We start from the raw sequence: 53,991 nt of genomic DNA, 5'->3' as shown, positions 1-53,991 counted from the left end.
AAGTACAGTCGGATCGGCGCGTGCCGCTGGCATATGCCAGCGGGATCAGTCGATGAGGTTGTCGAAGTCCCCGTCCTTGGCGCCCAGGATGAAGGCGACCATCTCGGCTCGGGTGTAGACCAGCGCCGGCCCTGACGGGTGGCGGGAATTGCGCACCGCGAACGCGCCGTCGGGGAGCGCGGCCATCTCGACGCAGTTCCCACTCGGATTGCTCCGACGGCTCTTCTGCCAGCTGACTCCTTCGAGGCGAGTGGCCGGCACACCGTTTTCGAACTGCTCCATGCCCATTTCTCCATCACTGACGTACTGACGTACTGGCGCGCGTCACGGACCGCCGCCCGCATCCTGCCCCAGAGCTGATGTTCTTGCACCTGTAATTGCAGATGTCCTTGCAGCGGTAAGTGCACTGGGCGACGATGGCAGAGCCGAACGTTCCGGGCAACCGCACGACACGCGCTGGGGAGTGGTGGATGACGGAGGAGCGCCAGAACCGGGCCGGGGAGCCGCCCGAGCCAGGTCCGTCCATCGCGTCCGCCGGCACCGGACCGCCGGGAGAGCCCTCCGCCGCGGTGCAGGGCGAGTGTGAGGAGTGGGACGCCCTGGACCGGCTCCTTCTCCTGCTCGAGATCATCGAGCCGCCGGAGTGGCTCCGAGCCGCGGCCGGAGCTCTGGAGCCGGGCTCCGGGGCCCGCGGCTGAGCCGCGGGGGGAGTACGCGGGGCCGAGAGGGTTACCTGAAGTGGAGGAAGCCGGCAGTTCACCGTGTGCGCGAGGAGGAACCCATGGCGATCGCCACCGTCAACCCGGCCACCGGGGAGACGCTCAAGACCTTCGATCCCATCGGTGCCGAGGAGATCGGCAACCGGCTGGACCGGGCCGTGACAGCCTTCCGCCGGCACCGCCTCACCGGCTTCGCGGAGCGGGCCGACCTGCTGCGCCGCGCTGCCGACCTGCTGGAGCAGGACCAGGAGTCGATCGCCCGCACGGTGACCACCGAGATGGGCAAGACCCTGGCGGCGGCACGGGCGGAGGCCGCCAAGTGCGTCAAGGCGATGCGCTGGTACGCCGAACACGCCGAAGAACTCCTGGCGGACGAGCACCCGGCCCCCGCCGACGTCCGGGACTCCGGAGCCTCCGAAGCCGTGGTCCGCTACCGGCCGCTGGGCGCCGTGCTGGCCGTCATGCCGTGGAACTTCCCGCTCTGGCAGGTCGTGCGCTTCGCCGCCCCGGCCCTGATGGCGGGCAACGTGGGGTTGCTCAAGCACGCCTCGAACGTGCCGCAGACGGCGCTCTACCTGGAAGAACTCTTCCTGCGGGCCGGCTACCCCGAGGGCTGCTTCCAGACCCTGCTGATCGGCAGCAGCGCCGTCGAGGGCATCCTGCGGGACCCCAGGGTCGCCGCGGCCACGCTGACCGGCAGCGAGCCCGCCGGCCGCTCGGTGGCCTCGACCGCCGGCGACTGCGTGAAGAAGACCGTCCTCGAGTTGGGCGGCAGCGATCCCTACGTGGTGATGCCCTCCGCCGACCTTGAGGCGGCGGTGCGGACCGCGGTGACCGCCCGGGTGCAGAACAACGGTCAGTCCTGCATCGCGGCCAAGCGCTTCATCGTGCACACGGACGTCTACGACGACTTCGCCGCCCGCTTCGTGGAGAGTATGGCGGCGTTGCGGGTGGGCGACCCGATGCTCGACTCCACCGATGTCGGTCCCCTCTCCAGCGAGCAGGCCCGCACCAGCCTGGAAGAGCTGGTCGACGACGCCCGTGAGCGCGGCGCCTCCGTCCTCTGCGGCGGGGAGCGCCCCGACGCGCCCTGGCAGGGATGGTTCTACGAGCCGACGGTGCTTGCGGAGGTGACCGAGTCCATGCGCATCCACCGCGAGGAGGCCTTCGGGCCGGTGGCCGCGCTCTACCGGGTGACCGATCTGGAACACGCCCTGGAGGTCGCCAACGACAGCCGCTTCGGACTCAGCTCCAATGTGTGGACGAGCGACGAGGGCGAGCAGCGGCACTTCGCCCGGGACCTGGAGGCCGGCGGCGTCTACTTCAACGGCATGACAGCCTCGCACCCCGCCATGCCCTTCGGCGGCACCAAGTGCTCCGGTTACGGCAGGGAACTGTCCGGCCACGGCATCCGGGAGTTCTGCAACACGACGACGATCTGGTACGGCGCCTGAGCCCGGCCGTTCCCGCCGGGCCGGCGGCCGCTGGGACGGCTGAACGCCGAGCGACGGGGTACCCGTGACCCACCGGCGAACCCGCTCGCCGAGAAGGACGAGAAAGTGAGCCACCCCAGGGGAGGCATCCGATGACGACTCCGCGTCCCGAACCCGTGCCCCCGACACCGGGCCCCAAGCCCGGGCCGGACGGGCCGCAGCCGGGCCCCGGCCCCGGACCCAAGCCGGTACCAGAACCGGACCCGATCCCTCCGGTGCCGCCCGGCCCGACCCAGCCGGATCCGTCACCGGAGCCGACCCCGAGCCCCAGCCCGGTGGGTGGGGCAGAGAGGGGCTGAGTGTGGTGGACCTGTTGGACGCCTTTGACGCCTCGTGGGCGGAGTTCGACCACCGTGTGCATCGGGTCGGTCAGGACCAGTGGCAGGACGCCACCCCCTGCGAGGCATGGACGGTACGGGACCTGGTCGGTCACCTCGTCAGAGAACACCTCTGGGCGCCGTGGCTCCTGAGGGGTGCGACGCTGGAGGAGGTCGGCGGCCGCTTCGACGGCGATCTGCTCGACGACGACCCGGTCGTGGCCTGGGAACGGGCCGCCGCCCGCTCGCAGGCCGCTTTCCACCGGCCGGAGGCCCTGGACGGGGTGGTGCACACCTCGGCCGGTCCCTCGCCCACCACGGAGTACGGCTGGCAGATGACCACCGACCTGACCGTGCACGCCTGGGACCTCGACCGCGGTATCGAGGGCGGAGAGCCGCTCGATGACGAACTCACCGCGACCGTCTACGAACAGGTGGCGCCCCAGGCGGCGGAATGGCGGGCCTCCGGACTGTTCGACGAGCCGGTACCCGTGCCGGAGTCGGCGAGCGCCGAGGACCGGCTGGTGGCCCTGCTGGGCCGTCAACCCTGAGAAGCCAGGACGGCGATGAGAGCACCCGGTACGGGCGTCGACCGGGTGCTCGTCCCTTGGGGTACCGCCGCGCGATGCCCTCCGGGCTCGGAAAGAGCCGGTTCCGCTGGCTTTGCGACCTCGTTTTGAGCCCTGGAGGTGATGATCCATAAGATCTGCCGATGATCAGGAAAAGATGGTTGGCGGCGGCGCTGTGCAGCGTGTTCGCCCTACTGCCGGCAGGTACCCTTCCCGCAGCCGCGGCCGACGGCCAGGCGGAGCCCCCGCCCCCCAGGGTCGAGCTGGTGCTCGACGTCAGCGGCTCCATGAACGCCCGCGACCTGGACGGCCAGTCCAGGATGTCGGCGGCCCAACGGGCGTTCAACGAGGTGATCGACGCCGTACCCGACGAAGTGCAGTTGGGCATACGCACGCTGGGTGCCAACTACCCGGGCGAGGACAAGAAGATCGGCTGCCAGGACAGCGAGCAGCTCTACCCGGTCGGTCCGGTGAACCGGACCGAGGCCAAGACGGCCGTGGCCACCCTGCGGCCCACCGGCTGGACCCCCATCGGCTACGCCCTGCGCCGGGCCGACGAGGACCTCGGGAAGGGCGACGGCACCCGCCGGATCGTGCTCATCACCGACGGTGAGGACTCCTGCGGCCAGCCCGACCCCTGCGACGTGGCCAGGGAACTCGCGGCCAAGGGCACCCACCTGGTCGTCGACACCCTCGGCCTCACCCTCGACGAGAAGGTCCGGGAGCAACTGAGCTGCATCGCCGAGGCGACCGGCGGCACCTACACGGCGGTACAGCACACCGACCAGCTCTCCGACCGGCTCCAGCAGCTGGTCCGGCGGTCCGCGGACACTCCCGTGGAGAAGCCCACCGCGGTCATCGGCGCCGGGAGCTGCGAGGACGCTCCGGTCCTCGGGACCGGTGTCTACACCGACCGCCAGAAGTTCGAGGAGCACCGCTGGTACCGGGTTCCGGTCGAGCAGGGGCAGGAACTGCGCGCCTCGGTGAGCGTGGCGGCCGACCGGGAGGTCGGCAACGACTACGGGGTGCTGCTGCGGACCTTGGACGAGAACGGGCGGGAGCTGGTGCGCGGCACGGACGCCGACAGCGGCCGCACCGACGTGGTCTCCGCCGGACTGCGCTACCCGTTCACCGATGACGCGGCGGACGCCGACGAGGCCGAGAGCTCCACCTCGGACGGTTCGGACAGCGGCGACGCCACCGAGGAGGACGGTGCCCGGGTGGCGTGCCTCGAGGTCGCCAACTCCTTCTCGGCGCCGCCCGGCGTCAAGCGGGAGCCCGGGCTCCCGGTCGAGTTGAGCATCGACATCGTGGACGCCCCCAGTGAGCCGGCCGACCTCGCCGCTTTCGGCCTGGGCAGCGGCTGGATCCTGCTCGTCGTCCTCACCGGCACCGGGCTGGTGGTGGGCGCCGTATGGGGCCTGGTCACGCGTCTCACCGCTGGGAGGACCCACTGATGCGCATCCGTTCCCTGGGCGTCGCGGCGCTGGCCGTCACGAGCCTCTTCACCCTGGCCGGAGCCGCCGCAGCCGACAGCCCCGAGCCGAGCGCCAGCGCTGAGGGCGAGGCCGGGCCTACCGAGGCCGGTACCACGTTCCGTACCGCCACGGCGATAGAGGAGGGTAGGAAGGCCACCGCGGTGGCGTCCACCGGTGACTACCTCTACTGGGTGTTCCCGGTCGGCGCGGGCCGGACGGCGACGGCGGAGGCGACCGTGACGCTCCCGGACTCGGCGAGCCGCCATGGCGAGGCCCGCTGGCGGTTGGACGTCTTCGACGGGCTGCGCAGGCGGCAGGCGTGCGTCTCCGGCGACCAAGCGGTGGCCGCGGCCAAGGAGACCGAGTCGGTCTCCTTGAGCTGCACCCTCCGCACGGTCCGGGCCTGGGCCGAGCCCTGGTCCTCCGACCCGCTGCCGGGCGCCTACTACCTGCGGCTCACCGTCGTCGACGGGCCGGACGAGGACCTGGGCCTCCCGGTGCGGGCCGAGATCGAGGCCCGGACGGAGGACGCCGGAGGCTCCTCCGCGGTCGGCGGGGATCTGGCCGCACCGCTCACCCCGGTCGTGCAGAGCGGAGCCGAGCCGGGGAACGAGGTGCCGGACGGCTCCGGCGGAGAGGAACCGGAGCCGTCGCCGTCCGCGGCGCGGAGTGGGGAGCGCGACCAGGTGCTGCTCGCCGAGCCGGAGGGCGGCTGGAGCGGCTGGTGGTCCAGCCGCTGGCTGTGGACCGGGGGAGGCGGTGTCCTCGCCGCCCTGGCGGGGGTGGCCGGCTACAGCCTGACCCGGCGGCCCCGGGGCGTCTGACGGCGGAACCGTGACGCCCCGTCCGAACACGTTTCGGGCGGGGCGTCACCGCCGTATGCGTACCAGTGCCGAGGTTCCGCCGCGGAGCCGCCCGCCGGCCGGCTGTCAGCGGGAGTCTGAGTCTCCGTCGGGGGCCAGGAACACCACGCTCCGACGCGGCTCGGTCCGCTGCTGTTCGCCACCGGGGGACAGCAGTGGATCGGGAGTGCCGCCGCAGTCGGCGGCCGGGAACAACTGGGCCGGCAGTTCGCTGCCGTTGCGGAAGGTGTCCGGAGCCGCCTCCCCGTCGAGCGGATAGCAGATGCCCACCCGCGGGCTGTCGATGGAATCCAGCAACCCGCCCTGGCCGTAGGCGAAGAGCGGCGCGTCGGGTGCCGGCTTCGGGGACTGCCCGGGTGCGTTCGGTCCGAAGGCGGGGAGCGGGTTCTGGTCTCCGCTCTGGGCCTTGGCCGGCTCCCCGGGTCCTGAGGAGGACCACTTGGCGCCGCCGAGTACGATCCCGAGCACTGCGGCGGCCACCACGAGGGACATTTTTCGACTCAGCATTGTGACCCCCATCGGAGGGTGGAGAAGGACCTGCCCCCGTCCTGTCCCGTAGTCTGCCGCCCGTTCCGGGCGCGTTGCGGAGGCACCCCGGCAGGTCACCCGAAAAGCCGATGAGGTGATGGGGTTCGGCGCGGCCGGCCGTCCTTCCCCGGGTTCGACGCCACGGCCGCCGGGAAGGCGAGCCGACCCGGACCGGGACGTCCCCGCGGTCGGCCAACGCGGTGAGCCGTGCCCTCGGCCGCCGCGAGCCGAACGGGGTTCCGCGGCGAGACGCGAGCACAGTGGTCGCATGGAGAAGATCTCGCTCAGAACCGTGGCCGGTGAGCAGTTGGCGGCGGCCCGCACGGCGTCCAACGGCCGGTCGGCCGTGCCGGTGGCCACCAGTGGGGAGCGGCTGCTGCAGACGGTGATCGCCCTGCGGGCGGGGGAGGAGATGACCGAGTACGGAAGTCCCGGGGACGCCACGGTACTGGTGCTCACCGGCCGGGTCCGCACGGGCAGCGGCAAGTCCGCGGTCGAGGCGAGCAACGGGGATCTGCTCCCCGTGCCCGAGGCCAGCCGCGACCTGGAGATCGTCGAGGACTCGGTGCTGCTGCTCAGCGCCGTACGCCGTTGAGGCGACAGTCCCGGTGAAGAGGGGACGCTCCGCGCCGCCGACCGGACACGGCCCACGCGGCCATGGGTCCCCCGCCCCCACCCGGCAGGTGACGACCGGAGGCTCAGACCTTCCGGTAACTCCGGGCGTCGTCGGTGGCGCTGAGCACCATGTCGAGATCCGCCCCCGTGGAGGCGGTGACCAGTGCCGCCACCGCCCCCTCGACGAAGGGCGCGTCTGCGATCCGGACGTTCTCCGGGAGCGCGCTCTCACCGGTCTCGCCGAGCAGCGCCTTGACCGTGAGCACCGCGCTCCCCATATCGCACAGCACGACCGCGCCCCTGCCCTCGTCCACCCGCCGCACCGCTTCCCTGACCAGCTCCGAGCTGGTGCCGATGGAGCCGTCCACCGCGCCCCCGGCCGCGGCCACCGGGGCGGGGGTGCCCGAGCCCGTCAGCGCTTCGGCCAACTCCGCGGTGGCGACCGCCACCTCCCGGCTGTGTGAGACCAGCACCACCCCGACCCGTCCCGGCGCCGCCGGTTCGCCGGTCGCGGGAGCGGAGGAGGCCGGGGCCTCCTCCGCGACCGCCCCCTCGGTGTCCCCGGCGGCGGCCGACGCCTCGGGGGCGCCCGCCTCCGCGCCCTCGGCTGCCGTCCCCGACCGCCCTGCCGCTCCGCCAGTGCCGCTCGGCTCCTCCACCGCCGTCTCGTACAGCGCTCCGATCAGCAGCGCCGAGGAGGCCGCGCCGGGGTCCTCGTGGCCGACGCTCCGAGCGCCGAGGTAACTCGCACGGCCGCGGCGGGCTTGCAGCGGGATGGTCGCCTCGGCACCCTCCCGTGCGGCGCGCGCCGCGGCCTGGAGGGCGTCGGCGGTGCTGGAGCCGTTCTCCAGCGCGCCACGGTAGGCCTCGGCGGCCGGTGTGAGCGCGTCGAGCATGGTCTTGTCCCCCGGACCGGAGTCGCCGAGCCTGCCGACGCCGGCGACCGCCGCGCTCAGCGCCTCGCCCAGTGCCTCGGGCGGCACCGTCTCCGCCCCGCCCAGTACCCGCGCGGCGCGCCGCAGCACCGTGCCGTACAAGGGACCGGAGGCACCCCCGACGGTGTTGGTGAGGTGTGTGCCGAAGGACTTCAGCAGGGCCGCCGGCGTCTCCGGTGGATTTTCGCTCACCGCCGCCAGGGCCGAGGTGAAGCCCCGTTTGAGGTTCGTCCCGTGGTCGGCGTCCCCGATGGGGGAGTCCAACTCCGTCAGGTGACGGGCCTGCTCCTCGATCACCTGGGTGGCGCGTTCGAGCCATCGGAGGAAGAAACCGGTGTCGAGGGTGGTGGAGTCGGGGGGCACAGTCATGGCGGGATCTCCTCGGGTCGAGGGAGAGCGGGAGCGTACGGTCCGAGGACGGGCCTCGGACCGTACGCTCCCAGTCTGCTCCTAAGGCGGAAAATCCGACTGTCAGCTGATCGACTTGATGAGTTCTCCGTCGACGGTATCGCCGCTGAGCTCCCAGAAGAAGACGCCGCCGAGCCCCTGTTCCCGGGCGTAGTCCGACTTACCCGCGATGGTGGACGGGGTGTCGTAGCTCCACCACTCGTCTCCGCAGTAGGCGTAGGCCGTGCCGCCGACGGTTCCGGTGGCCGGGCAGCGGTCCTTGAGCACCTTGTAGTCCTCGATCCCCGCTTCGTAGGTGCCCGGTGCGGCGCCGGTCGCACTGCCGCCCGGCTCCTGCTGGCTGACGCCCGACCAGCCGCGGCCGTAGAAGCCCAGGCCGAGGAGGAGCTTCTCGGACGGGACACCCATCCCCTTGAGCTTGCGGATGGCGGAGTCCGAGTCGAAGCCCTGCTGCGGAATGCCCTCGTAGGCGGTGAGCGGGGAGTGGGGCGCCGTCGGCCCCTGGGCGTCGAACGCTCCGAAGAAGTCGTAGGTCATCGGGTTGTACCAGTCGACGTACTGGGCGGCCCCCGCGTAGTCGGCGGCGTCGAGCTTGCCGCCGTCCGAGGCGTCGGCGGTGATCGCCGCGGTCACCAGCTTCCCGTCACCGAACTTCGCCCGCAGCGCCGACATCACCTCGGTGAAGCTCTCCCTGCCGCTGGTGTCGCAGGACAGCCCACAGGCGTTCGGGTACTCCCAGTCGATGTCGATGCCGTCGAAGACACCGGCCCACCGCGGGTCCTCGAGGAGGTCGTAGCAGGACTGGGCGAAGCCCGCCGGATCCTGGGCGGCCTGCCCGAACCCTCCGGACCAGCTCCATCCGCCGAACGACCAGAGCACCTTCAGGTCCGGGTGGCGCTCCTTCAGCTTCCGCAACTGGTTGAAGTTCCCGCGCAGCGGCTGGTCCCAGGTGTCAGCCTCGCCGTCGACGCTCTCCTGCTCGGTGTACGCCTTCTCGTAGTCGGCGTAGGAGTCGCCGATCACGCACTTGCCGCCGGTGACGTTGCCGAAGGCGTAGTTGATGTGGGTGAGTTTCTCCGCCGAACCCGAGGTCTCGATGTTCTTGACGTGGTAGTCGCGGTCGTAGACGCCCCAGTTGGTGAAGTATCCGATCACCTTGTCGGGCGCCGCCACGGCCACTTCGGCGGACTCGGACTGCTCGGCGGTGGCGGTTCCCGCGAGCAGCGCCGCGGTGAGTGCTCCGGTGACGGACGCGGCGAGCACCGTGAACAGTTTCCTGCTGCGGGACGGACGGACTGGTCGTCCGGTCATGGGATCTCCTCTGGAGTGGGGGGGAGAGCGAGAGCCTCGCCCGCACCGGGGGTGCGGAGCGTCGTGTCCGCACCGTAGGAGGACTAGACCATTAGGGTCAATGGTTCGGACCAATTCTCGTGGTGGCTGGAGGCACCAAGGTCGCCCGTGACGGAGCGCCAATGATCGGGCATACTCAACTGGCCGCAGCCGCTGGTCAGCCTGTGCCGAGATCCGGGACGGGTTAGACCGCCCGGCGGCGCAGCACCTCGAACGGCGTTCACCGCGACACCCCGAGCGGAACGACGCCGCAGCGCCCGACAAGGAGGAGAGCGCCGCCATGCCCGACCGCGTCCCACAGCCGGTGCAGCGCAGGCTGCCCACCCAAGAGGCCCGGGACCTCCTCGACCTCGTCCGTGAACTGGCCCGGCAGGAGATCGCCCCGCAGACGGCCGAGCAAGAGGCCGAAGGGCGTTTTCCGCGCGAGATCTTCACCCTGCTGTCGGAGTCGGGCCTGCTGGGCCTCCCCTACGACGAGGAGCACGGGGGCGGGGGCCAGCCCTACGAGGTCTACCTCCAGGTGCTCGAGGAGCTCGCCGCGGCCCGGCTCACCGTCGGGCTGGGGGTCAGCGTCCACAGTCTCGCCTGCCACGGCACCGCAGTCTTCGGCAGCGAGAAGCAGCGCGCCGAGCATCTGCCCGCCATGCTCGGCGGCGGTCTGCTGGGCGCCTACTGCCTCTCCGAGCCGTCCTCCGGTTCGGACGCGGCGAGCCTGCGCACCCGGGCGGTGCGGTCCGGGGACGACTGGATACTCGAGGGAACCAAGGCGTGGATCACCCACGGCGGGATCGCGGACTTCTACACCGTGCTCGCCCGCACCGGGGGACCGGGCGCCCGGGGCATCACCGCCTTCCTGGTGCCCGGCGACGCGGAGGGCCTCTCGGCCGCGGCGCCGGAGCGCAAGATGGGGATGAACGGTTCCGTCACCGCCCAGGTGCACTTCGACGGTGTGCGGGTGGCCGACTCCCGGCGGCTGGGCGAGGAGGGCCAGGGGTTCGCGGTCGCGCTCTCCGCGCTGGACTCCGGCCGGCTGGGTATCGCCGCCTGCGCGATCGGTGTGGCGCAGGCCGCACTGGACGAGGCGCTCGCTTTCACCGCCGGCCGCCGGCAGTTCGGCCGACCCGTCGTCGACTTCCAGGGACTGCGCTTCATGCTGGCCGACATGGCCACCCAGCTGGAGGCCGGACGCGCCCTCTACCTGTCGGCCGCGCGGCTGCGGGACGAGGGTCTGCCGTTCTCCAAGGAGGCGGCGATGGCGAAACTGTTCTGCACCGACACCGCGATGCGGGTCACCACGGACGCGGTCCAACTGCTCGGCGGCTACGGTTACACGGCCGACTTCCCAGCGGAGCGGTACCTGCGGGAGGCGAAGGTGCTCCAGATAGTGGAGGGCACCAACCAGATCCAGCGTATGGTCGTCGCCCGGCACCTGGCCGGTCCGGAGAGCCGCTGAGCCGAGCCCGGCTCAGGTCCCACCGGGCGTCCTACGGGACCGCCCGGTGGGACCTGGGCGTTCGCGCCCGTCGGGGGCTGATCTCGGACAGGGCCCGGCCCCGTGCGGGCATGCCGGCGAAGCTCGAGCGGAAGTGGGGTCCCGGCTGTCGTTCGGGAAGGTGTGGCGCCACCCCGTAAGCCTTTCGGGGAGCCGGGGGATGACATTCGTCCGGGTGGCGTGGGCCGGCAGCGCCGTTCACCCCTCCGGCGGTCTGGTGCGTCGCCGGTGTCCGTGGCCCAGGCGCCGCGAGCTGGCGGCCGGATGTGAGGGGGCGCCCGGTGGGGGGCGGGGAACCCGTGATCCACCGGAGCGGAGACGACTTCTAGTGGTGTTGGAGTACCGCTACCCGGACCGGCCGGGAGCCCGGTCCGCCGGCGTGTGAGAACGGCTGGGTCCGCCAGTCCAGACCCTCGGGCAGCGTCAGCAGGAGCGCGGCGTCCTGCTCGTGGGCGTGGAGCGTGTCGTCCGCCGGGCTGGCGTCGGTGACGGCGCGCCCGGTGCCCGGGCAGACCCGCAGCCCGAAGGGGTTCCAGGGGGTGGGGCAGAGCGCGTGCTCCGGAAGCGCCTGCTCGTCGGCGAGCAGGGCGATCGGTCGCGCGCAGTCCGGGCAGATCACCCGGAAGATCTCGTACGTGTCGTCACAGCTGTCCGGCTCGGCGGTGTCCGGGGCGTCGACCGCCTCGAAGGCGCACTGTTCGGGAATCGCCGCGGCGGAGGCCGGTCGGCTGCGGTCACTGCGGTTGGGGCGCCTACTGCGCATATGCATCTTCCCCCTCGAATGGGCTGATCGGGGCGGCATCGGCCTCGACCACAGCAAGGATTTCCCTGCTCGCGGGCCCGGTAATCGCTGCACACGTGCGGACACGATCCGTAGGGAGTGACGTTGGTCACAGGGGCTTCGGGGGGGCCGGCTCCCGCCCGGTTTCCTTCCGCCGGCGTCCAGCCGGGTGGAAGGCGGTCGGAGGACGTGCCATCCATCCCCCGCGGGACCCTCCGGCCGCCCTGACGAGTTGCCGTCCCCCCGAGGTCGCCGCACGATGGGCAGAACGAGAGGTTCGGTCACAGCGAGTGCCCCATTGGCCATGATCACCTCAGGGAGCCGCCATGGCCTCGTACTTCGCGAGAGAGTCAGAGTCGCTGGTGTCCGATGCCCTGGACGGATTCGCCCTGGCGCACCGGGGACTGGTGGAACACAACGTCGAGCACGGACACGTCCGTGCATTGCGCGGCTCCCCGGAGCGACGGGTGGCCCTGCTGTCCGGAGGTGGTTCCGGTCACGAACCCCTGCACATCGGATTCGTCGGAGCCGGAATGCTGGACGCCGCCTGCCCCGGACGGGTCTTCGCCTCACCCCACAACCGGCAGATCTTCGAAGCCTCCCGGGCGGTGGCCCGAGCCGACGGGGTGCTGCACATCGTCAAGAACTACACCGGAGACCGGATCAACTTCGCGATCGCCGCCGAACGCCTGGCGCACCAGGGCATCCCCTGTGCCAGAGTGCTGATCGACGACGACCTCGCCTCCGACTCAGAGGACATCGCCGTGGGGAGGCGGGGCACCGGAGCCACCGTGCTCGTCGAGAAGATCCTCGGCGCCGCCGCGGACACCGGTCTGGGGCTGGCGGAGCTCGCCGATCTCGGTGCCTCGCTGACCAGCCGCTGCCGCAGCATCGCCGCGGCCTCGGCCGCTCACACGGCCCCGGGGAACGGTCTGCCGGCCTTCGAGATCCCGGCGAACTACCTGGAGTTCGGGGTCGGGATCCACGGGGAACGGGCGGACCGCTCGATCGTCCACGAACCGCTGGACGCCCTGGTGGAACGGATGACCGACACGCTGCTGAACGCTCTGGAGCCCCCCGCGGGCGCCAGCGTGATCGCGCTCGTCAACGGGCTGGGATCGATCACCCGCCTGGAGATGTACGCGATCACCAGGGAGTTGGGCCAGCTTCTGGACGCCCGGGGTGTACACCTGGCGCGCAGCCTGGTCGGTGACTACGTGACCGCTCTCGACATGAGGGGCTTCTCCCTCACCCTGCTCCTCGTGGTGGAGGAGGAGATCGCTCTGTTCGACGCGCCGGTCCATACCGCGGCGTGGCGGTGGTAAGCACTAGTCCAGGGGCTGATGCCATGATCTTCGACAGAACGTTCACCGAGGGCTGGATCCGCCGGTTCGGTGACTCGGTGCTGGCCACCGAACCGGAGTTGACGGAGTTGGACCAGCAGGCCGGGGACGGCGACTTCGGCGCCAACCTCGGCGCCGGACTGACCCTGGCGGTGCGCGCCCTGGACCGTGACCGGTCCGCCGGGGAGGGGGCCGGGGCGGCGCGGGTCCCACTCGACATCACGGCCACCGTCTTCCTGGACGAAGTGGGCGGCACCAGCGGACCACTGTTCGGGCTCCTCTTCCAGGAGCTGGCCGTCTCGGCGGAGGACACCGCGCCGGTGCTCACCACGCCGGGCCTCGCGGCCGGCACCGAGGCCGGGCTGGCGGCCGTCAGACGAGTGGGCGAGGCCGCCCCCGGGGACAAGACGCTCATCGACGCGCTGGCTCCGGCGGCCGAGGCGCTGCGCCGGTGCCCGGCGGACCTGACGCCCGACCAGGCCCTGGTCACCGCGGCCGAAGGCGCCTGGGGCGGAGTGCGGGAGACCGCGCACCTGCGGGCCCGGCGCGGCCGGGCCAGCTACCTGGGAGACCGGGTCTCCGGGGTAGCCGACCCGGGCGCGGTGGGGATCGCCCTCCTCTTCGCCTCCGCCGACGGTACGGTCACCGAACTGGCGCCGCTGCTGGCGGAGCGGGCGGAGGAGGAGCGGAGGCCCTGACGGCCCCCGCTCCGGCCGGGCGGGCGGTCGGAGATCCGCCCGGCGTCCGTCGTCCTCGACGGTCAGCGCCCGCTCAGCGGGCCACTTCCGGCAGGACGCGGCTCTTGGCCCAGGCGAGCAGCCGGGGGTCGTCGAGCGACGGAACCCAGAGGTCCACCAGGGCGAGGCTCTCCTCGTCCGGATGCGGACCGACCCCGAGGACCCGCATGCCCGCCCGGACGGCGGACCTGATCCCGCAGAGCGAGTCCTCGATCGCCAGGCAGTCCGTCGGCTCGGCGCCGGACTCCCGGACGGCGGTCAGGTAGACGTCGGGGTGGGGCTTGGGACGCACCCCGGTACCCGGCACCGAGATGTGGCCGAAGTACGGGAGCAGACCCGCCGTGTCCAGGCAGGTCTCCACGACGTCCCGCGGGCAGTTGCTGGCGACGGCCAGCGGCGCGAACTCGTGGGTGAGGGCGACGAACTCCGGTGCCCCCTGGGTGGTGACCGGGTTGTCGGCGACCAGGGCCCGGAAGCACCCGAGAAGCCGGCCGGTCATCTCCTCGGTCAGCTCTGGGCGGCCCGCGGTCTCCGCCAGCAGCCGCCCGCACTCGGTGTAGTGCATTCCCTTGGCGCGTTCGGCGAAATCCGCGTCCAGCGCCACCCCGTACCTGCGTAGTACGAGTTCCCGGGCCTCCTGCCAGTGGCGTTCGGTGTCCATCAGGGTGCCGTCGCAGTCGAAGACGACGGCGGTGGGTGTCCAGTTGAGGATTCGGTCTGCAGCCATTTTCGACCTTCTTCGATGGGTGTCTGTGAACTGCGGCGGGGCGCGCGGTTCCACGCAGCGTGAAGGAGCACACGGAAAGGGGTCGCTGTCGTGGGCGGCCGTACACCGCTTTTTCGACGTGGCGGTCCCACGGGTGGGGAGACCGCGATTCGACGTCCATCGGGAAGCTCCCGGTGGAACATAACGAACGCTACGTTAATTTCCGGGGAGCTTGGCAGTCAATTGGTCACTTAAAAGTGATTTCAAGTGAATTGACTATGAGTAGCGAAATACGCCCGCAGCCGTCGCGGTGCCGCCTTGGCGCAGTTTGAAAACACAGACTCGATTACGGAAAACGCATTCGACCTGTGCCGGCGGGGTCAACTCCGTGAATCGCTGGGCCCGGAGACGGCCGGAGACCGGGCGGAGCAGGGCGCCCTGGGTCCGCAGTGCCGCCGCCTGTCGGGCCGCTTCGAGCAGGGCCATGCCCGGTACGTGGTCGCTCGCGTGGTCGAAGAAGAAGGGGTGGCGCATATCGGCGGGACTCACCAGGAGGGCGAGGCGGTCCTCCCGGCCCTGCTGGAGCATGACGTCCAGTGGGGAGGCGAGGTCCAGCCCGGTCGGCGCCGGGCGGGTCAGCGCGTCCACCGGGTCCCGGGAGGAGGCGCCGGCGGTGTCGCTCAGCTGGAGGGCGGCGGTGCCGCGGAGGGCCGCGTAGCGCGCGGAGTCGACGATGCGGGCGCTTCCCTCCGCGATCGCGAAGACCCGGCCGCCGGTCAGGTAGCGCGAGCACATGCGCATGCCGGTCAGCGCCCCTGAACGGTCGGTGCGGACCTCGCTCACCGAGACCAGGCAGGTCACCTCGGTGGCCCCGTCCACGACCCGCGGCTCGGCCACCGGATCGGCCGCGAAGGACATGTTCTTGATGAGGAAGTGAGCCTGCGGATCCACGGGGTAGTAACGCAGGGGTATGTAGATCCCCAGCTGGCGCAGCGTCTCCAGGATGATCAGGGGGTGGTGCCGATCCCCTCGGCCCCGCGGAAAGGTGGGGTGGGACCTCGTCCACTGACCGGCGGCCTCGAAATTACCGTCGCCCAGCGAACGGACGTCCGTGAGCAGCACTTCGGCCACCGAGACCCGGTGGACCAGCTCCCGGGGCACCGTGCGTGACCAACTCAGCGGCCTTGACTCCCGAACCGGAACCGGGTGTGACCCGACATCGACGCTCATACATATCAGCAGATAACAAACCCGGCCGGAACGCACGTCAGGCGCCGCCCGGTCGGCCTCGGCGGCTTCCCGGTCGACCCGTCAGCGGCGGGTGGGCGCCCCTCGGGAACTGCCGACGGTAGCGGTCAGGAGCAGCCTGGTTCCGGCCAGAACCAGACATCGGACGCCGTCAATGGACATCATGAAGTCTCCTCCGAACGAGTTGGGAATGACGGCGTCCGCCGTAATCGGTGAAAAGGTACCCGGGGTGCCGCTAGGTTCCTCCGTCAGCCATGAAGACAAGAAGATTGTGGGTGGAACGTACGTGCAGAAGCGCGCGGAGGCGACCCGCAGGTCCATTCTCGAGGCCGCGGCGCATCTGTTCGATGATCGAGGATTCACCGAGACCAGCATCAGCGACATCAGTGAAATGTGCGGGCGCACCAGTGGTGCCATCTATTTCCACTACGGCAACAAAGAGAAACTGGCCCTCGCGGTGGTCCACGAGCACCTGGCCACCTGGCCCTCGCTCATCGCCAGGTACGCCAGCCCCGACCAGCCTGCCCTGGAAGGAGTGGTGCGGCTCAGCTTCGCCGTCGCCGCCACCTTCCGGGACGATGTGATCGTCCGGGCCGGGGCACGGCTGTGGGCCGAGCAGAAAGCCATCGACGCGACGCTCCCGGTGCCTTTCCTGGGCTGGATCCGCACCATGACGAGCCTGCTGTCCCGGGCGAGGGCCGAAGGCGATCTGGCACCCCACGTGGATCCGGCCGCGGCGGCCCACAGCGTCGTCTGCGCGTTCTTCGGGCTGCACACCATCGCCGATGCGCTGGACGGGCGGCAGATGATCGAGGAACGCCTCGTCGACCTCTGGCGCCTCCTCCTGCCCGCCCTGCAGACCGGTGTGGACCCGGTGGAGTTCCTGGAGCGCGCTCGGGAGCGCCCCCAGGCCGAACTCGTGCCCGCCCAACAGGACCCGCCGGATGTCCCTGCGAGGACGGAGCCCACACCCCTCCCCTGAGGAACGAGAGGCTTCCCCGAGGACCGAGGACCGAGGAACCGGGAGCGCCGCGGTCGGGGCGGGATTCCGGCCGACCGGCCCCGGCGCGGGTGGGCGCGTGCCCCCGGCGGCCCCGGGCACGGTAGGTTCTTGCGCTGTGGAGGAACTGGACCGGCAGATCGTGGAACTGCTCGTGGCGGATGGCCGCATGAGCTATACCGACCTGGGCAAGGCCACCGGCCTGTCCACCTCGGCGGTGCACCAACGCGTCCGCCGCCTGGAGCAGCGCGGGGTGATCCGGGGCTACGCGGCGATCGTCGACCCCGAAGCGGTGGGCCTGCCGCTGACGGCGTTCATCTCGGTGAAGCCCTTCGACCCGAGCGCCCCCGACGACATCGCCGAGCGGCTCGCCGAAGTGCCCGAGATCGAGGCCTGCCACAGTGTCGCGGGCGACGAGAACTACATCCTCAAGGTGCGGGTCGCCACGCCCCTGCAGTTGGAGAACCTGCTCTCCCGGCTCCGCAGCCTCGCCGGGGTCTCCACCCGCACCACCGTGGTCCTCTCCACGCCCTACGAGTCGCGCCCGCCGCGCATCTGACGCCCCCGCCCCGGCTCGGGCGGCCGAGGGCGTATGCCCACGAGCAACCATCCGAGAAGAGCGACGGCCGGGCCCGCACCACCGCTCGCCACGGCCGGCGCGCCACGACACCCGAGGCGGTCCGCAGTGCCCGACGACCACTCCACCCCCGACCGGGAGCTGCCCGGCACTCTGCTGCTGCGCGGCGGGGTGATCCACAACCCGGCCGACCCCTCGGCAACCGCCATGGTCGTCGACCGCGGCAGCATCGCCTGGGTGGGCTCCGAAGGCGCGGCGGACTCGTTCGCCGACGGGGTCGACGAAGTCCTCGACCTCGACGGAGCACTGGTCACCCCCGCCTTCACCGACGCCCATGTGCACACCACCGCGACCGGTCTCGCACTCACCGGACTGGACCTGTCCCGCTGCCGCTCCCTCGGCGAGGCGCTCACCGAGGTGCGGGCCCATGCCGCCGGACGCCCGGCCGACCGGATCCTGCTCGGACACGGCTGGGACGCCAGCCGCTGGCCGGAGCGGCGACCGCCGTCCAGGAGCGAACTCGAACAGGCGACCGGGGGGCGGCCGCTCTACCTGACCCGGGTGGACGTCCACTCGGCCGCGGTCACCGGCGCCCTCCTCGACCTCGTACCGGGCGCCACCCGGCTGCCCGGATACACGCCGGAGGCGCCTCTGACGGGCGCCGCCCACCACGCCGTGCGCCGCGCCGCCCTCGCCGCCGTCACGCCCGCCCAGCGCACCGAGGCGCAGCGCTCCGCACTCCGGCGCGCGGCCTCGCTCGGCGTCGGCGCCGTCCATGAGTGCGCCGGCCCGGACATCACCGACGAAGGCGACCTGGAGGCCCTGCTCGCCCTGTCCACGTCCCCCGACGGCCCGGGTCCCCGGGTCTTCGGCTACTGGGCGGAGGCGCTCACCGCGGCCCGCGAAGGGGAACGCGTCCGGCGGCTGGGGGCCGTAGGAGCCGCGGGGGACCTCTTCGTTGACGGTTCGCTCGGCTCGCACACCGCCCACCTCCACGAGCCCTACGCCGACGCACCGCACACCCGGGGCAGCGAACGGCTGACCGCCGCCGAGATCGCGGCCCATGTCACCGCCTGTACCGAGGCCGGCCTCCAGGCGGGCTTCCACGCCATCGGGGACGCGGCGCTCAGCGCGGTGGTCGACGGCGTCCGCCAGGCCGCGGAGAAGACCGGCCTGGCCAGGATCCGCGCCGCCCGGCACCGCATCGAGCACGCCGAGATGCTCAACGAGCGGACCGTGGCCGCCTTCGCTGAGCTCGGCCTCACCGCTTCGGTGCAGCCCGGCTTCGACGCCGCCTGGGGCGGGCCCGAGGGCATGTACGCCGAGCGCCTGGGAGTGGACCGGTCCGCGACCCTCAACCCTTACTCCGCGCTGCTGCGGGCAGGTGTCCCGCTCGCCTTCGGATCCGACAGCCCGGTCACCGACCTCGGGCCCTGGGAGGCCGTCCGCGCCGCCGCCTTCCACCGGACGCCGGAACACCGGATCTCCGTCCGCGCCGCCTTCACCGCCCACACCCGCGGCGGCTGGCGCGCGGCCGGACGCGACGACGCGGGCGTCCTGCTGCCGGGGGCCCCCGCGGACTTCGCCGTCTGGCAGACGGCGGAACTGGTCGTCCAGGTGCCGGACGAACGGGTGGCGGGCTGGTCCACCGACCCTCGGGCCGGTGTCCCCGGACTACCCGACCTCACGCCCGGGAAGGCCCTGCCGCGCTGCCTGCGGACGGTGGTGGGCGGACGTACGGTCTACGCACGGCCGAACGAGTGACGTAGCCGCCCGGTGACGCGTTGCGACGCGGCCCCCGTTCTCGCACTACCTGCGGGTCTTCCACGCTGACCTGCCGTGTCTCCGAAACGCCCCAGGTCGAACGACTGTTGACAGGGGGCGGTCGGCGGCCGGTAGGTTCGGCGAGTCCACCAAAGGACGTCCGACCGGGGAGATCTCCAGGAGTTCTTCGAACGCCGCTGGGCCATCGGTGGTGCGCCGAATCAGCGCGCCACCCCTGGGAGCCAGGTCCAGCGCCCGCGCACGGAGAGCCGGAGGGTTTCGACAGTCGGCAGGTGTGACCCGGGTGGGGCCCGGACGCTCAGTAGACAACGGCTTCTCGGTCGACCCGCAGCCAGCGGGTCCCAGGCCGGCCCGAAGGGCGCCGGGCCCGATCCGCAGACCTCAACCGACCGCGGTCTCAGCGGTTCCTCCGGCTGCCGGGCAGCGGGTCCGGGAGCCGGACAGCTCCGCTGGACCGGACCACCGGGCCGTGGACGGCCGCGGGCACCGGGCCCCGGACGGCCGTCGTGACGCGAGGTACCCTCGGGCCGAGGAGCGTCCCGCACCCGGCCGGATCAGCGACCGGCGCCCGCCCGCGCCGGCAGCCCCCGGAGATCGGGCGCCCTCCCGTACCGCACGACCCCAGGAAGGCCAGACCGTGCCCTCGGGCCCCATCCCCTCCGCCGCCTCCGCCAAGGGAGCCGAGCCCAGCCACGGCCCGGGGCACGCAGCCCGCTCGGGCGCCGGTGTCGCACCGGACGACCAGGCGAGGCCCGAGACGCCCCGGGACACGGGAGCGGGCCTGACGGGGCGGCTGCGCCGTCTGCTGTCGGCCGCCCGCGCCCAGGCCCCTCGAACGGCCCTCGCCGCCCTCGCCGGCGTCGGGCTCGCCCTTTCGTTCCCGCCCTACGACTGGTGGCCGCTGTCGATCCTCTCCGTCGCCGCGCTGAGCCTGCTGCTGCGCGGGCGCACCGCCGGGCAGGGCGCCTGGCTCGGACTCTCCTTCGGGCTGCCGTTCTTCTTCGTCCTGCTGCGCTGGCTCCATGTGATCGGCTACGACGCGGTCTTCGGGCTGGCCCTGGTCGAAGCGGTCTTCATCGCCGCGCTGGGCGCCGGTCTGGCACTGGTCGGCAGGCTCCCGCTGTGGCCGCTGTGGACCGCCTGCCTCTGGGTCGCCGAGGAGCTGGCCCGGGACCGGCTGCCCTTCGGCGGCTTCCCGTGGGGGCGCCTGGCCTTCGCGAACACCGGCTCCCCGTACACGCCGCTCGCCGCGCTGGGCGGTGCGCCGCTGGTCACCTTCGCCGTCGCGCTCAGCGGTGCGCTGCTCGCCGCCGCGGTGATCCTGCTGCACCCGCTGCGCGGTGGCGCCGGAGCGCTGCGAAAGGCCCTGCCGGGCGCGGGGGCCGCGGTCCTGGCCGGGGCCGTCACGGTCGCCGGCCAGGCGGTACCCGTGCCCACGGCGGCCGACGATACCGTCCAAGTCGCGGTGGTCCAGGGGGATGTCGAACAACCCGGCATGGATTTCCTGGGCCGCCCGATGAAGATCCTCAACAACCACGTCGAGGCCACCCTGGAACTGGCCGACGACGTACGGTCCGGACACGCCCCGCAGCCCGATCTGGTGATCTGGCCGGAGAACGCCTCGGACCTCGATCCCTTCCTCAACCCGGAGGCGTACGACCGGATCGAGCAGGCGGTCCGCGCCATCGGCGTCCCCCTCCTCGTCGGTGCACTCGTCAACCACCCCACCGAAGCCGGATACGTCGAGAACCAGGGCATCGTCTGGGATCCGCGGACCGGCCCGGGCGCCTCCTACACCAAGCAGCACCCCGTCCCGTTCGGTGAGTACGTCCCCTACCGCGAGCAGCTCAGCAAGGTCATCACCAGGCTGCAGCGGGTCCCGCGCGACTTCTACCCCGGTGACCGCAGCGGTGTGCTGCAGACCGGACCGGCGCGGCTGGGCGACGTCATCTGCTTCGAGGTCGCCTACGACGGGATCGTCCGCGACACCGTCAACGACGGTGCCCGGATGCTCGTCGTGCAGACCAACAACGCCACCTACGGCCGCACCGGACAGCCCGAACAGCAGCTCGCCATGTCGAGACTGCGCGCCGTGGAACACGGACGCTCGGTCGTCACCGCGGCCACCAGCGGCATCAGCGCCGTCGTGGGGCCGGACGGAACCGTCCGGCAGCGCACCGAGGAGTTCACCCGCGACGTACTGACCGCGAGCCTCCCGCTCCGTGACGACACGACGGTGGCCGACCGAGTCGGCGCCGTTCCGGAGTGGGTGCTCGCTATGGTTGGCCTTCTGGCTTGGGCCGCCGCGATCAGGCAGGGCCGGCAGGGACGTTCGGACGAGAAGGGTGAGCAGTGAACGAAGGTGTTGGGGCCGGGGAGGACGCCGCGGACCGGGGGAGGCGGTACGGCCCGCTGGGCAGGATCCTCGTGATCATCCCGACCTTCAACGAGGCCGAGAACGTCAAGGCGACCGTCGGTCGCGTCCGGGCGGCCGTCCCCGAGGCCCACGTGCTCATCGCCGACGACAACAGCCCGGACGGCACCGGGAAGCTCGCCGACGAACTCGCGGCCGAGGACGAGCGGGTGCGCGTGCTGCACCGCAAGGGGAAAGAGGGGCTGGGAGCGGCCTACCTCGCGGGATTCCGCTGGGGGATCGAACACGGCTACGACGTGCTGGTGGAGATGGACGCCGACGGCTCCCACCAGCCGGAGGAACTGCCGAGGCTCCTCACCGCGCTGGGCGGGGCCGACCTCGTGCTCGGCTCCCGGTGGGTGCCGGGTGGGCGGGTCGTCAACTGGCCGAAGTACCGCGAGATGCTCTCCCGTGGCGGCAGCACCTACTCGCGGTTCCTCCTGGGGGTGCCCATCCGGGACGTCACGGGCGGCTTCCGGGCCTTCCGCAGGAAGACCCTCGAAGGGCTGGACATGGCGGCGGTCGCCTCCCAGGGCTACTGCTTCCAGGTGGACCTGGCCTGGCGCGCGGTGAAGGCCGGGTTCCACGTCGTCGAGGTGCCCATCACCTTCGTCGATCGGGAACACGGCAGCAGCAAGATGAGCCGGGACATCGTGGCCGAGGCGCTGTGGCGGGTGACCGCCTGGGGCGTCGGCTCCCGGGTCGACCGGCTCCTCGGCCGGCCCAGGCGCTGACGGTTTCGGCCGGTGTCCTTTCGGACGCCCCTCCCGCTCCCGGCACCGGCCACCGCTCCGGGTTTCCTGCCTGACAAGCAGGGCAATCGGGATTCATGGTGAAAATCGGCTACACCATGATGACGGAGCAGGCCGGCCCGCGGGATCTCGTCGACCACCTGGTCGGCGCCGAAGCGGCGGGCTTCGACTTCTCGGTCACCTCCGACCACTACTTCCCGTGGCTGGCCTCCCAGGGCCACGCCCCGTACGCCTGGGCGGTCCTCGGTGCCGCGGCACAGGCGACCTCCAGCATCCCGCTGATGACCTACGTCACCTGCCCGACGATGCGGTACCACCCGACCGTCGTCGCCCAGAAGGCCGCAACCCTGCAACTCCTCTCCGGCGGCCGTTTCCGGCTCGGGCTGGGTGCGGGGGAGAACCTCAACGAGCACGTCATCGGCGGGGGCTGGCCACCGGCCGACGTACGCCACGAGATGCTCGACGAGGCGGTCCGGATCATCCGGGCGCTCTTCGAGGGCGGCTACGTCAACCACCACGGGGAGCACTACGACGTGGAGTCCGCCAAGCTCTGGGACCTCCCGGATACGCCCCCGCCGATCGGTATCGCGGTCTCCGGCGAGCAGTCCTGCGAACTCGCCGGACGCTACGCCGACCTCCTCATCGCCACCGAGCCGAAACCGGCGCTGCTGGAGTCCTTCGACCGGTACGGCGGAGCGGGAAAGCCCCGCGTCGGACAGCTCCCCGTCTGCTACGACGAGGACCGGGAGGCCGCGGTGCGCCGCGCCCACGACCAGTTCCGCTGGTTCGCCGGCGGCTGGAAGGTCAACTCCGAACTCCCCGGCCCGACCTCCTTCGAGGGCGCCACGCAGTTCGTCCGGCCGGAGGACGTGGCCGAGACGATCCCCTGTGGTGACGAGGTCTCCGAGTTCGTCGAGGCGGTCAGGCTCTACGTGGAGGCCGGCTTCACGGAGATCGCCCTCGTCCAGGTGGGCGGCGAGAGCCAACCGGCCTTCCTAGAGTGGGCTGGCGGCACGCTCCTGCCCGCCCTCCGGAACGCCTACTGAACTGGTCGCGTACATCCGTCCGGGGCACCACGCGTCGATCTCCATCGCGCGCTCTCTCGGCCTGAGCGCCTCCGACACGGTGGTCGACGGAGAGGTCCGCTGGAGCGACTCGGGCGGCCGGCCCGGTGGACGGTCCGGCCTCACCCCAGTATCCCCGGCGCAGTGAGCAGGGCCAGCAACGCCACCCCCGCCATGGTCCAGGCGACGTAGTCGCCGATGTGGCCCGACTGGAACCGGCGCAGCCGCGCGATCGGCCGCGAGGGCGGGGCGTCGGGGGAACGTCGGACGGCGAGTACCGCCAAGGAGACGGCGAGCGCCGCGGACAGCACCCCGAGGCCCAGGCCCGACCCCGTCCAGGACGGGGACCGGAAGACCACCGGGGGTGCGTCCACGCCGTCCAGCACCGCCGCCAGGTAGGCCCCGCGGTCGGTCATCAGCGCGGCGCCGTGCCCGGCGGCCCGGGCCACCGCGGGCACCACCCCGACCGCCAGTGCCCCGGCCAGCAGGGTGGCGGGCACCGCGAGCATCGGCAGCGGCAGTCGGACGAGTCTGCCCTGCGTCTCGGGCTCCTCACCGCCGCCACTGGTCTCGCCCTCCCCGCTCCGGGCCCGCTCGGTGTCCGCCGGCGGGTGCCCCATACCGAGGCAGACCCGCAGTCCGGCGCGGAGCGCCGCCCCGCCGGTCACCGCCGACACCAGCACGAAGACCACCGGCGTCCAGGGGGCCGTCACGGCCGCCGCCGCCTCGGCGGTGGCCTTGCCGAGCCCGGGACCGAACGGCGGCGCTCCGGCCAGGGCGAGCCCGGCCAGCAGGAACACCGCGCTGAAGACCTTGAACTCCCGGGCTCTCCCGTGGAGTTCGTGCTCGTCCACCGAGGCGTACCGGTCCAGCAGGATCCCGGTGCAGGCGAACAGCGCCGCCTTCACGCCCGCGTGACCGAGTACGTACAGGGCGGATCCCGCGGTGCCCTCGGGCCCGGGCACCGCCACGCCGATCAGGAACAGTCCGACATGGGCGACCGTGGAGAAAGCCAGCAGCCGTTTGAGATGGCGCTGCTGCCAGCACATCACCGCTCCCAGCAGCGCCGTCAGGACCCCGACGACCAGCAGGGCGTCGGTGAAACTCTGCTGCGGCACGCCCCCGGGACCGGCGAAGACCGTCCAGTACACCCGCGTCACCCCGTAGACGCCCAGCTCCACCATGATCCCGGACAGCAGTAGGCAGACCGGGGTCGGTGCCACCGCGTGGGCGTCCGGCAGCCAGAGGTGGAACGGTACGGCCGCCGCCTTCACCAGCAGCCCGGTCGAGACCAGGACGAAGGCGGCGAGCACCAGGGCGGTCGGTCCGCCGCCGTCCAGCTGCCGGCCGATCTGCGCCAAACCCAGCTCACCGGTCCTGGCGTACAGCAGAGTGATACCGAGCAGGAGGCAGTAGCCGCCCAGCGAGTTGACCACGCCGAAGGCCAGCGCCCCGTGGACCGGCCTCGGTTCCTCGACCCGGAAACCGGTCAGCGCGTAGGCCACCGCGCCCATCAACTCGAAGAAGACGAAGGCGTTGAAGAGGTCGCCGGTGAGCGTGAAACCGCACAGGGCCGCCTGGAAGAGCAGGATCAGCGCCGGGAACGCTCCCGTCTGGTGGCGCTGCGGTGCCTCGAAGTACCGCCACGAGTAGACGAGCACGGCGACGACCAGCAGCGAGGCCGTGGCCGCAAGACCGGCACCGAGCGGATCGGCGACGAGTACGATCCCGACTCCGTGGCCGTCCTGCCCCGGACGCCAACCGGCCACCCACTCCACGGAGTAGGCCGCCGCACCGGTCACCCGCCGCAGCACGGTGATCGCCAGCAGGCTGCCCGCGACCGCGAACACACAGCTCACCAGGGAGGCGGCGGCCCGGGGCAACCGGCTGCCGACGGCCACCAGGAAAGCCGCGCCGAGCAGTGGCACGGCGACCACCAGCGGCAGCAGTCTCGCGGTGTCCACCCTCAGCCCTTCAGTTCCGACAACTCGTCGGGGTCGATGGTTCCGTGGCGTTTCCGCAGTTGCAGGACGAGGGAGAGCAGGAGGGCGGTCACGGTCGCACCGACCACGATGTCGGTGAGGGCCAGCGCCTGCACGACCGGATCGACCACCCGCCGGTCGGTCGGGACGTCGGAGAACACCGGTGCCGTGCCGCCGCTCCGGAACCCCACGGCGAGCAGCAGGACATAGGTCGACGACTGGGTGACGGCGAGACAGCCCACCGCGTGGATGAGGTTCCGGCTGGACACCATCCCGTACACGCCGACCAGGAAGATCCAACCTGCGACCAGGTAGGGGAAGACGGTCAAGGCCGCTCCGTTCCCCGGAGTGCCCCGTCCCCGTCCTCGATCTCCACCGCCTGGTCCAGGAATCCCGCCAGCAGGACCACGATCCCGCAGGCGACCTCCATGCCGACCGCGGTGTTGAGCACGACGACCGAACCGCCCGAGGCGAGGGTGTTGAAGGTGCCCAGCGGCAGAGCGTTCGTCAGGAACGCCGCACCGCCCGCCATCGCGGCCAACCCGGTGATCACATAGCCGGCCTCACCGAGGGCGTCCCCCAGCCGGTACAGCCCGAGTGGCCGGATGTGCTCGAGCGCCCGGTAGTCCACGGCCACGTACAACAGGTGCAGGGCGGTCGCCACCACGATCCCGCCCTGGAAACCGCCGCCGGGGGAGAGATGGCCGTGCGCCACGATGTACAGGCCGACGACCAGTGTGAGCGGCAGCATCAGCGCCCCGAACCACCTGATCCGACGGGAGACCCGGGCCGGTTCCGGGGGCGTACGCCGTTCGTCACGTGTCTGCCGTAGCAGGACCACCGTCCCGAGGACGGCGGAGAAGAGGATCGACTGCTCACCCAACGTGTCCAGGGCGCGCTGGTCGAAGTTGACGGAGGCGATGGCGTTGGCCGTGTGCTGCCGGAGCGCGGCGGCGACCGACCGGTCTCCGTAGGGGTGGTGTTCCCCGCCGAAGGGCGGCAGCGCGAAGCTGCCCAGCACGAAGACGACCGCGAACACGGCGGCTCCGGCGAGAAAGAGCCGGAGCCTCCCCCGCCGGCTCACTCCGCCTCGCCCCGGCCGTGCACCTGCCCGTCCGGCGGACCGGACGCGCCGGTGTCCCGACCACGGCCTCCCCGAGGCGCCAGCCGCACCTTCCGTACCGTCAGCAGGATCATCAGAGGAGTCACCGCCGAGCCGACGGCCAACTGGGACAGGGCCACGTCCGGGGCCTGGAGGAAGGTGAACAGCAGCGCCAGGGAGAGGCCGAGGGAGGAGAGCACCAGCGCCTGCCTGACCGGATCGCGGTTGAGGACGGCGGCCGTGGCCGTGCCGGCGACCATCACCAGCGCCAGGGTGATGAGGACGTCATCCACCGCCTGCCGCCCCCACCCCGCCTCGGCTGCCCCGTTGGGCGGACACCGCGGCTCGCGTCCCGGTGCTGGTCACCACACTGCCGGCGATCAGCAACCCGCCGATCAGCAGCAACTTCACCAGGGCCCGTCCCGGCCCGGTGGCGAACCCCAGGGCGAGCAGCGTCGCCGGTACCGCCGACCAGGCCACCCGGGAGACCAGGGCCGAGCGGGGCAGTCCGCCGAGGAAGCGTGAGTAGACCAGTGTGCCGGCCGGTCCCAGCACGGCGAGCAGCAGCGCCAGGTCGGTGTACGCGGGCCTCTGGAACCCCTGGCCGGCGAGGAGGAGGACGAGACCCCCCAGCAGGGTGGTGAGGTTCTGGGCGACCAGGCGCTCCCTCGGCGCGGCCACGGCCATCCGCCACAACACCGGGAGCAGCGCCAACAGCCCCGCCAGGGCGGCGACCAGCCAACCGTCGGAAGGGCTCACCGGTGCGTCACCGCCCGTCGCGCGGCCCGCGCAGCCACGGAGCAGAGCAGCGCCACCGAGCCGCCCACGACGATCTCCAGGGGCTCCACCCTGGAGATGAGCACCAGCCAGAGCCCGGTCAGCAGGGTCCACCACACCAGCACTTCCAACAGCCCGGCCATTCCGGACACCTCCGTCGCCGCGCGTCCCTGCGAGCGTAGGGGCTGCCCGGCCCGGAAGCCGGGATCCACGCCAGCGTCGCGCCGGTACGTCATCAGTGCGGCGGCCAGCGGCGAGTCGCCCATCGCCCCGGGGGGTGAACCGCGAACCGACGCCGTCGGCGCTCCCGTTCGAGGGGGGAGCGCAGGCACACTTGGACTATGACGACCGGTACTCCACAGCAACGTCCGCCCTCCCGCCCGGGACGCTCACGTCGGCGAAGCTTCGTACCCCTGGGCGTGGCCGCCTGGATCGTGCTGGAAATCTGGCTGCTGATCCTGGTCGCCGAGGCCGCCGGCGGGCTCACCGTCTGCCTCCTGCTGATCGCGGGCGTGATCCTCGGTGCCTACGTGATCAAGCGGGCCGGCCGACGCGCCTGGCAGCGCTTCGGCGAGAACCTGCGCCAGGTCCAGCACCCCGGAGAGCAGCCGGGAGCCGGCAGCACGGCGGGCCGGAGCACGGGGGGCGGGAACACGCTGCCCATGCTGGGCGGAATGCTGCTGATGATGCCGGGGCTGCTGTCCGACGTCGCCGGACTGCTCTGCCTCTTCCCGCCGACTCGGGCGGTGATCCGCCGTACGGCGGAGCGCACCCTGGCTCGGAGGATCGGTCAGTCCCAGCCCGGGGGCCTCGGTGAGGCGTACCAGCGGGCGTGGACGCAGCGTCCGGACGGCAAGATCGTGCGGGGCGAGGTCGTCCGGGACGGCGAGCGGCCCGAAGGAAAGGACGAACGCCCCGGAAGGCCGGACGAGCACCGCGGCGAGCAGGGTGACGAGCCGCCCCGGGACGGCTGATCACTGACCGGAGGGTCGAAGACTGCCCCGTTCCGCCCCTCCCGACGGGCGGCAGCCCCGACCGGACGGTGGAAGCGGAGTTGTCCGTCCAATTGCGCTGTCCGCCCACTGTGCCGCCCGCCCACTGTGCTGCCCACCCGCTCCCGGCGGACAGCGCAGTCGCCCGGGACGGGCGAGGAAGGGAGAGAACAGAGAGGAACAGAACGCCTCGGAACCGAATATCCGGTCCCGAGGCGCTCTGTCGTTGTGCTGTGTCGTGCACTGTTATCCGTCAGTGCGCCCGGCGTCGGTGCCCCGCAGATCGCGCTCGGCGAGCCGATCGTCGGCGACGACCGCCGTCAGGCGGACTTGCGGTTGTCGCGCGGGTGCACGGCGATGTTCATCGCACCGGACCGCAGGACCGCCAGCCGCTCGGCCAGCACCTCCTCCAGTTCCTCCCTGGTACGCCGCTCCATGAGCATGTCCCAGTGCGTGCGTGCGGGCTTGGCCTTCTTCTCCTCGGGGCCGTCTCCGTCCACCAGAAGTGCCTGGCCCCCGCAAGCCTTGCACTCCCACTCCGGAGGGATTTCCGCCTCTACCGAGAACGGCATCTCGAATCGATGGCCGTTCGGGCATGCGTACTCCACCGCCTGGCGCGGGGCCAGATCGATGCCGCGGTCGGTCTCGTAGCTGGTCACCACGAGTCGCGTGCCGCGGAGAGCTCGCTCACTCATGAATCGTGCCTCCCGGGCTTCTCGCCCACAGGACAGGTGTCGCTGTCGTCGTCATCCGTTCAACGTCCGGTCGGCGGTGAAGATTCCCGTTTCGGAACATGCGTCGCCCGTCGTGGCCTGTCGTGCCGCCCCCTGTTGTACCCACCGGCGCCCGGTTTGTCACATCCTGAGATGCGGAGTCACCTAGTGTTCGCCCGTCATTCCGGTCGGTGACGGGGTGCTCGGCAGGCCGAGGGCGTACACTACCGCCCTTTCCCTCCCGGCTCTAATCCCTTCCGGGGCGGGCGTGCCACCTCCCTCGGCCCGGCCGTGCCATCCGCCGGCGGCCCCGACCGGCTTCCGGGCTACGGCGGGCAGGTCAGCGGCGCGCGGGCGGCCGGTAGCCGATGCTGCGAGCCGCCTCGGGCGGCTCGGGGTGGACTGAGCGGCGCCCGGAACCGTGACACCATATGGCCTGGAATCGACGGCTTCCCCCGGCCAGTTCCCGAGAGGTGGACCGCGACAGATGGGTGAGTGGACCTCAGTGGTGGGCGCCGAGCAGCTCGCCAGGCTGCTGCGGTCGCAGAAGGCGTACGCGAACGGCACGGCGGCCGGTGGCCGACGGGTTTCGGCCTATCGCGCGCTCGCCGACGGTGTGCGGCTGCTCGTCCTCGAAGGACGCGTACCGGTCGCGGCGCGGCTCCCCGCCGAGCGCGAGCTGGCTGCCACCCTGGCGCTCAGCCGCACCACCGTCGCCTCCGCCTACGAAGCGCTTCGCGCCGAGGGGCTGCTGGAGTCGCGCCGCGGGGCCGGTAGCTGGACCACGCTCCCGGCCGGACGCCCGCTCCCCACCCGGGGGTTGGACCCGCTGCCCCCGGACACCGCCGGCAGCATGATCGACCTGGGGTCCGCGGCGCTGCCGGCGCCCGAGCCCTGGCTGACCCGGTCCGTGCAGGGAGCGCTCGAGGAGTTGCCCCCCTACGCCCGGACCCACGGTGACTTCCCGGCCGGCCTGCCCGAGCTGCGCCGGCTGCTGGCCGACCGGTACACGGCCGGTGGCATCCCCACCATGCCCGAGCAGATCATGGTCACCACCGGAGCCATGGGCGCGGTCGCGGCGATCTGCCACCTGTTCGTCGGCAGGGGGGAGCGGGTGGCCGTCGAGTCACCCTCCTACGCCAACGTCCTGCAGCTGATGCGGGAGGCCGGAGCCCGACTGGTGCCCGTCGCCGCGGGCGGCGATCCGCCCGGGTGGGACCTCCCGACCTGGCGCCAGGTGCTCAGGGAGGCCGCGCCGCGGATGGCCTACGTGGTGGCCGACTTCCACAACCCGACCGGCTCGCTGGTGCCCGAGGAGCAGCGCCGCCGGCTGGTGGCGGCCGCCCGGTCCGCGGGCACCCTGCTCGTCGTGGACGAGACCATGGCGGAGTTGCGGTTGGACCCGGAGACCGAGATGCCGCCGCCGGTCTCGGCCTTCGACCCCGCCGGCAGCACCGTGATCACCGTGGGGTCGGCGAGCAAGGCCTTCTGGACGGGCATGCGGATCGGCTGGGTGCGCGCCACCCCCGAGGTCATCCGGGCCTTGGTCGCCGCCCGGGCCTACACCGACCTCGGATCACCGGTGCTGGAACAGCTGGCGCTGATCTGGCTGCTGCGGAACGGCGGTTGGTCGGCGGCGCTGGAGGACCGCCGAGCCCAGGCGAGGGGGAACCGCGACGCGCTGGTCGGCGCTCTCCGCCGCCAACTGCCCGACTGGGAGTTCACCGTGCCGCACGGCGGTCTCACGCTCTGGGTCCGCACCGGCGGACTCTCCGGCTCCCGGATCGCCGAGGCGGGGGTGCCGCTGGGGGTGCGGGTCCCGTCCGGCCCCAGGTTCGGTGTGGACGGAGCCTTCGAGGGCTTCGTGCGCATGCCGTTCACGGTGGACGGCATGCTCGCCGAGACGGCGGTGGCCCGGCTGGCGGCGGCCAGCCGGGCGGTCGCGGGGGCGGCCGGACCCGTCCACGGCCCGGGCGGTCTCGCCGCCTGATCCGGCGGGTTCAGCCCTCGGCGCCCGCCGCGACGCCATCGTCACGGGCGCGCTCGGGAAGCAGGGCGAGGACCGCTCGCCGCCGCGCCGGAGCGCTGTCCTGGTCGTACGGGTCGGGTGTGGCGGGCACCTGGAGGCGCTGCACGGGACCGTACCCCGACCGGACGTAGCCGCGGCCCGGCGGGACGTGGGCGGGCGGTGTGGTGTGCGGAGGCACCCCGAGCGCCTCCTCCAGTCGGGCGGCCGATACCGGACCGAGCACCACCCGGGTCCCGCAATGCCCCAGGAGGCTCTCCTGCCGCTGGTCCGTGGAGGCCCCCCAGCCGCCGCCCGCTCCGTTGGCCGCGGTCTCCAGCCGGTCCGCGACGACCACGGTCACGTTCGCGGCCCGGCCGTGCCGCAACGGCGTGTCCAGCAACCGGCGCGGGTCGGTCCGGCCCTGGGCCTCGGCGAGGTGGCCGAGGAGCGCGGGCCGGTCGAGGAGGATCCACAGAGGTCGGCCGGCGTCCTTGCGGGGGTGGCCGAGGCGGTGTGCCCGGTGTGCTGACCGCAACCGCCGCTCGGTCTCCCGCGCCGCCCACTCCAGCCAGCTCAGGGCTCCGTCGAGGTCGCACACGACGGCCGCCACTCCCAGCCGGCCGGCCAGGCAGGCGTGGTCACCGTGGCCCCCGCCGTCCACCACCAGCACGTCCCCGTGGACCAGTGCCTGCAGGGCTACGGAGCGCAGCAGGGTGCTGGTGCCGCTGCCCGGTCGGCCCAGGACGGCCAGATGGGGCTCGGCGGGGCGGGGTCCGGTGCGCCACAGGACAGGGAAGGCCTGGCGCTCGGTGCCGTGTTCGGGGTCGACCACCGGGATGCTCCGCTCCGCCCCGGCCGGATCCGTGAACCCGAGCACCGTCTCGCCCGGAGCGGTGACGAACCGCTGGGCGCAGATGTCGCCGGCCAAGGGCGGGAGCACGCTGACGGTGAGGCGGTTTCCTTCCTCGTCCCAGTCGAACAGGTACTCCCGGCCCCGTCCGCACTTGGCGCTGAGCAGGTGTTCGATCCTCCCGCGGGCGGTCGGCTCGCCGTCGGGGAAGTACGCGGGGTAGCGCAGTTCCAGCCTGGTGGGCCGCCCGTCCTCGTCGAAGGAGTGGGGTGTCAGGGCGGCTCGCCAGTCACCGCCGTGGGCGTAGAGCGGATCGGGATCCTCGGGGGCGGAGAACGAGGGGATGAGCGCTTCGTAGAGCGCGGCGAGCCGTTCGCTCTCCTCCCCCGCCCGCCCCGGTTCGCTCCGAGGCCCCTCCCGACCGGCCCAGGCGGCGGTCAGCATCAGCGCGGCGAAGGCCAGTTGGGGACCGTGCGGAAGCAGGGCGACAGCCAGTAGGCACCCCGCGCCGAGCAGGACCGCGGGGCCGCGCCGCTGGCGGGGGAGTGCCGACCAGCCGCGCCGCCCGGCGCTGGCCAGGCGGCGCAGACCGCGGCTGATCACGAGCAGTGGGTGGAGCACGTCGCCGGCGCCGTCACCGGCCGTCCGGACGATCGCGCGACCGCGGCCGCTGGGGGCGGCGGAGGTGAGGATGCGGGGGAGGGGGCGCCGGGCCACGGGGCCTCCTGCCTAGAACTGGAGGTTCCCCAGGAGACTGGCGAGGCTCGCCCCACCTGCCTTGATGCTCGGGGCGAGAGCCGTACCCGCGAGGTAGAAGCCGAAGAGGGCGCAGACGGCGGCGTGGGAGGCCTTGAGACCGTCCTTCCGGAAGAAGAGGAAGACGATGATGCCGAGCAGGACGACGCCCGAGATGGTCAGGATCATGAGGTCTCTCCTGGTTGCTGGGGGAGGTCACCACGAGTCCCTCGATCGTCACAGCAAGTCTTCCCCGGAGAAAGATCCAAAAGGGTGATTAGTCGGGATATTCAGCCGGCTGGTCCAGGTGATTCCCCGTCAGTGATCGTCGCCGCCAACTACCGCGCTCCTGACGCCCCGGCAGAAGATTCCTCGTCGTCCCAGTCGGGCGGCGTCACCGTGCCGGAGAGCCAGTCGCGGCGCGTGATCGCGTACCCGACGGCATCGTGGACCTGCCCCTGTGCACCGGGCCAGGCCTCCCGATGGTGGGCTTCCTTGACATAGCCGCAGGACCGGAGGACCCGGCGCATCGGGTGGTTGTCCTGGCGGGTGGTGCCCTCGATGCGCCGGAGATCCGGGAACTCGGTGAAGAGATGCCGCGTGAGCCAGGTCAGCGCCCGGCGCCCGAGGCCTCGCCCTCGTCGGGCGGGGGCGATCCTCAGGTCGAACAGCGGTGTTCCGCCGTCGGATACGTCTGCCAGGTCGAACAGACGGACCAGGCCGACCCTCTCGCCGCTCTCCACGATCCAGTAGGTGCGGCTCCCGGCACCGTCGTAGTGGCCCTCGAGGACCCGCTGCCGGATGGTGTCGCGATCCGGCGTGGGGGCGCCGTGGAACGGCCATGAGCCTCCGACCAGGAAGTCGGCCAGCGAGTCGCCGTCGGCGGGGGCGAGGGGCAGGTATTCGGTGTCCACCGACCGCACCCTAAGGGCTGTTCCGGGGCCGCTGAGCGTCAGGGCGCGGCCGAGGTGTCGAGGCTGTCGTCGCGGGCCCCGCCGGGGGTGCGGGACGGCCCTTGGTACCGGACGGCGCAACGCTCACCCGATGGAGGCGGTCCGCGCGGAAAAACCGTGCCGACTTCGGTACGGCTGCCGACCTGCGCGATCGTGGCATTCGGTGGACCGGCTGATGCTCCGTTCGCTGGATCCGGCGCGGGTCGTGGCGCTGCGCGCTTGACGGGGTGTCGGGTTTGCATGGGTGGCGGAAGGCACGGAGACGCAGCGGGGAGACGCCCCGCCTCCCGCCCAGGAGCACCGCCATGCGCTGCACGCGGCACTTGTTCTCGGCGACTGCGGCCGCGCCGGCCCCCGTTCGTCGAGCCGGGGCTCGCCAGGTCGCCGACCACCCCGGGGCGTCACCCCGGTGCCCGGCAGACCCCGGAGGTCCGGAGGCGGGCGGATGCGCGAGGTGATCGCCCACCACACCCTCGCGGCCCGTCGGTGCGCAGCGGATCCACCCCCGGCCCCGGCGCGGGGCCGGCGCGGGGCCGGGCGGGGACGGTGTCCCCTCCGCCACGTCCGTCTCCTTCGGCGCCGAAGGAGACGGACGCCGATGCCGACCGCGGACGCTCCGCCGGCCCGCTGCCTGGGCGGTGCGGGCCGAACGGGTGCCCCACCCATCCGGGGCCGCCGGTTCCGGTGTGACGGATCGATATCGCTGAGCAGAAAGGGAGATCCCATGAGCCCGGTCTCGATAAACGGTGCACGGACAGCGACCCTCACGTCAGGAGAGGCACCCGGGGCGCGTCGAGTCTCCAAGATGATGTGCGGCAGCGCCCTGGGCATGGCCTGTGTGCTGCTCGCCGCGGGCACCGTCTGGGGGACGGAACACGCCCGGGAACCGGATGTCTGGGAGCTGAGTCGGGGTAGGGACGCCGAGGTGCAACTCCATACCGGCGGGGGGCATCACCACCACGGGGGCACGGGGGTGGACGGCCCGTGGCGGGGACACCGTTCCGACCGGCCGGTTAAGGCGGCCGCCGCGGTCGGCCACGGGGCGCCGGCCCCGGCCCGGCGGAGTCCGGCGAGAGGCTGGGCCCAGCCCGTCTCGTCGTTCTGGGTGTCGACACCCTACGGAGTACCGGGCAGCTGGATCGCCGGCCACCACACCGGAATCGACCTCGCCGTACCCGACGGCACACCGGTCCGGTCGGTCGGCGCCGGCACGGTCACCTTCGCGGGCTGGGGTGGTGACTACGGCCACATGGTGATCGTGCGAATGAAGGACGGCCACCACACGCTGTTCGCGCATCTGTCGAAGGTCACCTCCACCCAGGGCGACCGGGTCAGCGGGGGCGAACTCATCGGATACTCCGGGAACACCGGTAACAGCAGCGGTCCGCATCTCCACTTCGAGGTGCGGCGGGCCGCCGGCTACGGCTCCGACGTCGATCCGGTCAGCTACCTCGCCCGCCACGACGTCCACCTCTGAGACGCCCGCGCCGGACCGCTCCGGCCCGCTGCGGCGGGCCGGAGCCCCCGGTGCGGTCGGCGCGGGGGGCGTCCCCCGGTCCCGGTCACCCTCAGTCGAGCGCGGCGGTGAGGGTGATGGTGGTGGATGCCAGTGCCTGGCTCACTGGGCAGTTCGCCTTGGCCTCCTCGGCGGCGCGGAGGAAGGCCTCCTCGTCGATGCCGGGCACCTGGCCCCGCACACTCAGCGCGATCCCGGTGATACCGGTGCCCGGCTGCAGGGTCACCTCGGCCTGCGTCTCCAGCCGCTCCGGAGGCGTGCCGGCCTGTGAGAGACCGTTGGAGAGCGCCATCGCGAAGCAGCTGGAGTGGGCTGCCGCGATCAGTTCCTCGGGGCTGGTCTTCCCGCCGGCCTTCTCGGCGCGGGCCGGCCAGGACACCGGCTGGTCGGCGATGCCGGAGGAGTCGAAGGAGACGGTCCCCTTTCCCTGCGGCAGATCGCCGGTCCAGACCGTGTGCGCGGTGCGTGTGGTGGCCACGATGGTCCCTTCTGTGGCGGAGTTGGGTTCCTGCCGACGATGTTCGCCCGCCCGCGGCCGACTGGCGGCCCGACGCGCCGCCGGGTGACGGACGGGCCTCTCCCGAGCGATCAGAGCGCGCCCGGTCCGGAGAGGGACCAGGTGGCGCGCACCGTCTTGCCGTCCGGCCGCGGCAGGACCTCCACCCCTCCGGCCAGCCGCTCGACCATGAGGAGACCCAGCCCTCCGGCGCCCGAGAGGTCCGGTTCGCGGCGCGGGACGGGAGCGGTCCTGCTCAGGTCCTCCACGTCCACCACCAGCCGCTCGCGGTTCACCCAGAGGCACAGCCGCCACCAGCCTGCCGTGTGCTGGGCCGCGTTCGCCACCAGCTCGGAGACCACCAGCACCACCGCCTCGATGTCCACCCAGGCGCGGAACGTGGAGAGGAACTCGGCGGTCACACGACGGGCCTCGGCAGTGCTCGTCCGGCTCGAATCGACCACGACCATATGGCTGTGCCCCCTCACTCCTGCATCGCGCCCCCGAAGCCCGACCGCGGCCCGGCTGCGCGGCGCGGAAACGGGTGGTGGCGGTTCTGTGGAGCAACACCGTACGCGACGGGGCGCCGGGCCCGGGGCTCCGGTCCGTCCGGGTGGCGATGGGGCGCCGGGCGGCGCGGGGGCACCTGCGGACCCCGCGCCGGAGCTAACGTGCTGGTGCCCTTTCAGGCAGGGTCCGCCCCGCCGCCGCATCTGCTCCGCAGGCCCCGGCCACCGCTGGAGCCTTCGCCGCCGCAACGGCCGGAAGCCCTGGCAAGCCCGCTTCCGGGGAGCTCCGGCCGCCTCGCGGCCAACGGCGCCGGAGACGCTCCGCAGCGGGCGGATCCCTGCACCGTCAGTCCTGTTCCGCGGAGGTGCACCGTGTCCCGTACTCCCGCCGTTTCCCGTTCCGGATCCGCCGGTCCTCAACCGCCCGCCGCCCCGCGCCGCAGGTTCCCGCCGCTGCGGCGCATCACCGTCGCCGCCGCCGTCTGCGCGGCGCTGGCCTCCGGAGGGTCGGTCTGGGCCGTCACGGAGGCAGGGGGGGCGGACACCCTCGACCCCTTCAAGGGGCTGAAGGACCGCCCCAAGGCCGGTCCCGGCGTCAACCTGCTCCTGGTCGGCCTCGACCAGCGCAGGAACCTTTCCGCAGAGGAGAAGAAGCGTCTTCACGTCGGGGGCGCCGAGTGCAACTGCACCGATGTGATGATGCTCGCCCACATCTCCGAGGACCGCCGAAGGGTCAGCGTGGTCAGCATTCCCCGCGACTCCTACCTGCCCTTCGCCCCCCACTCCGACCTGGACGGCCGTGCCGAGACCGGCTCCGACACCAGCAGCGCGGTGACCCGGCACTCGGGAAAGATCAACGGAGCCTATGACCACGGCGGGCCGGCGCTCACCGTGGCCACCGTCGAACAGGCGACCGGCCTCCGTATCGACCATTACCTGGAGACCGACTTCAGCGGCTTCGTCGACACCGTGGACCGGCTCGGCGGCGGCACGGTCTGCTCCCCGGAGCCGCTGAAGGACGACAACTCCGGGCTCGACCTCGCCGCCGGAACCCACCGGGTGGACGGCCGCCAGGCGCTCCAGTACGTCCGGGCCCGCCACCTCAACCCGCCCGGTGACCTCGGGAGGGTCCGCCGCCAGCAGCGCCTCGTCTCCGAGTTGATGAGCAAGCTCTCCATCCGCGAGGCGCTGGAGCACCCCGTGTCCGCGATCGGCACCGCCAGGGAACTGCTGACCTCGGTCCGCACGGACAAGGGCCTCACCCCGGCCCGGCTGGTGGCGCTCGGCAGATCGCTGCGTCACCTGTCCGCGGAGCACACCGAGTTCGCCACGGTGCCCATCGCCGACTTCGACCACCGGGACCCGAAGTGGGGTTCCTCCCTGCTGTGGGACGAGGACCGAGCCGCCGAACTCTTCGACAAACTGCGGCGGGACCGGCCCCTCACCCCCGACGAGCGGACCCGCCCGGGCCGTCCCAAGCCGGCCGAGATGGAGCCGAGCAGCGTGCAGGTCCGCGTGGCCGGGTGGCGGGGGGACACCGGTGCCAGCCGAGTGGCGGACGGGCTGCGGGAGAACGGCTTCACCGTCGTCGACGACTCCCGGGCGCCCGAGGCCGACCGGAGCCTTCGTGATCCGGACGCCGGGCAGACCGAGATCGTCTACGACCCGTACTGGGAGCGCTACCTGTCGACGCTGACCACAGCGCTCCCGAACGCCCGGGTGCGCCCGGTCGAGGGCCACGGCCAGGTCTTCCAGGTCACCGTCCGGGGCGGCTCGGGCAAGGTCACCCCGGTGGTGTACGACCGGAGCAGCGTCTCGGGTGCCGCGGTGACCGGCAAGGAGCTGAACTGCGACTGATCCCCGAGGCCCCGCCCGGCAGCGCCAGCGCCGCCGGGATCGGGAAGCCCGCCGTCCGGGGCCCGTGCCGGAGCCTCGGACGGCGGGCGGCGTCCGCTGTGCGCACCCGCGAGGCGCCGGCGGGCCGCTGGCAGCGCGACGCGCCGGTGGCCGACAGCGCCATGAGGGTGCGTCAGCCCCGGGCACGCGCCGGCTCCGGGGCGGAACTCTGAGACGGTGAGGGGTGCCGATGGCCGGTTCCCGCAGGTACCAGCGACCCGCGGCAGAGGAGACGAGCGGTCGCGAAGGGCCGCCGGGCGGAGCAGATCCCCCGCCCCGGCCTGGCGGCCGGTGGGCCGGCAGGGGCGAGGACCGGACCACACGCCGGACGGTGCTGGTAGCGCTCGCCGCGAATCTCGTCATCGCCGTCGCCAAGGCCTTCGCCGGCATCCTCTCGGGCTCCCCCGCGCTGCTCTCCGAGGCCGCGCACTCCGTCGCCGACGGCTTCAACGAGGTCTTCCTCCTGGCCTCACTCAAACGCAGCAGGCGTGCCGCCGATCGGGAACACCCCTTCGGTTACGGCAAGGAGCGGTACTTCTGGTCGCTGCTGGCGGCCGTCGGGATCTTCGTGATGGGCGGCTGCTTCTCCTTCTTCCAGGGCGTGGAGGCCCTCAGATCGCGCGGTTCGGAGGACCGGACCGGCTACCTCGTCGCCCTCGGGGTGCTGGTCTTCGCCCTGGCGGCCGAGAGCGCCTCGCTGGCCAAGGCCGTGCTCCAGGTACGGGGCCAGGCGCGGCGGGCGGGCCGTGGTCTGCTCCGCGAGGCGCGCAGCGGGAAGGACCCCGCCCTGCGCACCGTGCTCGCCGAGGACAGCACAGCCTGCCTCGGGGTGCTGCTGGCCATGGTGGGGGTGGGCCTGCACATGGTCACCGGGGACATCGTCTACGAAGCGTGCGCCTCGATGCTCATCGGCGCCCTGCTGGTCTACGTGGCCTACCAGCTGGGCCGGGCGACGCGGGAGCAGTTGATCGGGGAGGCGCTCGACCCGGGCCTGCAGCGCGAGATCCACCGCTTCCTCGACGAGCAGCCCGAGATCGACGCCGTGGCCGCGCTGCTGACGATGCGGATGGGCACGGAGTCCGCGCTGGTCGCCGTCCGGGTGGACCTGGTCGGCGGGCTGGACAGCGAGGAGGTCGAGGAGGTCAGCGAGCGGATCAAGTCGGCGATGGGAGCGCGGTGGCCGGTGGTCGACCAGATCTTCCTCGACATCACCGAAGCCTCGGTCGAGGACCGCAAGCGCGCCCGACGGGTCCGTCGGGCGCTCGAACGGGCCGCGGACGAGGAGGAGTAGACCGTGCCGGCCGCCTGACGCGGCCCCGGGACCGTCCTCCTCGTCCGGCGGTCCCCGCGTCCCCGCGCGGGTGGCGGCGCGCGGCCGCCTCCCGGTCCGGAGGACGGCTGTGGGGTCGGGCAGCGCGCCGCCGGCAAATCCGGGAATAACGCATCGAATAGCAGATAATCGAGCGAATCGACAGCCTTCCCTGCGATGAGGAACGGCAGGGGCACGTCAGCGAGCGAAGGGCGTTGAGCATGGCCACGGCTTCGGTACCGGGTCTGAGCGACGAGGACCTCTCCACCATCGACCGCTACTGGCGGGCGGCCAACTACCTCGCCGCCGCTCAGATCTACCTGCTGAGCAACCCGCTGCCCGCGGGCCCGCTCACCCCGGAGCACATCAAACCGCGGCTGCTGGGCCACTGGGGGACGACACCGGGACTCAACCTCATCTACGCCCACCTCAACCGGGTCATCTCGGCGCGCGACCTCAACGCCATCCACATCACCGGCCCCGGACACGGCGGTCCGGCCACCCTGGCCTGCTGCTGGCTGGACGGAAGCTACTCGGAGACCTATCCGGACGTGCCGCGCGACGGAGTCGGCATGGCGCAGCTGTTCCGGCAGTTCTCCTTCCCCGGCGGCGTGCCCAGCCATGTGGCTCCGCAGACACCCGGGTCCATCCACGAGGGCGGCGAACTGGGCTACTCGCTCAGCCACGCCTACGGAGCGGCGTTCGACAACCCCGACCTGATCGTCGCGGCGATCGTCGGGGACGGTGAGGCCGAGACCGGCCCGCTGGCCGCGGGGTGGCACGGCAACAAGTTCCTCGACCCGGTCCACGACGGCGCCGTGCTGCCGATCCTCCACCTCAACGGTTACAAGATCGCCAATCCGGCGGTGCTGGCCCGGATCCCGATGGCGGAACTCGACCAGCTGCTGCGCGGTTACGGCCATGATCCGGTCCATGTCACGGGCGACGACCCGACCGAGGTGCACCACGCTCTCGCCGCGGCTCTCGACCACTGCCTGGACCGCATCGCGGAGCACCAACGGGCCGCCCGGGAGGAGGGGATCACCGAACGCCCCGCGTGGCCGATGATCGTACTGCGCACACCCAAGGGGTGGACCGGGCCGAAGACCGTCGACGGACGCCCGGTCGAGAACACCTGGCGCGCCCACCAGGTGCCGCTACCCGAGGTGCGGGAGAACCCCGAACACCTCGAGCAACTGGAGGAGTGGCTGCGCTCCTACCGCCCGGAGGAACTCTTCGACCGCGCCGGTCGCCCGCGCCCGGAGGTACTCCGGCACGTTCCGACCGGGGACCGCAGGCTGGGGTCGAACCCGCACGTCAACGGCGGCCGGCTGGTGCGCTCTCTACCGCTGCCCGACCCCGCCGACTACGCCGTCGACGTGCCCCGTCCCGGCGCCACCCTGCACGAGCCGACCCAGGTCCTCGGCGACCTGCTCCGCGACCTCATGCGGCGGACCGCCGACCGCCGCGACTTCCGCCTCTTCGGCCCGGACGAGACCGCCTCCAACCGGCTGCAGCGGGTCTACGAGGCCACCGGAAAGGGCTGGCAGGCTGAGGTCCTCGGGGTGGACGAGGACCTCAGCCGGGACGGGCGGGTGCTGGAGGTCCTCTCGGAGCACAACTGCCAGGGCTGGCTGGAGGGCTACCTGCTGACCGGGCGGCACGGGCTGTTCTCCTCCTACGAGGCCTTCATCCACATCGTCACCTCGATGGCGAACCAGCACACCAAGTGGCTCCAGGTGTCCAGAGGACTGCCCTGGCGGATGCCCATCGCCTCCCTGAACTACCTGCTGACCTCACACGTCTGGCGGCAGGACCACAACGGCTTCTCCCACCAGGACCCCGGCTTCATCGACCACATGGTCAACAAGGACCCGGAGACCATCCGGGTCTACCTGCCGCCGGACGCCAACACGCTGCTCGCCGTGGCGGGCCGGACCCTGGACTCCCGGGACCTGATCAACATCGTGGCGGCGGGCAAGCAGCCGTGCTTCGACTGGCTCGCCATGCGGGACGCGGTCCACCACGTAGACCGCGGCATCAGCGTCTGGGAGTGGGCGGGCAACCGCACCGACCGGGAGCCGGACGTCGTACTGGCCGCCGCCGGGGACGTGCCGACGCAGGAGACCATGGCCGCGGCCGCCCTGCTCCGGCAGCACCTCCCGGAACTGGCCGTCCGGGTCGTCAACGTCGTCAACCTGATGCGGCTGCTGCCCGACACCGCGCACCCCGACGGGCTCAACGACCGCGGCTTCGACGCCGTCTTCACCGCCGACAAGCCGGTCATCTTCGCCTACCACGGCTATCCCTGGCTGATCCACCGGCTCACCTACCGCCGTACCGGGCACGACAACCTCCATGTCCGCGGCTACAAGGAACAGGGAACCACCACCACCCCGTTCGACATGGTGGTGCTCAACGACATGGACCGCTTCAGGCTGGTGATGGACACCATCGACCGGGTGCCAGGATTGGCACTCAGGGCCATCGGGGTCCGGCAGCAGATGAAGGACAAGCGCAACGAGCACCGGGCGTACATCCGGAAGCACGGTGAGGACATGCCGGAGATCCGCGAGTGGTCCTGGAGTTGAAGCCCGATCCAACCGAATCCTGGAGTCGAACACATGGGCACAATGGCGCAGATCGGGGTCACCGGCCTCGCGGTGATGGGACGAAACCTGGCGCGGAACTTCGCGCGGCACGGGCACACCGTCGCCGTCCACAACCGGACGGCCGCCCGGACGAGGTCGCTGGTCGAGGAGTTCGGACACGAGGGGACGTTCGTACCCGCCGAGAGCGCCGAGGAGTTCGTCGCCTCCCTGGAGCGGCCCCGCCGGCTGGTGGTCATGGTCAAGGCGGGTGCTCCCACCGACGCGGTGATCGAGGAGTTCGCACCGCTGCTGGAGCCCGGCGACATGATCATCGACGGCGGCAACGCGCACTTCGAGGACACCCGCCGGCGCGAGGCGGCGCTCCGGCAGCAGCAGATCCACTTTGTCGGCACCGGGATCTCCGGCGGTGAGGAGGGGGCGCTCCACGGGCCGAGCATCATGCCCGGCGGATCGGCCGAGTCCTACGCCGCGCTCGGCCCGCTGCTGGAGGACATCGCCGCCAAGGCCGAGGACGGCGCCCCCTGCTGCACCCACATCGGTGCGGACGGCGCCGGGCACTTCGTGAAGATGGTGCACAACGGCATCGAGTACGCCGACATGCAGCTCATCGCCGAGGCGTACGACCTGCTGCGCGGTGTCGCCGGCTACGACCCGGGCCGGGTGGCCGAGATCTTCCGCGGCTGGAACACCGGGCGCCTGGACTCGTACCTGATCGAGATCACGGCCGAGGTCCTGGCCCACACCGACGCCGAGACGGGACGGCCGTTCGTGGACGTCGTGGCCGACCGCGCCGAGCAGAAGGGCACCGGGCGTTGGACCGTGCAGACCGCGCTCGACCTCGGGGTGCCCGTCTCCGGGATCGCCGAAGCCGTCTTCGCCCGCGCCGTCTCCGGCCACGCCGACCTGCGGGCGGCGGCCCACGGCCTGCCCGGCCCGGCCGCCGGCTCGCTCGGCCCGGAGGCGGCCGAGCGCTTCGCCGCCCAGGTCGAACAGGCCCTCTACGCCTCCAAGGTGGTCTCCTACGCCCAGGGCTGGAACATGATCAGCTCGGCCGGCCAGGAGTACGGATGGGACATCGACCTCGGAGCCGTCGCCGCCATCTGGCGCGGCGGCTGCATCATCCGAGCCGCCTTCCTGGACCGGATCCGGGCAGCCTTCGCCGCCGATCCGGGGCTCCCCACTCTCCTCGCCGACCCGGAGTTCGCCGCCGAACTCGGCGCCGCCCAGGAGGCCTGGCGCACCGTGGTGGGCACGGCTGTCGCCCACGGCATCCCCACCCCCGGCTTCTCGGCCGCGCTCGCCTACTACGACGCGCTCCGCGCCGAACGCCTGCCCGCAGCGCTGACCCAGGGGCAGCGGGACTACTTCGGGGCCCACACCTACCGTCGTACCGACCGGGAGGGCAGTTTCCACACACTCTGGAGCGGTGACCGCACGGAGCAGCGGACCGACTGAACCATCAGCCGCGCGGATGGCCGTCCTGCCGTCCGCGCGGCTGGATCGCCACACTCTTTCGAGGGAGGCACAGAGTGGCGAGCCGGTCCCCGACGGCTGAGCCGTGAGGCTGGAGAGCCGGGGCTCACGGCGAAAGGTAGGGCTGCTCATGCCTTGGTCTCCGTCTCCGGGCGGATCACTTCTCGCGGTCGATCTCGGCACCTCTCGCACTCGGGTGAGAGGGACGGAGAAACTGCTGTTCGAAGGCGCCTCGGCGATCGCCGTGGACACCTCGAACCACAAGGTCGTGGCGATCGGCGACCACGCACTACGGATGGTGGGGCGGACCCCGCCGGCCATCGAGGCGATCGCCCCGGTCAGCCGCGGGGTGATCACCCACTTCGACGCGGCCACCCGGTTGCTCTGGTATGCCATGGGCGGGGGCCGCCGGCGGATTCGGCGGGCCTGGATGGCGCCCCGGGTGGTGATGGGCGTCCCCGCCCGCGCCACACCCGTGCAGCGCCGGGCCGCCGAGGAGTCGTTGGCGCAGGCCGGCGCCCGAGCGGTGCACCTGTTGCCCAAGGGAGCACTGGCCGCCATCGGCGCGGGGCTGCCCGTGCGGGAGACGACGGGCAGCCTGGTGGTGGACATCGGTGCCGGCACGACCGAGGTGGCCGCCCTCGCCTTCGGCACCGTGCTGGCGACCGAGTCCACCAACGCCGCCGGGGACGCCTTCAGCGCCACGCTCGGCCGCCACCTGCTGCGCGAGCACTCCGTGGCGCTCAGCCCGGAGGCCGCCAAAGCAGCCAAGGTGGCCCTCAGCCGGGCGGCGAAGGGCGCCGACGGTGAGCAGCGACTGCGCGTCGGAGGCCGCGACCGGGTCACCGACCTGCCGAAAACCGCCTTGTTGACCCCCTCCGAGCTGCGGAGCGTCGTCGAACCGGAGATCGAGTCCATCGCCGCCGCGGTGAGCCTCGTCCTCGGGCGCTGCCCGACCGCCGTCGTCGACGACATCACGGCCCGGGGACTGGTGCTGACCGGGGGAGGATCCCTGCTGAACGGTCTTCCGGAACGGTTGGGGAAGGCGGTGGAGATGGTGGTGCACCACGCGGTGTCCCCCCGCACCTCGGTGGCCGACGGGGCGACGCGGTGGCTCACCGATTTCGCGCCCGGCGAGCGGCAGCAGATGCTCTCCGCCCTGTGAACGGGGGCGGCTGGCGCCAGCCGGCCCTGTTGACAAGCCGCAAAAGTTTCTAATCGGACAGTGGTGACGCGTCTCACACCCTCTGGTGGTTTCGGTGACGAAGCGCACTCGCCAGGCCCCGGATCCGCACTTCATTGACTGTGTGCATTCACCCAAAGGCAGTGAGTGAGCAATCTGGTCGCATATCGGCAGAGATCCGCTCCGTATCGTGACCGGTGTCCGGCGGGCTCTGACGACTTTCTTGCTCTTTGGAAATGCATCCGTCTAGCTTTTGCGCTGCCGCCGAAACCAGTGGGCGGCCGTCCATCCGCCGGAGCGCCTAATCCTGCCGCCGGCTGGGAGCAACTGACTACGCACACGGCAGGAGCGGGGGACCCAGGTAAGTGCCGTACATGCGAACTCGCGTGCACGGCTTGGGGTGAAGCCGCGACAGCGGCCGGGCAACTCCAGCCCGAACCCGACAGCTCACCTCGCAGGCGTAGGAGAGGAAGCATCCTATGTCTCGCGGACGTCATCGCCGTCCTCGTAAGAAGCGCATATCCCTCACCGGTCTGGCTGTCGCCGTGGGCGGCGCGGGCTTCGCCCTGCCGCTCGTCGGCGCGACCAGCGCCAGTGCCGCCTCGGTGGACACCTGGGACAAGGTCGCCGAGTGCGAGAGCAGCGGCGACTGGAGCATCAACAACGGCAACGGCTTCTACGGAGGTCTGCAGTTCACGCAGTCCACCTGGCAGGCCTTCGGGGGCACCCAGTACGCGCCTCGGGCGGACCTCGCCACCAAGGACCAGCAGATCGCGGTGGCCGAGAAGGTGCTCGAGGGGCAGGGCCCCGGCGCCTGGCCGCTCTGCTCGGTCAAGGCCGGGCTCACCCGGGGCGGCGCGGCTCCGCAGGTCAACCCGGACGGGGAGCAGAAGACCGAGCCCAAGGCTGAGGCGAAGGCCCAGCCCAAGTCCGAGCCCAAGTCCGAGCCCAAGGCGGTCGAGAAGAAGGACTCCGAGTCGAAGGCCGAGGCCCAGGCCCCGGCGGGCAAGGAGGGGGACTACACCGTCGTCAGCGGCGACACCCTGTTCAAGATCGCCAAGGCGGAGGGTGTCAAGGGTGGCTGGCCCACGCTCTACAAGGCCAACAGCGCCGTGGTCGGCGAGGACCCGGACCTCATCTACCCCGGCCAGAAGCTCTCCCTGACCGCCCGGGGGCAGGCGGCCGCCACCAAGACCTCCGACGCTCCCAAGGCTGAGAAGAAGGCCGAGCCCAAGGCGGAGCAGAAGGCCGAGCCCAAGGCCGCCGAGCAGACGGCCTCCAACACCTCCGGCTACACCTCCCCGGTGGACGCCGGTATCGGCACCCCCTACCACCAGAGCGGCGGCAGCTGGTCCAGCGGTTACCACACCGGTGTGGACTTCCGGGCCGCCAGTGGGACCCCGGTGAAGTCCATCGCGGCCGGTGAGGTCGTGGCCGCCGGTGACGGTGGTGCCTACGGCAACCAGGTCGTGATCCGTCACGCGGACGGCAAGTACAGCCAGTACGCCCACCTCTCGCAGCTGTCGGTCCAGGTCGGCCAGAGCGTCGAGGGCGGCCAGCAGATCGGGCTGTCCGGTTCCACCGGCAACAGCACCGGTCCGCACCTGCACTTCGAGATCCGCACCGGCCCCGACTACGGCTCCGACATCGACCCCGTCGCCTACCTGCGGGAGCACGGCGTCAACCTCTGAGTCCGGCGCCTTTCGGGCCGCACCGCTGGCCCGTCTGCCAGGACGAGTGCCCGTCCCCGGGGAAGAACCGGGGACGGGCACTCGTCGTTCCACGGGCGGGAACCGCCGTGATGACAGCACCTGAAAGGGGTGGGGCCCGCGACCGGCCGGCAAGCGTCACAGCGCCTCGGTGCCCCGCGGTTCGGGGAGTCCGGAAGTGCGGTCCGCCCCCGTCGACGGTCGGCGGACGCTGGGCGGTGAGCGGCGGTCGACCCCTTGATCCGGTGCCGTCGCCGGAGGGGATCCCGGACCGTTTCGTTCCGGTTCTTCCCCCGTATGTGCTCTTGCCGGTATGGAACCGGGTCCCTAGCCTTTGAACGCCCGCCGACACCTCACCGCGGGCACTTTCCGCGGCAGCACTGGCGTGAACCGGCTTCCCGGCGCACGCCACGGGAGAGGAAGGTGCCATGTCCGGACGTGGACGCCATCGCCGGTACCAACCCAACCGGGTCGGACAGGCATCCCTCGCCGTCACCGCCGGCGGCGCCGGGCTCGCCCTCCCACTGGTGGGTGTGGCCGGTGCCGGGTCGGCCTCGGCGGACACCCGGGACGAGGCCCGGCAGACCGGGGGCGGACAGCACCCGGAGCCCTCGGTGGACGACAGGGAGGCGTCCCCCGGAAAGGCGCCGCAGCCGGCCGCGGAGTCGAACGGGAAGGCGGCACCGCGATCCGCCGCCACTGACGTCACCACACCGCCCTCGGCCCACGTGGGCACCCGAGCGTCGTACGTGGTGGTCGGCGGCGACAGCCTCTCCGCGATCGCCGAGCGGCAGACCGTGGAGGGCGGCTGGCCCAGCCTCTACCGCGCCAACCGGCAGGTGGTCGGTGCCGATCCGGACCTGATCTTCCCCGGACAGCGCCTCGCGCTGCCTGAGGCGGCGGCCAGCCCGGCCCCGTCCACCGACCGGGACTCCCCACCGAAGAAGGCCGACCGGCCCGGGGCGTCGAAGAAGATCGACCGCCCGGCGGGGGACAAGAAGGAGGAGCCCCGGTCTGAGGCCTCGCCCAAGGCGGAAGCCCCTGCCAGGGCCGCCCCGAAGTCGGAGCCGGCCGCCAAGCCGGGGAACGACCGGAAGCGACCTGCCTCCGCGGGGTTCACCGCACCGGTCCGCGGTGTGGCACCGAGCACCGCCTACCGGGCGGCCGGGGGCAGTTGGTCCAGCGGCCACCACACCGGCGTGGACTTCCCGGTGCGCCTGGGGACCTCGGTGAAGGCGGTCACCGCCGGCACGGTCGTCTCCGCCGGCTGGGCCGGGGCCTACGGCTACGAGGTGGTCATCCGGCATCCCGACGGCCGGTACAGCCAGTACGCCCATCTGTCGCAGCTGTCCGTCCGCGCGGGGCAGTCCGTGGCGGCCGGGCAGCAGGTGGCCCGCTCCGGCTCCACCGGGAACAGCACCGGTCCGCATCTGCACTTCGAGGTCCGTACCGGACCCCACTACGGGTCCGACATCGATCCGCTCGGCTACCTACGCGCCCACGGCGTCGACGTTCAGGACTCCGCGTCGCCCTGATTCGTTTGCCGCGGGACAAACCGTTCGGATAGGAAGCTCGCATGTTGAGGGGCAGCAAGGTCGGGCTCAGAGCCCGGCATGAGGACGACATCCCGATCCTGCAGGCCGAGCTCCACGACGACGTGGTCAATCACTCGCGCTCCGACGGCGCGCCCTGGCGGCCGATCACCCCGGGCTCGGAGGGCTCGCAGTTCGCGGTGGACGACAAGGAGCAGCGCCTCGTCCCGTTCTCCGTCGTGGAGTTGGACGGCGGAACCCTGGCCGGGACCGCGGCGCTGTGGGGCATCGACAACCACAACCGGTCCGCGCACATCGGGCTGGGGCTGCTGCCGTCCTCCCGTGGCAAGGGGTACGGCACCGACGTGGTCGCGGTGCTGTGCCACTACGGTTTCGTCGTGCGCGGCCTGCACAGGCTGCAGATCGAGACGCTGTCGGACAACGCCGCTATGCTGCGCTCCGCCGAGCGCAACGGCTTCGTCCGCGAGGGTGTGCTCCGCTCCGCGGCCTGGGTGATGGGCGAGTTCATGGACGAGGTGTTGCTCGGGCTCCTCGCCGAGGAGTGGAAGGCCAACTCGAAGGGCTGAGGCCGCCAGCCGTCTGTGCCGTCAGCCGTCCCCGACCAGCTTCGGTCAGCCGCGTGGCAGGGCCCACTCGGCCATCCCGGGGAGCAGCTTCTCCGGTTGGACGGGCAGGTCCCGCACCCGCACCCCGGTCGCGTGGTGCACCGCGTTGGCGATCGCCGCCGCCGTGCCGACGATGCCGATCTCACCGATGCCCTTCGAACCCGTCGGCGTGAAGTGCGTCTCCTCCTCCTCGATCCAGTGTGCCCGGACGTCGAGGACATCGGCGTTGACCGGTACGTGGTAGGAGGCGAGGTCGCGCTCGGCGTGGTCGCCGAAGGCCGGGTCCATGGTGCTGTTCTCCATCAGCGCCATCCCCACGCCCATCGTCATACCGCCGAGGAACTGGGAGCGGGCCGTACGCGGGTTGAGGATGCGACCGGCGGCGAACACGCCCAGCAGCCGCCGGACCCGCGTCTCGCCGGTGTCCATGTCCACCTGGACCTCGGCGAACTGTGCGCCGAACGCCCGTCTGGCGTACTCCTTGGACAGCATCGCGATGTCCTCGGTGGTGTCGGCGAAGGCGGCCAGGCCGTTCGACGGCAGTGGTCCGTCGTGTTCGGCCAGCAGCCGCAGCAGCTCCCGGCAGGCCCGGTGGACCGCCCATCCCCAGGAGGCCGTGCCGCTGGAGCCGCCGGCCACCGATCCCCGGGGCAGGTCGCTGCTGCCGATCTCGATGTGCACCCGGTCCAGCGGTGCGCCCAGGGCGTCCGCCGCGATCTGGGCGAGTACGGTCCGGGCCCCGGTGCCGATGTCGGTGGCGTTCACCCGTACCCGGTAGCCACCGGAGGGCTCGGCCTGTGCCTCCGCGCAGGAGGGGGCGACCTCGGTCGGGTATCCGGAGGAGGCCACACCGGTACCGATGAGCAGCCTGCCCTCCGTCCGGGAGGCCGGCCGCGGATCGCGGTCCGCCCAGCCGAAGAGCCGCGCTCCCTCGGTCAGGCACTCGGCCAGCCCCCTGCTGCTGAACGGCAGTCCGGAGTCCGGCTCGGTCGCGGTGTCGTTGCGCAACCGCAGCTCGACCGGGTCGATGCCGCAAGCGAAGGCGAGTTCGTCCATCGCCGACTCGAGAGCGAACATGCCGGAGCACTCGCCCGGGGCGCGCATCCACGACGGGGTCGGTACGTCGAGCCGGGTCACCCGGTGCGTGGTACGGCTGTGCGGGCTGGCGTACATGGTCCGGGACGCGGTGGCGGACTGCTCGACGAACTCCTTGAGAGTGGAGCTGTAGGTGACCGCCTCGTGTGCCAGCGCGTCGATCCGGCCCCGCCGGTCGGCTCCCAGACGCATCCGCTGCTCGGTGCCGGGCCGATGGCCTACCAGCGAGGGCATCTGCGCCCGGCCGAGCGCGAGCTTGACCGGGCGGCCGGTCTCGCGGGCCGCCATCGCCGCGAGGGGCAGCTGCGGGCGGGGGCTCCCCTTGGAGCCGAAGCCGCCGCCGACATGCTCGGACACCACGGTCACCCGCGCCTTGTCGAGGTCGAAGAGGGCGGCGAGGACTTCCTGGGTCGGGCTGGCCCCCTGGCTGGAGTCGTAGACGAACAGCCTGGAGTCCTCCCACACGGCTGTCGACGCGTGCGGTTCCATGGGGTGGTTGTGCAGTGCCGGGATGCGGTAGACGGCGTCCAACCGGGTCTGCGCCGCGGTGAACGCCGTGTCGAAGTCCCCGCGCTCCCGGTCGGCCGGGAACCCTCCGTTCGCCTTCTCCGGCGTGTACAGCCCGGGATGGTCCGCCCGAAGCAGGACGTCGTGCGGTTCGGCACGGTATTCGACCTGGACCGCCGCGGCGGCGGACTGCGCCGTCTGCAGGGTTTCGGCGACGGCCAGCGCCACGCACTGGCCTCGGTGTGCCACCCGGGGCGACTGGAGCACGGCGAGGGTGCCGTCGCCCACGTCGGCGAGGCGGGGCGCGTTCAGGTGGGTCAGGACGGTCAGCACACCGGGCTGGGCGAGCGCCTCCGAGGTGGCGATCGAGGTGATCTCGCCCCGGGCCACCGCCGCCGTCACCGGCCAGGCGTACACACAGCCCGGCATCGGGTGTTCCGTAGCGTAGCGGGCGGTGCCGGTCACCTTGGCGCGGCCCTCCAGACGGACGGCGGGCGAGCCCAGCTCCTCCGAAGTGGTCACCACTGATCCTCCTCCCAGTCGGCGAATGCCCCGCCGGCCAGCTCCAGAAGTGTCCGGACGGCCATGTTCCGCACCAGTGGCACCTTGAATGCGTTGTCCCGCAGCGGCTCGGCGGCGGCCAGTTCGGCTTCGACCGCCGAGGAGAAGGACTCGACGGTGGCCGGGGCGCCCAGCAACTGCTCCTCCGCGGTCCTGGCCCGCCAGGGTTTGGCCGCCACCGCCCCCAGGGCCAGCCGCACCTGCCGCACCGTGCCCTCCGCCACCTCGAGAAGCGCGGCCACCGATCCGATCGCGAAGGAGTAGGAGGCCCGGTCGCGGGCCTTGCGGTACGCCGACCGCACGGTCGGCCGGACCGGCCCCAACTCGACATGGGTGATGAGTTCGCCGTGTTCCAGCACGGTGTCGCGCTCCGGCTGGTCCCCGGGGAGCCGGTGCAGCTCGGTGACCGGGAGCCGCCGAGCGCCGGACGGCCCGCGGAGGAGCACCTCGGCGTCGAGTGCGGCGAGGGCCACCGCCATGTCGGAGGGGTTGGTGGCGATGCAGTGCTCGGAGGCGCCGAGGATGGCCAGGTCGCGGTGGACCCCCTCGATGGCGGGGCAGCCGGAGCCCGGATCGTGCTTGTTGCACGGTTTGCTGACGTCCTGGAAGTACAGGCACCTGGTCCGCTGCAGCAGGTTCCCGCCCACTGTGGCGGCGTTGCGCAACTGGGGCGAGGCGCCGGAGAGCAACGCCTGGCAGAGCACCGGGTAGCGGTCGCGGACCGTCGGTTCCGCCGCCAGGGCGCTGTTGCTGACCGCGGCGCCGATGCGCAGCCCGCCGCTCTCGGTGGGCTCCACCGAGCCGTGCGGCAGCCGCCCCACGTCCACCAGCAGGTCCGGGCACTCCACTCCGAGCTTCATGAGGTCGACCAGGTTGGTGCCGCCGCCGAGGAACCGGGCACCCGGCACCGAGGCCAGAGCGGTGACGGCAGCCTCCGGATCGTCAGGCCGCTGGTAGCGGAACGTCTTCATCGGACTCCCTCCTCCCGCCCTTCGACCAGGCCCGCGCGGGCCACGTCGTCGACCGCGCGGAGGATGTTCACGTACGCCCCGCAGCGGCAGATGTTTCCGCTCATCCGCTCCCGGATCTCCTCGTCGGACGGGGGCACGGGCTGCTTGACGGAGGCGTCGGGCGAGGTCACCGCGCTCGGCTCGCCCCCGGCCATCTCCTCCAGCGCGCCGGCCGCGGAACAGAGCTGACCGGGTGTGCAGTAACCGCACTGGAAGGCGTCGCGGTCCAGGAAGGCCTGCTGCAGCGGATGCAGCCGCTCACCTTCGGCCAGTCCCTCGACGGTGGTGATCCGGGCCCCGTCGTGGGCCACGGCCAGCAGCAGGCAGCTGTTCATCCTCCTGCCGTCGACCAGGACGGTGCACGCTCCGCACTGCCCGTGGTCGCAGCCCTTCTTGGTGCCCACCAGGTCCAGTCGCTCACGGAGCGCGTCCAACACGGTGGTGCGGTTGTCCACCTCCAACTCGTGTGCCTTCGCATTGACGTAGAGGGTGACCGCGCTCGAGTGAACCGGTGGGCCCATGGGTTCCTGGCTCCTGCCTTTCGGAGCGGACAGACTTCACCTTCGGTAACCCGAACCGCAGTGGGTGAAACCGGGGTGCGCGGCTGTCACCCCTGTGCTGCGGGCCGGGCCGTCCTTCGGCCGTCTCGGCCGCTCGGCGGAACCCCCGGGTCAGGGGCCGCCGGTCGACACCGTGAAGAGGCCGCCCTCCCGGTCGCAGATCGTGGCCTCGCGCCCGAAGGGGGAGTCGTTGGGCGCGGTGATCACCCGCCCGCCGGACTGCTCCGCGTGGTGCGCCGCGAGATCGACGTCCGGGACTGCGAAGTACACGTGCCACCGCGGTCTGACGTGCGGGTTGGGCGCGGTCTCCAACGCGCCGCCGCGGAGGCCGGCCACGGTGAAACCCCCGATCCGCACCATCACCTGGTCGTGTTCGTAGCGGACCTCCGAGCGTCCCGGACCCTCGGGGTCCCAGCCGAGCACCTCGCCGTAGAAGATCGCCGCGGCGAAGGCGTCCCGGGTACGCAGCTCGAGCCAGACCGGAGCCCCGGCACCACGGCCCACCCGCCAGTCGGGATCGCTGACGCCCTCCCAGATCCCGAACGTCGCGCCGGCCGGATCCGCCGCCCAGGCGACTCGGCCGTTGCCGAACTTCATCGGGCCGACGGCCACGGTCGCGCCACGCTCCCGGATGCGGTCGGCGGCCTCGTCGGCGCTCTCCACCGCGAAGTACGCGGCCCAGGCGACGGGGAAGTGCATGGTGCGGGAGGTGGTGTTGATCCCCGCGACGGGGATGCCGCCCGCCATGGCCACCGTGTAGTCGTCGTCCGGTCCGGAGGGCTGGTAGTCCCAGCCGAGCACCTCGCGGTAGAACTCCTTGGCGGCCTCCGGATCCCGGGACATCAGGCTCACCCAGCACGGCGCTCCCTGCAGGGCTTGCATGGAGACCGACATCCGGGTGCCTCGCTCTCTCGGATTCGTGCCGCGCGGTGGTCCGGCGGTCCGCTGGCTACTGTGCCACCCCGGGCCGCCTCCGGCACGGCAGCTCACCCGTGCGGCGCGCGCCGGACGGGGGAACCAGCCCAAGCCACCTGACCTCGCCCGATGCCGTACCGGGGCGCGTCTCGGCGAACGGGCGCGCCCCACCGAGCCGGCGCGCGGTTCTTCCTCCCGGACAGCCGATCACGCGCTGCACGCCGTCGCTCTCCGTGGCACAGTGAACGAACGGGCGCATGCGTGCACATTTGAGCGCTCGGGTATGTGACGGTCATGGACATCAGCGCCGAAGGGAGCTGTTCCTCATGGAAGCGAAGTTGGGCGATGTGCTCTCCCGGTTCCTGGCGGCCCTGCCGCCCGACGAGCGTGCCTGGGTCGAGTCCGAACCGGTCGACCGGCAGCAGCAGATGGCCGGCCAGTGGGTGCTGGCCCGTCCTCCGGTAGCCGGCACGGTGTGGGCCGGCGACCGGCAGCAGGCCGCCGCACTCAGGGTGCTGTCGACCCACCGGTTCGTCTGACCGGCCTCCGCGGACGCCGGTTCAGCTCCGCTTCGCCCTGCTCGGGCTCACCCGCTTGGGCTCACCCGGCATCTTGGGATGGACCGGCGGATAGGGCAGGTCCTCCAGCCGGTGCTCGCGCTCGTCCCGGTCGGCGAGCTCGAGCACCGAGTCCAGCCGATGGGCGAGGCGGTCCATCCCGGCGTGCACATCGCCCAGTCGGGCGTATCGGTCCGGCATGGTCGCCAGGTCGAAGTCCTCCGGCCGGGCGTCGGCGAGCTCCTCCCAGCGCAGCGGTGCCGAGACCGGTGCGTGCGGCCTGGGCCGAACGGAGTAGGCACTGGCGATCGTCCGGTCCCGGGCCGTCTGGTTGTAGTCGACGAAGACCTTCGCGCCCCGCTGCTCCTTCCACCAGGCGGTCGTGATCCGCTCCGGCGCACGCCGCTCCAGCTCCCTGGCCAGCGCGATGGCGGCCCGCCGCACCTCGGTGAACGACCAGAGCGGCTCGATCGGGACCGACACGTGCACCCCCCGCCCCCCGGAGGTCTTGGGCCAACCGGTCAGCCCCAGCTCTCCCAGCAGCTCACCGAGTCGCTGCGCGGCCCACCGGGCGTCCTCGTAGTCGGTGCCCGGCTGCGGATCGAGGTCGACGCGCAGTTCGTCGGGCCGCTCGGTGTCG

At 72.1% G+C, this 53,991-nt stretch carries 51 protein-coding genes, 1 pseudogene and 1 riboswitch (1 of these 53 running past the window's edge); of the genes and pseudogenes, 27 read left to right on the top strand and 25 right to left on the bottom strand.

The genetic code is table 11. The annotated features are described in order from the left end of the window. Positions 1-45 precede the first annotated feature (45 nt). Positions 46-282: a DUF397 domain-containing protein gene (locus tag BGP73_RS19290; protein WP_069816616.1), complete on the bottom strand. Its 237-nt coding sequence runs from the start codon at positions 280-282 to the stop codon at positions 46-48. Between the two features lie 188 nt (positions 283-470). Between BGP73_RS19290 and BGP73_RS19285 the strand changes: the two genes are divergently transcribed. The 5 genes from BGP73_RS19285 to BGP73_RS19265 all read left to right on the top strand — a co-directional run bounded on the left by BGP73_RS19285 (position 471) and on the right by BGP73_RS19265 (position 5,400). Further along, positions 471-698: a hypothetical protein gene (locus BGP73_RS19285; RefSeq protein ID WP_069816614.1), complete on the top strand. Its 228-nt coding sequence runs from the start codon at positions 471-473 to the stop codon at positions 696-698. Positions 699-781: 83 nt separating this feature from the next. Then, positions 782-2,173, top strand: a complete 1,392-nt coding sequence (locus BGP73_RS19280) for an NADP-dependent succinic semialdehyde dehydrogenase (RefSeq protein ID WP_069816665.1) — start codon at positions 782-784, stop codon at positions 2,171-2,173. A 340-nt stretch (positions 2,174-2,513) separates the two neighbouring features. Further along, entirely contained in the window at positions 2,514-3,080 is a 567-nt protein-coding gene (locus tag BGP73_RS19275) for a TIGR03086 family metal-binding protein (RefSeq protein WP_244501269.1), read from the top strand. A gap of 161 nt (positions 3,081-3,241) precedes the next feature. Beyond that, positions 3,242-4,555 carry a VWA domain-containing protein gene (locus tag BGP73_RS19270; protein ID WP_069816613.1) on the top strand — a complete coding sequence of 438 codons (1,314 nt, stop codon included), beginning with the start codon at positions 3,242-3,244 and terminating at the stop codon, positions 4,553-4,555. Then, positions 4,555-5,400, top strand: a complete 846-nt coding sequence (locus BGP73_RS19265; RefSeq protein ID WP_069816611.1) for a hypothetical protein — start codon at positions 4,555-4,557, stop codon at positions 5,398-5,400. Before BGP73_RS19270 ends, BGP73_RS19265 begins: the two co-directional genes overlap by 1 nt. Before the next feature lie 105 nt (positions 5,401-5,505). On the opposite strand, the gene BGP73_RS19260 is transcribed toward BGP73_RS19265, so the two are convergent. Further along, positions 5,506-5,931 (bottom strand): hypothetical protein, encoded by a 426-nt coding sequence (locus tag BGP73_RS19260; RefSeq protein WP_069816609.1) that lies wholly within the window; start codon positions 5,929-5,931, stop codon positions 5,506-5,508. A 304-nt stretch (positions 5,932-6,235) separates the two neighbouring features. On the opposite strand from BGP73_RS19260, the gene BGP73_RS19255 reads away from it, so the two are divergent. Further along, a complete protein-coding gene (locus tag BGP73_RS19255; RefSeq protein WP_069816607.1) occupies positions 6,236-6,562 on the top strand; it encodes a hypothetical protein in 327 nt (108 codons plus the stop codon). Positions 6,563-6,665: 103 nt separating this feature from the next. Here the strand turns inward: BGP73_RS19255 and BGP73_RS23685 are convergent, their stop codons facing one another. From BGP73_RS23685 to BGP73_RS19245, 3 genes and pseudogenes are all read right to left on the bottom strand, one after another. Beyond that, positions 6,666-7,055: a PTS-dependent dihydroxyacetone kinase phosphotransferase subunit DhaM gene (locus BGP73_RS23685; RefSeq protein ID WP_280138195.1), complete on the bottom strand. Its 390-nt coding sequence runs from the start codon at positions 7,053-7,055 to the stop codon at positions 6,666-6,668. Between the two features lie 186 nt (positions 7,056-7,241). Next, positions 7,242-7,886, bottom strand: a pseudogene (gene dhaL / locus BGP73_RS23680) (dihydroxyacetone kinase subunit DhaL); the annotation flags it as partial. Between the two features lie 102 nt (positions 7,887-7,988). Next, positions 7,989-9,236, bottom strand: coding sequence for a glycoside hydrolase family 18 protein (locus tag BGP73_RS19245; protein WP_069816603.1), 1,248 nt, complete (start codon positions 9,234-9,236; stop codon positions 7,989-7,991). Between the two features lie 319 nt (positions 9,237-9,555). On the opposite strand from BGP73_RS19245, the gene BGP73_RS19240 reads away from it, so the two are divergent. Beyond that, entirely contained in the window at positions 9,556-10,728 is a 1,173-nt protein-coding gene (locus tag BGP73_RS19240) for an acyl-CoA dehydrogenase family protein (RefSeq protein ID WP_069816601.1), read from the top strand. 364 nt (positions 10,729-11,092) lie between these two features. Here BGP73_RS19240 and BGP73_RS19235 read toward each other — a convergent pair whose 3' ends face one another. Continuing rightward, positions 11,093-11,530, bottom strand: coding sequence for a hypothetical protein (locus tag BGP73_RS19235; protein WP_079127684.1), 438 nt, complete (start codon positions 11,528-11,530; stop codon positions 11,093-11,095). A 344-nt stretch (positions 11,531-11,874) separates the two neighbouring features. Here BGP73_RS19235 and BGP73_RS19230 point away from each other — a divergent pair, with 344 nt between their 5' ends. Together BGP73_RS19230 and dhaL (BGP73_RS19225) are read left to right on the top strand one after the other, a co-directional pair. Further along, positions 11,875-12,873 (top strand): dihydroxyacetone kinase subunit DhaK, encoded by a 999-nt coding sequence (locus tag BGP73_RS19230; RefSeq protein WP_069816599.1) that lies wholly within the window; start codon positions 11,875-11,877, stop codon positions 12,871-12,873. Positions 12,874-12,896: 23 nt separating this feature from the next. Further along, positions 12,897-13,589, top strand: coding sequence for a dihydroxyacetone kinase subunit DhaL (gene dhaL, locus BGP73_RS19225; protein WP_069816598.1), 693 nt, complete (start codon positions 12,897-12,899; stop codon positions 13,587-13,589). Positions 13,590-13,662: 73 nt separating this feature from the next. On the opposite strand, the gene BGP73_RS19220 is transcribed toward dhaL (BGP73_RS19225), so the two are convergent. Together BGP73_RS19220 and BGP73_RS19215 are read right to left on the bottom strand one after the other, a co-directional pair. Further along, positions 13,663-14,355 carry an HAD family hydrolase gene (locus tag BGP73_RS19220; RefSeq protein WP_069816596.1) on the bottom strand — a complete coding sequence of 231 codons (693 nt, stop codon included), beginning with the start codon at positions 14,353-14,355 and terminating at the stop codon, positions 13,663-13,665. 255 nt (positions 14,356-14,610) lie between these two features. After that, positions 14,611-15,495: a ScbA/BarX family gamma-butyrolactone biosynthesis protein gene (locus tag BGP73_RS19215; protein WP_244501268.1), complete on the bottom strand. Its 885-nt coding sequence runs from the start codon at positions 15,493-15,495 to the stop codon at positions 14,611-14,613. A gap of 373 nt (positions 15,496-15,868) precedes the next feature. On the opposite strand from BGP73_RS19215, the gene BGP73_RS19210 reads away from it, so the two are divergent. From BGP73_RS19210 to BGP73_RS19185, 6 genes are all read left to right on the top strand, one after another. Then, positions 15,869-16,564 (top strand): ScbR family autoregulator-binding transcription factor, encoded by a 696-nt coding sequence (locus BGP73_RS19210; protein WP_069816592.1) that lies wholly within the window; start codon positions 15,869-15,871, stop codon positions 16,562-16,564. Between the two features lie 136 nt (positions 16,565-16,700). Next, positions 16,701-17,141 carry an Lrp/AsnC family transcriptional regulator gene (locus tag BGP73_RS19205; RefSeq protein ID WP_069816590.1) on the top strand — a complete coding sequence of 147 codons (441 nt, stop codon included), beginning with the start codon at positions 16,701-16,703 and terminating at the stop codon, positions 17,139-17,141. A gap of 225 nt (positions 17,142-17,366) precedes the next feature. Beyond that, on the top strand, positions 17,367-18,923 hold the full coding sequence (locus tag BGP73_RS19200) for an amidohydrolase (protein ID WP_244501273.1): 1,557 nt from the start codon (positions 17,367-17,369) through the stop codon (positions 18,921-18,923). 658 nt (positions 18,924-19,581) lie between these two features. After that, on the top strand, positions 19,582-21,300 hold the full coding sequence (gene lnt / locus BGP73_RS19195) for an apolipoprotein N-acyltransferase (protein WP_079127680.1): 1,719 nt from the start codon (positions 19,582-19,584) through the stop codon (positions 21,298-21,300). Further along, positions 21,297-22,091 (top strand): polyprenol monophosphomannose synthase, encoded by a 795-nt coding sequence (locus tag BGP73_RS19190; RefSeq protein WP_069816586.1) that lies wholly within the window; start codon positions 21,297-21,299, stop codon positions 22,089-22,091. The genes lnt and BGP73_RS19190 overlap by 4 nt, the downstream gene beginning before the upstream one ends. A gap of 95 nt (positions 22,092-22,186) precedes the next feature. Continuing rightward, complete coding sequence (locus BGP73_RS19185) at positions 22,187-23,155, top strand: LLM class F420-dependent oxidoreductase (protein ID WP_069816585.1); 969 nt, start codon at positions 22,187-22,189, stop codon at positions 23,153-23,155. Positions 23,156-23,295: 140 nt separating this feature from the next. On the opposite strand, the gene BGP73_RS19180 is transcribed toward BGP73_RS19185, so the two are convergent. From BGP73_RS19180 to BGP73_RS23195, 6 genes are read right to left on the bottom strand one after another with little or no spacing between them, the layout of a single operon-like run. After that, the gene (locus BGP73_RS19180; RefSeq protein WP_069816580.1) at positions 23,296-25,137 is read right to left on the bottom strand and encodes a complex I subunit 5 family protein; all 1,842 of its coding nucleotides are present in this window, start codon (positions 25,135-25,137) and stop codon (positions 23,296-23,298) included. Between the two features lie 2 nt (positions 25,138-25,139). After that, the gene (locus tag BGP73_RS19175; protein ID WP_069816578.1) at positions 25,140-25,484 is read right to left on the bottom strand and encodes a sodium:proton antiporter; all 345 of its coding nucleotides are present in this window, start codon (positions 25,482-25,484) and stop codon (positions 25,140-25,142) included. Continuing rightward, a complete protein-coding gene (locus BGP73_RS19170; RefSeq protein ID WP_069816576.1) occupies positions 25,481-26,239 on the bottom strand; it encodes an MnhB domain-containing protein in 759 nt (252 codons plus the stop codon). Before BGP73_RS19170 ends, BGP73_RS19175 begins: the two co-directional genes overlap by 4 nt. Further along, positions 26,236-26,550 (bottom strand): Na(+)/H(+) antiporter subunit B, encoded by a 315-nt coding sequence (locus BGP73_RS19165; protein ID WP_069816574.1) that lies wholly within the window; start codon positions 26,548-26,550, stop codon positions 26,236-26,238. The genes BGP73_RS19170 and BGP73_RS19165 overlap by 4 nt, the downstream gene beginning before the upstream one ends. Next, entirely contained in the window at positions 26,543-27,016 is a 474-nt protein-coding gene (locus BGP73_RS19160) for a monovalent cation/H+ antiporter complex subunit F (RefSeq protein WP_069816572.1), read from the bottom strand. Before BGP73_RS19160 ends, BGP73_RS19165 begins: the two co-directional genes overlap by 8 nt. Continuing rightward, positions 27,013-27,177 carry a hypothetical protein gene (locus tag BGP73_RS23195; RefSeq protein ID WP_170837888.1) on the bottom strand — a complete coding sequence of 55 codons (165 nt, stop codon included), beginning with the start codon at positions 27,175-27,177 and terminating at the stop codon, positions 27,013-27,015. The genes BGP73_RS19160 and BGP73_RS23195 overlap by 4 nt, the downstream gene beginning before the upstream one ends. A 198-nt stretch (positions 27,178-27,375) precedes the next feature. On the opposite strand from BGP73_RS23195, the gene fxsA reads away from it, so the two are divergent. After that, a complete protein-coding gene (gene fxsA, locus BGP73_RS19150) occupies positions 27,376-28,008 on the top strand; it encodes an FxsA family membrane protein (RefSeq protein WP_069816568.1) in 633 nt (210 codons plus the stop codon). 338 nt (positions 28,009-28,346) lie between these two features. Here fxsA and BGP73_RS19145 read toward each other — a convergent pair whose 3' ends face one another. Further along, complete coding sequence (locus tag BGP73_RS19145) at positions 28,347-28,721, bottom strand: RNA polymerase-binding protein RbpA (RefSeq protein WP_069816565.1); 375 nt, start codon at positions 28,719-28,721, stop codon at positions 28,347-28,349. A 505-nt stretch (positions 28,722-29,226) separates the two neighbouring features. Between BGP73_RS19145 and BGP73_RS19140 the strand changes: the two genes are divergently transcribed. Beyond that, a complete protein-coding gene (locus tag BGP73_RS19140; protein WP_069816563.1) occupies positions 29,227-30,729 on the top strand; it encodes an SCO1417 family MocR-like transcription factor in 1,503 nt (500 codons plus the stop codon). A gap of 10 nt (positions 30,730-30,739) precedes the next feature. Here BGP73_RS19140 and BGP73_RS19135 read toward each other — a convergent pair whose 3' ends face one another. The 3 genes from BGP73_RS19135 to BGP73_RS19125 all read right to left on the bottom strand — a co-directional run bounded on the left by BGP73_RS19135 (position 30,740) and on the right by BGP73_RS19125 (position 33,246). Next, positions 30,740-32,314: a hypothetical protein gene (locus tag BGP73_RS19135; protein ID WP_069816561.1), complete on the bottom strand. Its 1,575-nt coding sequence runs from the start codon at positions 32,312-32,314 to the stop codon at positions 30,740-30,742. 12 nt (positions 32,315-32,326) lie between these two features. Then, entirely contained in the window at positions 32,327-32,521 is a 195-nt protein-coding gene (locus tag BGP73_RS19130) for a hypothetical protein (RefSeq protein WP_069816559.1), read from the bottom strand. 149 nt (positions 32,522-32,670) lie between these two features. Further along, positions 32,671-33,246: a GNAT family N-acetyltransferase gene (locus tag BGP73_RS19125; protein WP_069816657.1), complete on the bottom strand. Its 576-nt coding sequence runs from the start codon at positions 33,244-33,246 to the stop codon at positions 32,671-32,673. Positions 33,247-34,390: 1,144 nt separating this feature from the next. Here BGP73_RS19125 and BGP73_RS23675 point away from each other — a divergent pair. Next, the gene (locus BGP73_RS23675; protein ID WP_244501266.1) at positions 34,391-34,762 is read left to right on the top strand and encodes a M23 family metallopeptidase; all 372 of its coding nucleotides are present in this window, start codon (positions 34,391-34,393) and stop codon (positions 34,760-34,762) included. Positions 34,763-34,853: 91 nt separating this feature from the next. Here BGP73_RS23675 and BGP73_RS19115 read toward each other — a convergent pair whose 3' ends face one another. Both BGP73_RS19115 and BGP73_RS19110 read right to left on the bottom strand, forming a co-directional pair. After that, positions 34,854-35,279, bottom strand: a complete 426-nt coding sequence (locus BGP73_RS19115; RefSeq protein ID WP_069816555.1) for an OsmC family protein — start codon at positions 35,277-35,279, stop codon at positions 34,854-34,856. Between the two features lie 110 nt (positions 35,280-35,389). Next, on the bottom strand, positions 35,390-35,767 hold the full coding sequence (locus BGP73_RS19110) for an ATP-binding protein (RefSeq protein ID WP_069816554.1): 378 nt from the start codon (positions 35,765-35,767) through the stop codon (positions 35,390-35,392). 411 nt (positions 35,768-36,178) lie between these two features. Between BGP73_RS19110 and BGP73_RS19105 the strand changes: the two genes are divergently transcribed. The 8 genes from BGP73_RS19105 (at position 36,179) to BGP73_RS19070 (ending at position 48,107) form a co-directional block, all read left to right on the top strand. Continuing rightward, a complete protein-coding gene (locus BGP73_RS19105) occupies positions 36,179-37,663 on the top strand; it encodes an LCP family protein (protein WP_170837887.1) in 1,485 nt (494 codons plus the stop codon). A gap of 229 nt (positions 37,664-37,892) precedes the next feature. Continuing rightward, positions 37,893-38,993 carry a cation diffusion facilitator family transporter gene (locus tag BGP73_RS19100; protein WP_079127678.1) on the top strand — a complete coding sequence of 367 codons (1,101 nt, stop codon included), beginning with the start codon at positions 37,893-37,895 and terminating at the stop codon, positions 38,991-38,993. Between the two features lie 239 nt (positions 38,994-39,232). After that, on the top strand, positions 39,233-41,602 hold the full coding sequence (locus BGP73_RS19095) for a phosphoketolase family protein (RefSeq protein ID WP_079127677.1): 2,370 nt from the start codon (positions 39,233-39,235) through the stop codon (positions 41,600-41,602). 33 nt (positions 41,603-41,635) lie between these two features. Beyond that, on the top strand, positions 41,636-43,078 hold the full coding sequence (gndA, locus tag BGP73_RS19090; RefSeq protein ID WP_069816551.1) for an NADP-dependent phosphogluconate dehydrogenase: 1,443 nt from the start codon (positions 41,636-41,638) through the stop codon (positions 43,076-43,078). A gap of 148 nt (positions 43,079-43,226) precedes the next feature. After that, positions 43,227-44,261: a rod shape-determining protein gene (locus BGP73_RS19085; RefSeq protein WP_069816549.1), complete on the top strand. Its 1,035-nt coding sequence runs from the start codon at positions 43,227-43,229 to the stop codon at positions 44,259-44,261. A 342-nt stretch (positions 44,262-44,603) separates the two neighbouring features. Next, positions 44,604-44,755: riboswitch (cyclic di-AMP (ydaO/yuaA leader) on the top strand. A gap of 3 nt (positions 44,756-44,758) precedes the next feature. Beyond that, positions 44,759-45,970, top strand: a complete 1,212-nt coding sequence (locus BGP73_RS19080) for a transglycosylase family protein (protein ID WP_069816548.1) — start codon at positions 44,759-44,761, stop codon at positions 45,968-45,970. Positions 45,971-46,416: 446 nt separating this feature from the next. Continuing rightward, the gene (locus tag BGP73_RS19075; protein WP_069816546.1) at positions 46,417-47,523 is read left to right on the top strand and encodes a M23 family metallopeptidase; all 1,107 of its coding nucleotides are present in this window, start codon (positions 46,417-46,419) and stop codon (positions 47,521-47,523) included. A gap of 41 nt (positions 47,524-47,564) precedes the next feature. After that, positions 47,565-48,107 carry a GNAT family N-acetyltransferase gene (locus tag BGP73_RS19070; protein WP_069816544.1) on the top strand — a complete coding sequence of 181 codons (543 nt, stop codon included), beginning with the start codon at positions 47,565-47,567 and terminating at the stop codon, positions 48,105-48,107. A 45-nt stretch (positions 48,108-48,152) separates the two neighbouring features. On the opposite strand, the gene BGP73_RS19065 is transcribed toward BGP73_RS19070, so the two are convergent. The 4 genes from BGP73_RS19065 to BGP73_RS19050 all read right to left on the bottom strand — a co-directional run bounded on the left by BGP73_RS19065 (position 48,153) and on the right by BGP73_RS19050 (position 52,722). Then, entirely contained in the window at positions 48,153-50,273 is a 2,121-nt protein-coding gene (locus BGP73_RS19065; RefSeq protein WP_069816542.1) for a xanthine dehydrogenase family protein molybdopterin-binding subunit, read from the bottom strand. Beyond that, entirely contained in the window at positions 50,267-51,280 is a 1,014-nt protein-coding gene (locus BGP73_RS19060) for an FAD binding domain-containing protein (RefSeq protein ID WP_069816540.1), read from the bottom strand. Before BGP73_RS19060 ends, BGP73_RS19065 begins: the two co-directional genes overlap by 7 nt. Next, positions 51,277-51,840: a 2Fe-2S iron-sulfur cluster-binding protein gene (locus tag BGP73_RS19055; protein ID WP_069816538.1), complete on the bottom strand. Its 564-nt coding sequence runs from the start codon at positions 51,838-51,840 to the stop codon at positions 51,277-51,279. Before BGP73_RS19055 ends, BGP73_RS19060 begins: the two co-directional genes overlap by 4 nt. A gap of 150 nt (positions 51,841-51,990) precedes the next feature. Next, positions 51,991-52,722 carry a VOC family protein gene (locus BGP73_RS19050; protein ID WP_244501272.1) on the bottom strand — a complete coding sequence of 244 codons (732 nt, stop codon included), beginning with the start codon at positions 52,720-52,722 and terminating at the stop codon, positions 51,991-51,993. 398 nt (positions 52,723-53,120) lie between these two features. Here BGP73_RS19050 and BGP73_RS19045 point away from each other — a divergent pair, with 398 nt between their 5' ends. Continuing rightward, positions 53,121-53,333, top strand: a complete 213-nt coding sequence (locus tag BGP73_RS19045) for a hypothetical protein (protein ID WP_069816536.1) — start codon at positions 53,121-53,123, stop codon at positions 53,331-53,333. Between the two features lie 21 nt (positions 53,334-53,354). Here BGP73_RS19045 and ligD read toward each other — a convergent pair whose 3' ends face one another. Then, positions 53,355-53,991: the 3' portion of a non-homologous end-joining DNA ligase gene (gene ligD, locus BGP73_RS19040; protein WP_069816533.1), read on the bottom strand. The gene runs 371 nt beyond the window's last position; only the last 637 of its 1,008 coding nucleotides appear in the window; its start codon lies off the right edge, out of view; the stop codon is at positions 53,355-53,357.

The organism is Streptomyces sp. TP-A0874 (assembly GCF_001748085.1).
GTDB lineage: Bacteria > Actinomycetota > Actinomycetes > Streptomycetales > Streptomycetaceae > Streptomyces.
Note: the sequence above shows the minus strand (reverse complement) of the source record. Positions and strands in the feature narration are given on the sequence as shown.

Bases quoted from the DNA above. Each gene is read 5' to 3' on its own strand.
- BGP73_RS19290 (WP_069816616.1), bottom strand. From the start codon at position 282: ATGGAGCAGTTCGAAAACGGTGTGCCGGCCACTCGCCTCGAAGGAGTC.
- BGP73_RS19285 (WP_069816614.1), top strand. From the start codon at position 471: ATGACGGAGGAGCGCCAGAACCGGGCCGGGGAGCCGCCCGAGCCAGGT.
- BGP73_RS19280 (WP_069816665.1), top strand. From the start codon at position 782: ATGGCGATCGCCACCGTCAACCCGGCCACCGGGGAGACGCTCAAGACC.
- BGP73_RS19270 (WP_069816613.1), top strand. From the start codon at position 3,242: ATGATCAGGAAAAGATGGTTGGCGGCGGCGCTGTGCAGCGTGTTCGCC.
- BGP73_RS19265 (WP_069816611.1), top strand. From the start codon at position 4,555: ATGCGCATCCGTTCCCTGGGCGTCGCGGCGCTGGCCGTCACGAGCCTC.
- BGP73_RS19260 (WP_069816609.1), bottom strand. From the start codon at position 5,931: ATGTCCCTCGTGGTGGCCGCCGCAGTGCTCGGGATCGTACTCGGCGGC.
- BGP73_RS19255 (WP_069816607.1), top strand. From the start codon at position 6,236: ATGGAGAAGATCTCGCTCAGAACCGTGGCCGGTGAGCAGTTGGCGGCG.
- BGP73_RS19245 (WP_069816603.1), bottom strand. From the start codon at position 9,236: ATGACCGGACGACCAGTCCGTCCGTCCCGCAGCAGGAAACTGTTCACG.
- BGP73_RS19240 (WP_069816601.1), top strand. From the start codon at position 9,556: ATGCCCGACCGCGTCCCACAGCCGGTGCAGCGCAGGCTGCCCACCCAA.
- BGP73_RS19235 (WP_079127684.1), bottom strand. From the start codon at position 11,530: ATGCGCAGTAGGCGCCCCAACCGCAGTGACCGCAGCCGACCGGCCTCC.
- BGP73_RS19230 (WP_069816599.1), top strand. From the start codon at position 11,875: ATGGCCTCGTACTTCGCGAGAGAGTCAGAGTCGCTGGTGTCCGATGCC.
- dhaL (WP_069816598.1), top strand. From the start codon at position 12,897: ATGATCTTCGACAGAACGTTCACCGAGGGCTGGATCCGCCGGTTCGGT.
- BGP73_RS19220 (WP_069816596.1), bottom strand. From the start codon at position 14,355: ATGGCTGCAGACCGAATCCTCAACTGGACACCCACCGCCGTCGTCTTC.
- BGP73_RS19200 (WP_244501273.1), top strand. From the start codon at position 17,367: ATGGTCGTCGACCGCGGCAGCATCGCCTGGGTGGGCTCCGAAGGCGCG.
- BGP73_RS19185 (WP_069816585.1), top strand. From the start codon at position 22,187: ATGGTGAAAATCGGCTACACCATGATGACGGAGCAGGCCGGCCCGCGG.
- BGP73_RS23195 (WP_170837888.1), bottom strand. From the start codon at position 27,177: ATGGCCGGGCTGTTGGAAGTGCTGGTGTGGTGGACCCTGCTGACCGGG.
- fxsA (WP_069816568.1), top strand. From the start codon at position 27,376: ATGACGACCGGTACTCCACAGCAACGTCCGCCCTCCCGCCCGGGACGC.
- BGP73_RS19145 (WP_069816565.1), bottom strand. From the start codon at position 28,721: ATGAGTGAGCGAGCTCTCCGCGGCACGCGACTCGTGGTGACCAGCTAC.
- BGP73_RS19140 (WP_069816563.1), top strand. From the start codon at position 29,227: ATGGGTGAGTGGACCTCAGTGGTGGGCGCCGAGCAGCTCGCCAGGCTG.
- BGP73_RS19130 (WP_069816559.1), bottom strand. From the start codon at position 32,521: ATGATCCTGACCATCTCGGGCGTCGTCCTGCTCGGCATCATCGTCTTC.
- BGP73_RS19110 (WP_069816554.1), bottom strand. From the start codon at position 35,767: ATGGTCGTGGTCGATTCGAGCCGGACGAGCACTGCCGAGGCCCGTCGT.
- BGP73_RS19100 (WP_079127678.1), top strand. From the start codon at position 37,893: ATGGCCGGTTCCCGCAGGTACCAGCGACCCGCGGCAGAGGAGACGAGC.
- BGP73_RS19095 (WP_079127677.1), top strand. From the start codon at position 39,233: ATGGCCACGGCTTCGGTACCGGGTCTGAGCGACGAGGACCTCTCCACC.
- gndA (WP_069816551.1), top strand. From the start codon at position 41,636: ATGGGCACAATGGCGCAGATCGGGGTCACCGGCCTCGCGGTGATGGGA.
- BGP73_RS19085 (WP_069816549.1), top strand. From the start codon at position 43,227: ATGCCTTGGTCTCCGTCTCCGGGCGGATCACTTCTCGCGGTCGATCTC.
- BGP73_RS19080 (WP_069816548.1), top strand. From the start codon at position 44,759: ATGTCTCGCGGACGTCATCGCCGTCCTCGTAAGAAGCGCATATCCCTC.
- BGP73_RS19075 (WP_069816546.1), top strand. From the start codon at position 46,417: ATGTCCGGACGTGGACGCCATCGCCGGTACCAACCCAACCGGGTCGGA.
- BGP73_RS19070 (WP_069816544.1), top strand. From the start codon at position 47,565: ATGTTGAGGGGCAGCAAGGTCGGGCTCAGAGCCCGGCATGAGGACGAC.
- BGP73_RS19060 (WP_069816540.1), bottom strand. From the start codon at position 51,280: ATGAAGACGTTCCGCTACCAGCGGCCTGACGATCCGGAGGCTGCCGTC.
- BGP73_RS19055 (WP_069816538.1), bottom strand. From the start codon at position 51,840: ATGGGCCCACCGGTTCACTCGAGCGCGGTCACCCTCTACGTCAATGCG.
- BGP73_RS19050 (WP_244501272.1), bottom strand. From the start codon at position 52,722: ATGTCCCGGGATCCGGAGGCCGCCAAGGAGTTCTACCGCGAGGTGCTC.
- BGP73_RS19045 (WP_069816536.1), top strand. From the start codon at position 53,121: ATGGAAGCGAAGTTGGGCGATGTGCTCTCCCGGTTCCTGGCGGCCCTG.